Source organism: Marivirga arenosa (genome assembly GCF_030503875.2).
GTDB classification, from domain to species: domain Bacteria; phylum Bacteroidota; class Bacteroidia; order Cytophagales; family Cyclobacteriaceae; genus Marivirga; species Marivirga arenosa.
Window position 1 is genome coordinate 2601102 of the sequence record NZ_CP129968.2, and the last position, 57671, is coordinate 2658772.

The following is a 57671-nucleotide window of genomic DNA, read 5'->3' on the forward strand; positions in this document are numbered from 1 at the left end:
GATATAATACCAATCATAGTCATCACAATCACGAAATCAAGCTGGAATATTACTAAGCCTAAGAACACCCCTATGGTACTAAAAATAACAGAACTCATAATAATAAAAGGAGCCGTTAGCTTATTAAACTGAGCCACTATGATTAAGAAAATTAAAAATACGGCTAGTAATAAAGCAATACTTAAGAATTCTAATTCCTCTGCTTGCTCTTGCTGCTCTCCCGTAAACTTGATTTCATACCCAGCTGGCACATCAAAATCTTTCATTGCAGCTTTTAGCTGATTATTAACATTAGTAGCATTATATCCATCCAATATGTTAGAATAAACCGTCACTACCCTATCTAAATCCTTACGATTGATAGACCCATATGTACTAGTGTATTCTACGTCAGCAACTGCACTAATTGGTACTTGGTTGATTCGACCAGAAGATTGATCTCTATAAGTGATCTTCTTGTTGATCATGGCATCCACATCATAACGATATTCATCATCGTATCTTAATTGGATTTCATAATCATCTTCCCCTTCTTTATACTTAGAGATTTCCTTACCAAAAAGGCCGGTTCTGATTTCGTTTGCAATTGTATAAGTACTTAAACCAAATCTTCTAGCACTTTCTCTATCAATATTAACAGTTAATTCAGGTTTACCTGTCTCTAAATCATTCTTTAGATCTTCAATACCTCCAATATTTTGATTATTGATGAATACAGTCAAATCCTCTGTGATTTCAGCTAATTTTGCATAATTCTCTCCTGAAATCTCTATGTTTAGAGGCTTACCTGTAGGCGGACCTGCCTGATCTTTATCAACTGTGATTGAAACTCCTGCATATTTATCAGAAACTGCATCACGTATTTTATTCATTACTTCTGTAGTTGAAACACCATCGCGATATTTAAATTCTACAAAGTTTACCGTAATTCGAGCTTTATTTGGAGTATCCGATTGTCCCATGGCAGTTGGGTCTCCAGGATCACTTGCACCTCTTCCAACATTGGCTACTACTGATTCCACGATGTTAGTATAAGGCTGAATAACCTCTTTAACTTCCTGTTCGATTTTGGTAGAGAATTCGTTAGTATACTCGACATCTGTACCTACAGGAAATTCGATGAATACATTCACATATTTAGGTTCATTTTCTGGAAAAAATAAAATGTTAGGTGTGAAATTCGCTAACAATATAACTGACCCAACTAAAGCCACGATAGTTCCTAATAAGAAATAATAAGGATTTCTTCCTCTTATGGCAAATTTTAATGTTCTTGTGTACAGGAATTCTAAAGCTGGTAGAAAGCCTTTCTGGAATCTTCTTGATAATGGCGTTAAAATGTAAGTATTAATCAAGCCTAAAGCTCCGAACAAAATAGCCAAGTTACCTATAGCGTATACTTTTAGTAGTATAAAAACTGCTCCAATTGCAAATGAAATTAAAGCTATTCTCCAAACTCTTTTGTAATTAAGCTTACCACCGTCATCTATTCTCATGAATGAAGCGATGAAAACAGGGTTAATCACTAGCGCCACGAATAAAGATGAACCTAAAGTGATAATTAAGGTAATTGGTAAGTATTTCATAAATTCACCAATGATTCCTGGCCAGAATGCCAAAGGTAAGAAAGCAGCTAAAGTAGTTGCTGTTGAAGATATAATCGGTAAGGCTACTTCTCCAACACCAATTTTGGTGGCTTTGATAGGGTTATAACCTTCCTCCATTAATCGATATACATTTTCAACAACCACAATTCCATTATCCACCAACATTCCCAGAGCCATGATTAGCGAGAATAATACTATCATGTTAATCGTTATCCCCAGCGCACCTAAAATCATAAATGCCATGAACATAGACATCGGAATCGCAATACCTACAAATAGTGCATTCCTTGTCCCTAGGAAGAATAACAATACTATTACTACCAGAATAACACCTGAAATAATATTGTTCTCCAAGCTGCTTACCTGATCCCTAGTTTGCTGAGATTGATCATTTGTAATAGTAACAACTAATTCTTCTGGAAAAATATCCTTCTTAGCTTTTTCAACAACCTCATAGATTTTATCAGTAAGAATAAGCAAGTTTTCACCACTTCTCTTAACAGCATCAACCATCACTACCGCTTCATTATTTAATCTTGCGTAGCTTTGTTTTTCCTTATAATCAAATTCAATCTCAGCTATATCTTTTAGATAAACTATATTAGCATTTTCATTTTTAATAATAAGGTTTTCAAGCTGTTGAGGATTTTTATATTCTCCTGAAATTGCAACCGTTCTTCTGACTTTTCCAGTTTTAATATTACCACCAGACATGGTCATATTCTCAGCTTGAATAGCATTTTCAATGTCAGCAAAACTAATTTTTCTGGCCTCCATGGCTAATGGGTCCACTAAAATTCTTACTTCTTTTTCATCCACACCCCTAATTTCAGCCTTCGACATTTCAGGGAATTTCTCCATCTCCTCTTCCAAATATTCAGCATAAGAATTAAGAGTTTCTAAGCTGTAATTTCCGGAAAGGTTAATATTCATGATAGGAAACTCCGATACATTCAATTCGAATACATTGGGATCATCCATTAAATCCGATGGAAGTTCTGACTTCGCTTGATCAACGGCATCTTTTACCTCTTGTAGTGCATCCTCTACATTAGTTTCAGTTGTAAACTCGACAATTATAGTAGAGTAATCCTGAACTGAAGTCGATTTAATATTATCAACCGAAGATATTGTATTAATCTCTTTCTCTAATGGTCTTGTAATCAGCTTTTCCATATCAGCTGGTGAGTTACCAGGATGTGGTGTCCCTACATATATGGTAGGCTGTGATATTTCCGGGAAGTTTTCTTTAGGTAAATTTATATAAGAGAATATTCCTAAAGCTACTATCAGAAATGCAAGTACATAAACTGTTGTTCGGTTATTTACAGACAGAGTGGTTAAACCAAACTCCTTTTCTACTTTCTTTTTATCTTTATCGCTCATAAATATATCTTTTCGAGTGATTTAATTATTTAGCTAAACGGACATCAATGCCATTCACTGCTTCCCTATATCCGTCTGTAATAACTACATCACCTTCATTAATACCTTTTAAAATTTCAGTATTTCCGTTATAAGTTTTACCTCTTTCAATTCTTACCTTCTTTGCTTTTTTGTGATTATCTTTTGATTCAATGATGAATACAAAATCTCCGATATTATCTTGCTGAACTACATCTGATGGTACCACAATAGCACTTTCATTTTCATAATCCACCAAAGTAAGTCTAGCAAATTGATTAGGTTTTAATCTATCTATGAATTCATTTACTTTCACTTCTAATTGGAAAGTTCTGTTTGCTGGATTTATCACATAGCTAACTGAGCTGACTACTGTTGAAAATGATTTTTTAATAGAAGGCAAGTAAACTTCTACTGAGTCCCCTTTATCGAAATCATTGATATATTCTTCTGAAACTGCAGCTTTTAAATACATTTCCTCTTGGCTTACCATACTTATAATCGGAAGTCCTGGCTGCACTAATTCACCAATATTGATATTTACATCATTTATTCTACCGTTAAATGGAGCTCTTACATAAGCCATATCCAATTGAGATTGAGCAGTTGCTAGCTGTCTCTCAAGCGTTTCTTTTCTATTTCTAGCTTCCAGATATTGAACTTCTGTACCAATTTCTTGCTCCCATAAATTCTTTTGCTTGTTGAAAATAGTTTTGGCTAAATCTAAAGCTGTTTTCAACTCTTGAATTCTATTTAAGGTAGTAGATGCATCTATTTTAACTAACAACTGATTACGTTTCACCATATCGCCAGGAGTAACATTAATTTGCTCTACACTTCCCATAGTTTCTGCAGCCAAAGTGATGTTTTTTCTTGATGCTACCTCTCCTTGAACTTGAATTTTATGTCTGAAGTCTGATTTATTGATCGCTTCAGCATTTACTAAAACGGATTGGTCTTTTGCTTTAGAGAATTCAGGATCAAGTTCTCTGATCTGTTCTTTCAACTCAGCAGCTTCAATGGTTTTTGATTGAATATCTTTCTCTATTCTTTCAAGCTTTGCTTTTAGTTTATCGGTATCGGTTGTTTTACCACAAGATCCAAGCAAAGCGGCAATGGCTAATATTAAAATTGAATTTCTCATTTTTATAGTTCTTCTCATTTTATTCTAATCAATACAATATCCCTAAAGATTTTTCTAATTCTATTTTTGCAATAATGGCATCATATAAAGAGCCGTAATAATTGGTTTCTGCTTCTTTTTTTGAAGTTTCAGCATCTAACAATTCTCTACTACTTGCCATGCCGTTATTATATTTCGTTTCAACTTGTTCATAAACAGAAGCCGCTAGTTCCATATTTTGCTTCTGAACGTCTAAGCTTTCTTTTGCTGATTTTAAATCGTTTTGGGCTCTAGTAATTTCCATGTCGATTGAGCTTTTCAATTGTTCTTTTTGAATTTCTAATTGCTCAATTTGAATTCTATTTTTTTGCATTTTACTGGATCTATAGAGTCCTCTAAATAAATCCCACTGCAAACTTACTCCTACAGCTCCAAAACTTAACCAGTTGTTGCTGAAGTCAAATAAATCTTCGGAACTATTGACACCAGAGTTCCAACCATAATTGAAATTGGCATACAGTTTAGGAAGGTGAGTTGCTTTATTATTTTTTAAATCAAGTGAAGCTAAGTTTTGATTCGTTTGAATAATTGAAAATTCTGTTCTTTCTCTATAATCAAACTCTTCCGTTTTAGCTAAATACTCTTCAGCTTCAAGCGTTAAATCTTCGATTTTTCCAGATAAGCTCAGGTCAGTGTTTAATGGCATGCCCATTTGAAACTTTAACATATCCATTGATAACTTATAACTTCTTTGAGCTTTAGTATTTTCAGTTTGTAAATTGTTATAGTTAACACTAATTCTGTCAACGTCTATTTTCTCAACAAATCCATTTTCATACAAAGCTTTAGTTTCTTCCAACACCCTTTCTAATTGGCTTTGATTTGCATCCAACAACTGTAATCTTTCTTCTGTAATTAAGGCTAAGTAATATGCTTTAGTGATAGCCTCTACTGTTTCAATTTCAGATTGATTAGATTCTTTTTGCCTTAATTCTCTAAGTGTTTTAGCAGCTTGTAAGCCTACAAAATAGGAACCATCGAATAATAATTGGTTTACAGAAAGAGCTGCATTGCCATCATATTCAGGACTAAACTGAACAGGAGTAAAACCTTCTGAAGTTGGGTCTCCAGTTATGAAGGAAGTGGGCAAGAATGCTTTTCTTATTTCATAATTATAATTTGCTGATGTGCTAAAACTGACTTGGGGCAAGCCCATTGACCTAGTCTCTCCTACTTGCGTTTCAGCAATAGCCTCTTCCATTCTGGTAGTTTTTAAATTACGATTATTTTCCAAAGCGTAATTCACACACTCCTCTAAACTCATCGATTGCTGAGTGTTATTCTCCTGGCCCATTAAACCAACTGGAAGTAAAATGGCCATCAAACCTAAAATACTAATTTTTCTAAGCTTCATGCTCTTCATTTAAATATTGATTATATTTCTCTTTTCCTTTTATTGTTAAAATTCCATGGATAAAATGATCAAACAGCTGCTCATGAACCTTTTTGAAATCAAATCGATCCCTTGGATAAATATCATTATCAAAAGCCATTTGAACTTGTTCAATTCTTTGAATTACTAAAATTTCAGTATCCAATTCTTTTCTGAAATAACCCGCATTTATCCCATCATCTAAAATTTGCTGTAAGCTTTCTTTCATGAAAGTATTTTTAAACTCTAAAAAGCGCTTATAGGCTTTTGGAAAGTATCTTTGCAAATCATAAAACACTGTGGGATTGATTGCTTCAACTTGCATTTGCATATGCTTTGAAATTCTATAAATAGTCTCTATTGGATCTTTACTATTATTTAAAACCTCTTCAATTTCTATTCTATGCTCTGAAAAGTGCTTATGAACCGATTTAAAAACAATACTATTTTTATCATTGAAGAATTGATAGATAGTTTTCTTACTCACACCAACTTTTTTAGCTATATCATCCATAGTTATAGATTTTAAGCCAAACTGCATGAACAAGTTTTTTGCCCCCTCTAATATGTTTTTCTCTGTACTCAAATTATTATCTTGCGGTTGAAAACTATGGAAACCCTAATTAGTTTTAAAGTTTCCTGGGTTTCCAACGGGCAAAGGTAGCTTTTGTTTGCATAATTTTATAAATATTGAAAATTATTTTTTAAACTATGATAATCAACGAGTTAGCTTAATTTTGATTAAATTCAGAATATGTTTTTTAATTTGGCTAACTCTCAGTTATTTTGATCATAATTTCAACTAAATGAACAAAAACCATATAATATTTGGTGGAAATATTTTACACTACTCCATTCAAGGAACTGGAAAAATTCCCCTGTTAGCCTTTCATGGCTTTGGTCAGTCCAAAGAAGTCTACGAAGCTTATTGGAAACTTCACGGAAACCAATACACAGTATTTTCCTTTGATATTTTCTATCATGGAAACAGCATATGGAAGGACAGAAATAAAGCACTTGAAAAGGAAGACTGGGAACACATTTTAAAGATATTTCTAGAAAAACATGAAATACAGGATTTTGCATTAGCAGGATATAGCATGGGTGGCAAATTTGCTTTAGCAAGTCTTGAACTATTTCCTAGAAGAGTAAAAGAGCTATTTCTGATAGCGCCTGATGGAATTAAAACTCAATTTTGGTACAGTTTGGCTACTTATCCTAATTCCTTTAGAAGATTCTTCAGAGCAATGATAGTAAAGCCAAAATACTTCTATGATGTGTTGAAATTCACTAAAAAAATGGGCTTGGTTGACAAAAGCATATTAAAATTTGCAAACAGTCAAATGAATACTCGTGAGAAAAGAAGAAGAGTATATCTGACGTGGGTAGTATTCAGACATTTAAAATTTGATTTAAAATTAATAGCACATCTCATCAACACAAATAATATTAAATTACTGATGTTTACAGGGAAGTATGACAAAATAATAACTGCTAAAAACATGATGGATTTACTGCAGTATGTAAAAGAATATGAACATTTCATATTAGAAGCAGGTCATAATACCCTTATCAAGGATTCAGCAGAACATTTAGCATCAAATCAATAAGTCATAATTCCGGTAACTTATTTAAATAATCATTATCCTAAATATTGGATAATTTCTAACTTTGCCACTTTAAAATTTCCATCTTCATAAAATTAATTATGCTAAGCTTTTTTCAAGGTAAAAACCACCTCATTTACGCATTAGGTCATCAAGAATTCTTCACTGAAACTGAAATTGAAAAACTCCTTTGGTTATTAGATGCAGAAAAAATTATTTCTGCTTCCGAATTAGACGATGTTTATGTTGGTCCAAGAAAGGAAATGGTAAGCCCATGGAGTACTAATGCTGTTGAAATTACTCAAACCATGGGGATTAAAGGCATTTTCCGAATGGAAGTTTTTGAACCTATAAGTGAGCTTAATGAAAAAATTGACCCCATGCTTCAAGCAAAATATAAGGGCTTAAATGAAGATATTTTTACAATTCACAAGCAACCAGACCCTATTGATTATATAGAAGATATTGCTGCATACAATGAGAAAGAAGGTTTAGCATTAAGTGAAGAGGAAATTAAATACTTAGAGAAGGTTAGTAAAGACCTTGGTCGAAAATTAACTGACAGTGAAGTATTTGGGTTTTCACAGGTGAATTCAGAGCACTGTAGACATAAAATATTCAATGGAACTTTTGTGATTGATGGAAAAGAAATGCCATCTACTCTATTTCAATTGATTAAAAGAACCTCTAAAGAAAATCCTAATAGAATTGTTTCCGCCTATAAAGATAATGTAGCCTATATAGAAGGGCCAGAAGTAGAACAATTTGCGACATCAAATCCTGAGAAAGCTGATTATTTCAAAAAGAAAAAATTTAACTCAGTTATTTCATTAAAAGCTGAAACGCACAACTTCCCTACTACAGTGGAGCCGTTTTATGGTGCTGCAACAGGTTCGGGTGGTGAAATTAGAGATAGAATGGCTGGCGGAAAAGCAGGGATACCATTAGCTGGTACAGCTGTTTACATGACTTCTTATTCTCGCTTGAAAAATAACAGGCCATGGGAAAATCAAATGGAAGAAAGACCATGGTTATACCAAAGTCCAGTTGATATTTTAATAAAAGCATCAAATGGAGCTTCAGATTTTGGAAATAAATTTGGACAACCACTCATCTCAGGATCGGTTTTAACATTTGAACATGAGCATGCAGGTAAAAAGTATGGTTATGATAAAGTTATTATGCAAGCGGGTGGTATTGGTTATGGTGTAAAAGAGCAAAGCAAAAAAGACACTCCTAAAAAAGGTGATAAGATTGTAGTGATGGGTGGCGATAATTACCGTATCGGAATGGGCGGAAGTGCAGTCTCTTCTGTTGATACTGGTTCATTTGACAACCAAATAGAGCTGAATGCAGTACAGCGTGCCAATCCTGAAATGCAAAAAAGAGTAGCTAATGCTATTCGAGCTATGGCTGAATCTTCAGAAAATCCTATCATTTCAATACATGACCATGGGGCTGGTGGGCATTTAAATTGTTTATCCGAATTAGTAGAAGAAACAGGTGGTGAAATCGATCTTAAAAAACTTCCAGTTGGTGACAGCACCTTATCCGCTAAAGAATTAATTGGAAATGAGTCTCAAGAGAGAATGGGACTTGTTATCAAAGAAGAGGATATCGCTAAATTACAGAAAGTATCTGAGCGTGAAAGAGCTCCTTTTTATATAGTAGGAGAAATTACTGGCGATCATCACTTTAGTTTTGTAGATAAAGAAACTGGTAAAAACCCTGTAGATTGGCCATTAGCCTCTATGTTTGGCAGTGCTCCTAAAACAGTTTTAGCGGATGAAAAACATCAAACTCATTTCACTTCTCTTCAGTATGATTCAAAAGATATTGAGAGGTACATTAAGGAGGTACTAAAATTAGAATCCGTTGCTTGTAAAGATTGGTTAACGAACAAAGTAGATAGATGTGTAACCGGTAAAGTAGCCAAGCAACAAACAACGGGACCTATCCAATTACCACTTAATAATGTGGCTGTTATGGCTTTAGATTATAATGGTAAAAAGGGAATTGCTACCTCTATTGGACATGCGCCTGTAAGTGCATTAATTGATCCAAAAGCAGGTTCTGAATTAGCAATCGCTGAGTCCTTAACGAATATCATCTTTGCCCCTATTCAGGATGGCTTAAAAGGAATTTCGCTAAGTGCAAACTGGATGTGGCCTGCAAAAAATGAAGGTGAAAATGCACGACTGTACGAAGCAGTTGAAGCTATTAGCGATTTTGCTATTCAATTAGGCATCAATATCCCTACAGGAAAGGATTCATTATCAATGGTGCAAAAATATCCTTCTGGAGAAAAAGTATATGCACCAGGAACTGTAATTATATCTGCAGCAGGAGAAGTTTCTGACATTCGTAAAACAGTTGAAACAGCCTTAGTACCTGATGAAGATACTTATCTTGCTTACATCAATATGGGTAAAGGCGATTTCGAAATTGGTGGGTCAGCTTTTTCTCAAACTAGAACTTCATTAGGCGAAAAAACAGTAAATATTAAGTCTGTTGATCACTTTAAAAATGCCTTTGAAAAAGTTCAAGAATTAATTCTTGATGATAAGGTATTGGCTGGTCATGACGTTGGATCTGGAGGATTAATCACTTCCTTATTAGAAACATTATTTCCTCATAATAATCTTGGCGCTTCAATAAATTTAAAAGACTTTTCAGAAAAAGACATTACAAAAATACTCTTCAGTGAACAAGCAGGTGTCATTTTACAATTAAAAGATGTTAACCTTATTGAAGAACTTAAATCTGCTGGAATTGATATTGTAAATTTAGGAAGTGTTAACAATTCCGGTAAACTTAAAATAACACATGATTCAGGTGAACTGAATTTAGGTGTTTATGATCTTAGAGATGAATGGTATGAAACTTCTTTCCTATTAGAAGAAAAACAAACTCCAAAGTATTTAGCAAAAGCTAGATTTGATAATTATAAAAACCAGGCTTTAAAATTCGAATTCCCACCACATTTTAAAGGCACTTTTGAATCTTTAGGACTAGATCCTAACAGAAAGTCAGAAAGTGGAATTAAAGCAGCAATCATCCGAGAAAAAGGTGTGAATAGTGAGCGTGAAATGGCTTACATGATGTATATGGCTGGTTTTGATGTGAAAGACATTCATATGACTGATCTTATGAGTGGAGAAGAAGATCTTTCAGATGTTAACTTCATAGTGTTCACTGGTGGCTTCTCCAATTCAGATGTTTTAGGTTCAGCCAAGGGATGGGCTGGCGCTTTTAAATACAATGAAAATGCTCAGAAGGCCCTTAAAAACTTCTATGAAAGAGAGGATACCTTAAGCATGGGAGTATGCAACGGTTGTCAACTTATGGTGGCATTAGATTTGATTTACCCTGAGCATGAGCAAAAAATTAAAATGGGGCATAACGACTCTCATAAATTTGAATGCGGATTTGTTAATGTAGATGTTCCAGAAAATAATTCTGTAATGCTGAAAAGCCTTGAAAATAGCAAATTAGGTATCTGGATAGCGCATGGTGAAGGAAAGTTTGAAATGCCGTTGGAAGAAAAGGAATACAATATTGCTGCAAAATATAGCTATAAGCAATATCCAGCTAATCCAAACGGATCAGACTATAATACTGCAGCAATCTGTTCTAAAGATGGAAGACATTTGGCTATTATGCCTCATCTGGAGAGAAGTATCTTCCCTTGGAACTGGGCTAATTATCCAAATGAAAGGAAAGCTGACGAAATCTCTCCTTGGGTAGAAGCTTTGGTAAATGCAAGAAAATGGGTTGAAAAAGTGTCGCGATAACGATATATTTCAAAATCTTATGGAAATTAAAAACAGAAAAGGAATATTATTGTTAAATTGATATTATGAAAAAAATCTATTTACCTCTACTATTTTTATTCTTGTTTATCAATGGGTGTTTTGTATCAAAAGAATACCCTGTTGAGTATGATTATAATTTTCTGGGAGATTTTGATGACTATAAATCATTTGATTTTTTCATATCAGAGACCTACATGCCAGATGCTCCAAAAAAACTAGTTAAATCAACTATTAAAAGCCATTTGGAGCTGTTAGGGTATAAATATGATCCTGAAAATCCAAGCTTTTATGTAACTTACTTTTATATCGATGATCCACTTAAATATAAAGGGTATGAACAACCCCAAATGGAAAGTTTTGTCAAGTATAGAAGCGATAGTCAGAAAGAAAGAGAAAAGTATATGAAAAAAAAGTTGGACATTGACGAGGGTACTTTGGTGATTAATTTCACAGAAACAGAGAACTATTCAATGATATGGCAGGGATATACAACTGACTTATACTCAGAGAATATATTTGATGATCCACGTAAGATTAGAGTAGCTGTATTGAGTATATTGAATAATTATTCATATGTTCCACAACGAAAAAATAATTAATTTTTTTCACCTCTTTATTTGCAAATAAAAAATCCATTTTTACCTTTGTACTCCCTTTGCAAGAGGGATAAAAAATTGCCCGATGGTGTAACTGGCAACACGTTTGGTTTTGGTCCAAAAGAGTCTAGGTTCGAGCCCTAGTCGGGCAACAAAATCCCGTCCATAACTGATTAGGACGGGATATTTTATTTTAAGCGCAAAAAATAAAAAGATGTCCTCTGTAAAACTTTTCTCCGGTTCAGCCACAAAATACTTATCCGAAAGAATAGCAGCTAGCTATGGAAAACCTTTAGGAGATGTTGAACTTCAAAAATTTAGTGATGGTGAACTTTCACCTTATTTCACTGAGTCGATCAGAGGCCACCATGTATTTCTAATTCAATCTACCTTCCCTCCTGCTGACAACATCATGGAATTACTGTTAATGATTGATGCAGCAAAAAGAGCAAGTGCTTACAAAGTGAATTTAGTTGTTCCATATTTTGGCTATGCTCGTCAAGATAGAAAAGACAAGCCAAGAGTGGCAATTGGAGCAAAAATGCTAGCTAACATTTTTGAGGCAGCAGGTGCTGATAGAATTTTAACTTGCGATTTACATGCTGGACAAATACAGGGGTTCTTTAACATACCTGTAGATCACATGGATGCTTCAGCTATATTTGTTCCTTATCTTCAAGAAAGTATTACACCTGATACTATTTTCGCTTCACCAGATGTTGGAGGATCAGCAAGAGCTAGAAGATATGCTAAGCATTTCCAACTTGACATGGTAATATGTGATAAGCAAAGAAAGAAAGCTAATGAGGTTCATGCTATGCAGGTTATTGGAGATGTTCAGGACAAAGACGTTATCATTTTTGATGATTTAGTAGATACTGCAGGAACTTTATGCAAAGCTGCAGATATGTTAAAAGATAAAGGAGCTAAATCAGTAAGAGCAATCATTACTCATCCTGTTTTATCTGGTAATGCATATGAAAATATTGCTAATTCAACTTTAGATGAATTAATAACTACCGACACACTTCCTTTAAAACAGAAGTCAGATAAGATTAAAGTACTTTCGGTGGCGGATATGTTTGCTAAAGCAATAAGAAAAATTCACGATAATGAATCTATAAGTTCATTATTCATTTAATACGTAAATATTCACTTTTAACAAATAATAATTATGAAAACTGTTGAGATTATAGGGTATAAAAGAGCAAATCTTGGCAAAAAAGAGGCGAAAAAATTAAGAGCAGAAGCTATGGTTCCTGCCGTATTATACGGTGGTGACGAGCAGATTCACTTTTATGCGCCAATGATTCTTTTTCGCCCATTAGTATTCACTGCTGAAGCACATTTCGTTAACTTAAACATAGAAGGCGAAGAGTACCAAGCAATTTTACAAGATGTTACTTTCCACCCAGTAAGTGAAATCATCATGCATGCTGATTTCTTACAATTACATAAAGGAAAGACTATCAAAATGAATATCCCTGTTCACTTAGAAGGTACTGCACCTGGTGTGACTAAAGGGGGTACTTTAATTCACAAAAGAAGAAATCTTTTAGTAAAAGCTTTACCGAAAGATATGCCTGAGCACATCAACTTAGATATTAGCGCATTAGATTTCGGTAAATCAATCAAGGTTGAATCCGTATCTGTTGAGAATTGTGAAATCTTAGATACACCGCAAGCATCTATCGCAGTAGTTGAAATTCCAAGAGCACTTAGAGGTAAAGCTACAGAAGATGCAGAAGGAGAAGAGGAAGAAGGAGAAGAAGCAGCAGCAGAAGGATCAGAAAATTAATTCATTCGAATTATCAAAATATTTAAATCCTGTTCATTTTTATGGACAGGATTTTTTGTTTTAATATAACAGCTTATCCTCTCCTATTTTGATAACTTTGTGTAATACATTTCATCAATTCCAAAACGTTTAAACTTTGGATAATAAAGAAGTAAGAATAAATAAATTTTTAAGTGAAGCTGGCTTTTGTTCAAGAAGAGAAGCTGATAAACTTCTTGAAGAGGGTGTGATTACCATAAATGGTAAACAGCCTGAAATGGGAACTAAAGTAAAACCTACTGATGAGGTGAGGGTAAAAGGCGAACTTATAAAAAATTCAAATAATAATTTAGTTTATTTAGCCTTTAATAAACCAAGAGGTATAGTATGTACTACGGATACCAGACGAGAAAAAGATAATATCATTGACTTTATCAATTATCCAGAACGCATATTTCCAATTGGCAGACTAGATAAATACAGTGAGGGTTTGATATTATTAACCAATGATGGGGATATCGTAAATAAGATTCTACGAGCTAGAAACAATCATGAAAAGGAATATATTGTTAGGCTTAACAAACCAATTAAAGGCAATTTTATTAAAGAAATGGGAAGCGGAGTTCCGATTTTGGGTACGATTACAAAGGAATGTTATATTGAACAATTAGGAACTCATAGTTTCAAAATTATACTTACTCAAGGCTTAAATCGACAGATTAGAAGAATGTGTGAACACTTTGGATATAAAGTTGCAAGTTTGAAAAGGGTGAGAATAATGAATGTTAAATTAGATTTACCAATAGGAAAATGGAGACATTTAACCACTGATGAACTAAAAAACATTAATGAATTGGTGAAAACTTCACACAAAACTTTTGATAGCAATTCAAAAGGCTAGAACATAAATAATTAATAGAATATAAGATATACCAGTATGAAATACCTAATTATTGGTTTAGGAAATATAGGAGCAGAATATGAGTTAACTCGCCATAATATTGGCTTTTTAACTCTAGATAGATTAGCAGATAAACATGACGCTAAATTTGAGACACTCAAATTGGCTATGAAATCTGAAATAAAATATAAAGGCAGACAAATCCATCTCATTAAGCCAACTACCTATATGAATTTATCAGGTAAAGCGGTTAATTACTGGATGCAAGAATTAAAAATCCCTAAGGAAAATATTTTGGTAATCACTGATGACATTGCCTTGCCATTTGGAAAACTAAGACTAAGAGCTAAAGGATCTTCAGCTGGGCATAATGGATTAAAAAATATTGAGCAGTTAACAGGTGGTCAAAATTATGCGCGACTAAAATTCGGGGTGGGTGATAACTTTCACAAAGGACAACAAGTTGACTACGTATTGAGTCCTTTTACTCAGCAGGAATTTGATGAACTACCATTTATAATGGATAAAGCTTGTGATATGGTTTATGGTTTTTCCACTATAGGTATCAACAGGACCATGAGTGAATATAACGATTAAACTATATTCTTTATTCAAAATAAAAAAGGCTGTTTCAATTGATTTAAAACAGCCTTATACATTTAATTCTATTCTTACAATTATTCAGCAGAACTCGCTTGAGCTTCTGGTAATAGAATTGCTTCTACAAATTGATCTTCATTCAAATACTCATTAGCAGCCTTTTTAAGATCTTCAGCACTTAAACTATTGATCTTATCTTCAGATACTATAAAGTTATTCAAATCATCACCATAGTAGTAGAAATCAAATAATCGATTTAACCAATAATCATTCTTCTTTAGGTTCTCTTTTAATCCTTTTAATTGAGCCTCTTTTACTTTGGCTAAATCTTCCTCTTCTACCCCATTTTCTTTAATATCTTTCAATATTTCATGGGTAGTACTTACCAAGTCATCAACATTTTCAGGTCCACAAGGGAATGCTATTCTAAATGAATAACGATTTTCTGGAAGCCTTTGCATATTGGCTGAGGCTCCTACTCCATATACACCACTCTTCTCTTCTCTTAATATATCAATCAATTCATTTGTAACTAACTCACCTAATGAATTTAAATAATATGCCTGCTGCTTATTATATTCGGTTTCACCATGATAGTAAATAGTAGCAAAACTTTTTTGATCTGTACCTTTTACGATCTCCTCTTTAACAATACCTTTTGGAGGTCTTATTCCTAAATCAACCCAATCATCTTTTCTTTCTAAAGTTGGTAAACTTCCTAAATAGGTTTCTAATAAAGGCGTGATTTTATCAACTTCAAAATTACCTACCACTACAAAAGTAAAATCACTGGCATCTGCAAAACGCTCTTTGTAAATTTCAAATGCTCTTTTAAAATCAATTTTAGCTAAATCTTCAGCAGTAGGAAAACCACCACCTCTTGGATCATCCTGTGCAAGTATCTTACTTACTTTATCGCTATAATAAAATTGAGGGTTAGACATTAAATTGCCCAATAACATTTTATTTTTACTCACATAAGAGCCAAAAGCTTCTTCATCCAAACGAGGAGCTGTGAAGTATAAATGTGTTAGTTGGAACATTTCATTTAAATCCTTTGGACTAGCCTCAGCTCTAATCCCTTCTGATAATGAAGAGATGTAAGGACTTACTCTTACTGTTTTTCCAGAAAGCATTTTCTGAATATCAGTTTTGGTAAAATCAGCTACGCCAGCTTCAGAAATCAAAGAAGAAGCATTTGAAGCAGAGTAGTAATCTTCCATATCATACTGACTATGACCACCAAAACTATAGGCTCTCATTTTAACCTCATCATTTTTAAAATCAGTTGGTTTTAATACCACTTTAACACCATTGCTCAATTGTAATTCAGTTACTCCAATTTCATCAAATGTTTTAGTGCTTTCTACCTTTCCTGCTTTAGGCTTAGCAGTCATAAAGCTTTCTGATACTTCAGAATCTTGGTAAGCTTCAATATCAGAATTTTCAACTTCACTTAGGATTTTTAATACATCTTCTTCACTCGGCATTTCAACGCCTTCTTTTTCTGCACCAGTTAATACTACAACAAGATTATCATCTGTTACCCACTCGTCAGCTAACTTATTTAATTCCTCTAAACTTACTGTATTAATTAATTTCTGATAGAAGTCGTATTCATATTCTGCTCCTGGAATAGGAGTATTATTTAAGAAATGTTGAATATAAGTACTAGCAAATCTACTAGATTCTGTTTTATCAATTTCGGCTACTTTTTTCTCAGCTCTGTTTAAAAATGTCTTTTTAAAACGCTCTAATTCAGATGCTGTAAAACCGTGTTCCTTAATTCTTTTGTTTTCTTCAGCAAGCACCTTAATACCTCTCTCAAAACCACCTTCACCTACTATAGCAAAAGATGAATACGCATTCTTATTTCTTACCATTCCAGAATAATTAGTATTTGCAAAAAGGAAAGGAGGATTTGAAGATTGCCTTAACTCATCAAGTCTTTGACCTAACATTCCATTGTAAAGGTCATAAACTAATTCTCTTCTTAAATCTAATAAAGATTTTGTCTCTTCTTTATCGTGCTTATAATATAATTGAATTTGGTTAAAATTCGCTTCTTTATCTGTAACTATGCTCACATAGGTGTCTTCATGAGACGGAACATCATATAACTTTTTCTCTTTAGGCTTTTTAGGATTTTTTAAATCGCTGAATCTGGCTTTAATTTCTTGTTCCATTTCAGCAGGATCAATATCCCCTACTGCTATCACTGCCATTAAGTTTGGTCTGTACCATTCTTCATAAAAAGATCTTAAAGTCTCATATTTAAAATTCTCTAAGATTTCCTTTTTACCAATTGGTAATCTTTCAGCATATCGAGAATCTTTGAATAAGATCGGAAAATATTCATCACGCATTCTTTGGCTTGCACCTTGTCCTAATCTCCATTCTTCAAGAACAACACCTCTTTCTTTGTCTATTTCTTCTTCAGTAAATAATAAACCACCCGCCCAATCTGCGAGTACAGTCAAGCCTTTATCCAATACTTCAGGATCATCTGTTGGAATTGGAAGAATGTAAACGGTTTCATCAAAACTGGTATATGCATTTAAGTCAGCACCAAATTTAACCCCGGCTGATTGTAGATAATCTACTAACTCATTCTTTTTAAAGTTTTCTGTACCATTAAAAGCCATGTGCTCTGTAAAATGGGCCAAACCTAGTTGTTTGTCATTTTCCTGCATTGAACCTGCATTAATTACAAGTCTAAACTCTACTTTATCTTCAGGCTTGCTATTTTGACGAATATAATAAGTCAGGCCATTTTCTAACTGACCTATTTTCACCTTGGAATCTAAGGGAATGTCTTGGCTAAGGGCTTCCTTCGCATTTTGAGCAAAAGATGCACTATAAATAAACATAGATAGCAATACAATTGCTATAGTCTTTAATTTGAGCATAATATTAAGTTTAAATAGTTTATAGGTTCCAAATTATTACAATTTCTTAAACTGACCAACTACTAGGTTAGTTATTTTATTGTGTGGGAACAATGAATAATTTAAAGCGTTCTTAATATATGATTATAAATTTTAGAAATGTTGCTTCAGAAAAAGTACAAGATTGTTTCAAAAGTGCACTTTCAGCTTATCACGAATTGCATGATTATTCTATTACACTAAATCAGAAAAGAATTAAAAGTTCAACCATGCAGGCCCAGCCTGTAATTAATCTGAAAAACATCTTAACTGGTATAAAAAAGTATCAGATTAAATTGGCAGTATTTGTAAGTAGCAGTTCAGAACTTAAAGTCCGGGACATACCAGATAAAGTTTTAGTAGGTTGGTTTGCTCATGAACTAGGACATATTAAAGATTATATTTCGTATTCAAACATAGGAATGATAAATTATGGACTTAAATATATAGTATCAGATTCATTCAAAATGAAAACTGAACATGAGGCTGATTATAATGCCATTAAAAAAGGATTTAAAAGTGAAATTTTAGCGACTAAAGAATGGGTTTTAAATCATGACTTAGTGGGTCAGGATTATAAAGATAAGCTTAATAAATACTACCTCTCTAGAGAAGAAGTAGAATTATGTAATTTAAATGACTTACCATTCAAACCCATAGTAGAATAAAAAAGCCCTCAGTAGAGGGCTTTTTAAAATTATTAAATTAATCTTTGTAATATGTGCTCGGCCACACATCATTTGATCCATTAATATCTGGCGTAATTTTATTTGGATCAATTTCAATTTTTTCTACTTCTTTACCAGTACTTAAAAGATGATTCCATGAATCTCCTCTTTGCCAAATTTCAACCGGTAGTTCCACCATTTCATCAGTTCTATCAGCATAGGTCACTTTTATTTTAACTGGCATAGGAACCTCTCCTTTATTTGACAACACTAATAGATAGCTACCCTGATACGGATAAACACCATCTAAAGCAATATCTATATTACCATTTCCATAGAACCATGTTCTCCAGAACCATGAAAGGCTTTCGCCTGCCACATTTTCTATTGTATTAAAGAAGTCACCTGGCGTTGGATGCTTGTATGCCCATCTTTCGATGTAAGCTTTAAATGCATTATCGAATCTCTCATGACCTAAAATATATTCTCTAAGCATTAATAACCCCATTGCAGGTTTCATATAAGCTACCATTCCCAAATTTCTAGTATTTGCTACATCTGGGTAAGTAGCAATCTTTTCTCTGGTTTCGCTAGTAAGCCAGCTTACGTAAGCACGAGTTTCATCTAAATCATCGGCAAATTCACCATCATTAAATTCCTCAGAAGAATAAAAATTAATGAATGTATTAAAGCCTTCATCCATCCAGGCATAAAGTCTTTCGTTACTTCCTACAATCATTGGAAACCAGTTATGACCAAATTCGTGATCGGTCACTCCCCATAATGATTTATTTTTCGATTGATACCCACAGAAGTTTAATCCTGGATATTCCATTCCTCCTATATCCGCAGCAACATTAACTGCATTTGGATATGGGTATTCATACCACATATTTGAATAATGCTCTATAGAAGCTTTTGAATATTCTGTAGATCTACCATATCCGTCTTCACCATCACTTTCTTTAGGATAGGCTGATTGTGCCATAGCCTTCTTTCCACTTGGTAGATCAATTTTAGCAGCATCCCAAATGAATGCAGGAGATGAACCCCATGCTACATCACGAGCATTTTCGATTTTGAATTTCCAAGTTAAGTTTCCTGACTGTTTTGGTCTTGTTTTAGAAGGATCTCCAACTTCATCAGGCGTAATGATGTAAACTCTTTCATCACTTTTCGAAGCCTTATCCATTCTACTTTGCTGCTCAGATGTCAGTACATCTCCGGGATTCAATAACTCACCAGAACCAACTACTATATGATTGTAAGGTACAGTGACATTATACTCAAAGTCACCATATTCTAAATAAAACTCACCAGCACTTAAATATGGTTCAATATTCCAACCTCTGATATCATCAAAAACCACCATTCTAGGATACCATTGAGCCATGGCAAATATAGTTCCATCATCCACTTTTAATTGACCCATTCTATCCATTCCCTTTACTGGAATTTGATATTTGAAATTCATGCTGATTGTAGCAGTACCACCATTAGCTTCAATTGGTTCATTGAAGAAAACCTGCATTCTGGTATCATTTATAATATGTTTTGAAGATGGAGTTCCTCTCCTACCGCTTACAGCTTTCACATTGGAAATATCATAACCGCCATCCATGTCTCCAGTATATCTGTTGCCTTGAATTGGAGTAGTTAATGTACCTCTAGAAGTTTCTGTAAAACGATTCTGTTCTAAATGAAGCCATACAAACTCTAAATCTTCAGGACTATTGTTAGTATAGTCAATAGTGATTTTACCAGAGATCATCTCATTCTCTTCATCTAAGGTTACATCAATTTTATAATCTGCACTATTTTGCCAGTAATTATGTCCAGGTTTTCCAGAAGCAGATCTAAATTCATTCCCTTCTCTATCCCCAAAGAATTTAAATAATTCTTGGTTTGTTTCTTGTGCTTCTTGCGCATACAAAACTGTTGATATGGCAAAAAACAATAAAACCGAAATTTTAATTATTTTCATAAATCTTGTTTAGAGTTTTGATTTTAAAGAACACGAAATTAATAATATTTTATTGTGATGCCAGAATTGAATAATAATTACAACCTACATTTTCAAGAATAATTATGATGAAACTATTAACATCTTTTATGATTGCTGGTTATGGGTAATAAGTAGTTTTTATATCTTTGCCACAGCTAAAAAATTAATCGAAAATATTATGGAAAACATAGCAGTAATTGGATCAGGAACAATGGGAAATGGTATTGCCCATGTTTTCGCTCAAAATGGATTTAAAGTTTCACTAATCGATATAAGCGAATCAGCTTTAGAAAAAGGACTTGCTACTATCGGTAAAAACCTTGATAGACAAGTGAAAAAGGAAATCATTGATGAGGCTAAAAAAGCTGAAACCTTAAATAACATCACAACTTTCACTTCAGTAGCAGAGGGGGCTAAAGGTGTTGAATTAGTAGTTGAGGCAGCAACAGAAAATACTGATCTTAAACTAAAAATATTTAAAGAATTAGATGAGGTTTGCGATGACAAAACCATATTAGCCTCAAACACTAGTTCTATTTCCATTACCAAAATAGCATCCGTTACTAAAAGACCAGAAAAAGTAATAGGTATGCATTTTATGAATCCTGTTCCCGTAATGAAATTAGTTGAAATCATTAGAGGATATTCAACTTCTGATGAAGTGACTAATCAGATTATGGAAATGTCTAAGAAATTAGGCAAAATTCCTGAAGAGGTAAATGATTACCCTGGTTTCATTGCCAATAGAATTCTTATGCCTATGATTAATGAGGCAATCTTCAGCTTATTTGAAGGGGTTGCAGGAGTAAAAGAAATTGATTCTGTTATGAAATTAGGAATGGCTCATCCTATGGGACCATTACAACTAGCTGATTTCATTGGTTTAGATGTATGCTTAAGCATATTAAATGTATTACATGATGGCTTAGGCGATCCTAAATACAGACCATGCCCATTGTTAATCAATATGGTTCAGGCTGGAAAATTAGGAGCAAAATCTGGCGAAGGTTTTTATAACTATAGCCATGGCACCAAAGATTTAGTAGTTGCTGATACCTTTAAAAAATAATGGAAGGATTTAATCCTGAGATTTTAAAAGATTTAGTGAGAGTTAAAATGCCCTTTGGAAAATATAAGGGCATTTTACTTTGTAACTTACCTGTCTCCTATCTTGAATGGTTTAAAAGAAAAGACGGATTCCCATCTGGTAAGTTAGGTATGCAGATGGAAACACTTTGGGTAATAAAAACCAATGGATTAGAGGATCTACTCAAACCTCTAAAATAAAATTAAGCATCTTCTATACTTTTTTATTGATTAATGAATTCAACAAAAGGAGTTCTGGATAATAGTTTATAATCTTTATCTAATAAAGTAACTACATCAAGATTGTAATTGGAGATTGATTGAATAGTTTCATTTTCCTTGATTGCATAAACGCCTATGGAGACATTTTGATCGTGCAGGAGATTCTTTACCATTATTTGATCTCCCTTTCCTATAACTATTGCTTTAACAGACTCCATTTCACTTACTTTGTCGTTGAACTCAATAATTTTAGTTATACACACAGTGCAATCATAGGATAAATAGAGTATTGCAAGATTTTTAGACAAATATGTAAATTCTGAAACATTTGATCCTTTGATATATTGTAGCTTTTCAAAATCTAAATTTATAGTTTCCCGTTTTTTATCTTTAAAAGTACATCCTGCAAAAAGGACAATACAGAAAACAAATAAAATATTAGTTCTCATTAATGGCATATTTTAAAATTTGAGGATTTTCAGTTGAGATATTGATACCGTATAAGAATTTTCCACTAGCATCAATTGTAATTGCATATAATTTCTCATCTAAGACGTATTTTCCTAATAAGTTCCCTTCATAATCAAATTTTAAGATCTCGTTGGACACAAAAGAATTCCTTTCCCCATATTTATTGTTAATATTCCTTACATAGAAAACTGAATCTTGTAATGACGGTGAATCGTATCCCAATGGACACCCCCTACACGGAACTCCAATATTTGTACCTGTAACATTATAAGGGAATGGGATCTCCGTTTCTTTAGATGTAATATTTATAGGCGGAGTTTCAAGATTTTTCAGATCATAGATTTGAATCAAATCCACTTTTGAATAAGCAACTATCAATTTCTCATTAGTGATACTATATTTCATTTGAGCCAAAAACAATACCCCTTTTACCGCACCATTTATAAATGCTTCAGAGAGATTATGTTCTTTATCAATTGTGGGTGGATACTGGCCGAAAGTCCTTAGTGAATCCAAATCTTGATTATGAATCAAAAAACGCTTCTTGGGGAATGGTCGAATTATACTTACAAAAGTGGAATCACTTAACAAGGTAAATGAGACTAAATTAAGGGGATAGTCTTCATCATAAATTTGCATTTTGAATCCCTCTGACTTTAAATTACTTATATCTCCATTTAACAATTGATCGAATTTCAATTTACCTACTTGCTTTCCCGTCTTATCATGCAAAAAAATATGACCAGCATCCGATATTTCAATAGTAGCAATGGAAATTAATTCTTCAGGTCCATCACCACTTTTTATATAGCGACCAATTAGCTCTCCACTTTTTAGATTAAGTACCGATAGCAAACCATTGTACTCTTTAATATCAGAAATCAACATTAGAGAATCCTTTATAACTAAATCATAGGGATAATTAAAGGTCATATTAGGGAAAACATTAACCCCTTTAATTAAGCGTTCTTCTAATTGATAGTCATTTATATATTTTATCTTTCCTTGCATAGCACTAGAAGACATTTCTTCCTTCCTAGTACATGCTGAAATCACCAAAAATGCAAATAAGAAAACTATTATATTCTTCATAAAAGTAAAAAGAACCATAATTCATTCATTATGATTCTTCTCTTTTTAGGTTAGCGAAAGACTATGTTAATTTCAAGGATTGACATTTGGGCCACCGTTTTCGTATCCAAGTAATACGACATGTTCAAATGCAGTTTTAGAAAAAACGCACTCATAACCCCACCCACAAGACAGTCTTTCATTTAATGGATCAGCATTTACCTCTTTGGAACTTAAAGTAGCAATCGTAATTAATACTGCTCCTACAACTGTACTTAACATTAAAGCTTTGATTTTTCTTTTCATCTTATTTGTTGTTTTGATTGAGCAACTAATGTATTAATATATTTTTAATCACACAAACTTTAATATTTCTTTTTCAATTATTCTGCTAAATTGTTCAGAAGAAAAAAACTGTCCATAATTACAACTAACCAAGGACTTATCTTAATATTTATTTTTTTTTAAATATATAGCTGGAATAATCAATAGCATTAAAGTAGGGTTAATAATTAAGCGGTGTAGAAAGCTAATGATCATATGGTCGAGATCCGTGTAGAAGCGTAAAAGAAAATATGGAATTAGTAAAAAGAAAAAGCCAAACCCTTCTACCAGTAGTCCGAATTTCACATATTTCCTTTCATAAAACAAAGCATAAATTATTAGCAGGACTAAATTATCATTTATCAAAAACCGAAGACTTCGATTGAAAATAAACTCATTTTGATGTGATAATGAAAAACCAAAAAATGAACTATAATTGAATCGCTGACCAAGAAAGACTATACCTAAGAATATTACGCTTATGATAATTAGCGTAATTCTAAGACTACTATTAGGTTCTAAAATTCCTTTATTTATCATTTATTTTCAAAATCCATAATGCCCACATTCCAAAAACTGCTATATAGATAAATGCAGTAAATAAGTATTTATGACTAAAGTATAAAAATTCAGGCATTGAAATGGTGACATGAAACAACAGAAGAATTCGAAGCAGATTAAAAAGATGAATTACTATAATTCCAGTCGGAATAAACCATAGCATTTTCTTGCCAATAGTACCAAAAGCAATCAGAAAGGATAAAAATATTATCATTACATTTAGCCCATTACAGCCTTCATATACTGACAAAATAGGGTTTTCACCTTGGTAAATAAAAATACTTTTTAAATCTTCCGTTGGCCCTGTACTAATTTGATCTTCATATAAATCAATAATCCATGCGGTCTGTTCTGTCACTATTTTGGTAACTACATCGGCATCTCCTTTTGAAGCATCCAAATAAAATCCGTAGGCAATATTAAGGATAATGTAAAGCCCAATGAATTTGGCTAAAAATAGTATGGATGGTTTAAAATCTTGATATAAACTCACTTTCTAATAGTTTTTGCTGGTACTCCCACAGCTTTCTCATTGGCTGCTAAATCATTTATTAGTACTGCCCCTGATCCTAGCACACTATTTTCTTTCATACGAACTCCGTTCAAAATATTTGCACCGCTTCCTACAAAAACACCTTTCTCCAATTCAACATTACCTGCCAAATTTACTCCTGGCATAATTGAACAAAAATCATTTAAAATGCAATCATGACCAATTGTAGCATTCAAATTAATTACTGTAAAATTACCAATTGAAATGTTAGTAGTTAAATTCGCTCCAGCGCATACAATACTCCCTTTTCCTACTTCAATGATGTCATTAAAAATAGCATAGGGTGAAATCAAACGAGCATAATCTACTTTTGGGTTGGTAATTTTATTTACTATTTCTTTTCTCACCAAACCGTTCCCCACTGCAACTGCTATTGAAATAGGTTTATTCCAATTATTAAGATCCTCTATATTGCCCAAATATGACTGCCCTAATTCAGCAGATTTATCTTCATCATCGAAATAACCTAAAAAATGAAGGGGATGTCCCTTTTTGATTAACTGTTGAATGATCAGATTAACTTCTCTTCCGAAACCTCCTGCTCCAAATATTGCAATTTCTGTCATCTTAATTTTGCTTTATTATTTTGCCAGGATTACCTACCACTACTGAATGATCCGGAACATCTTCTACTATTACTGCACCTGCGCCAATTGTACACCACTTCCCTATTTTCACTAAGGGAATAACAGTTGCTCCTGCTCCAATTAGAGTCCCTTCACCTACATGAACACCCCCACATAAACTTGAATTAGGTGCGATATGAGCATAATCATCCACGATACAGTCATGATCTACACTAGCCGAAGTATTGATGATGACATGTTTTCCTATTTTGGTATCTGCATTAATAACAGTACCTGCCATAACCACTGTACCTTTCTCAATTTTAACATTAGATCCCAGTATAGAAGTTTTATTTATTGCAGTTCCAAAAGGAGCCTCTTTCAATTGCTGCACGACCTTCTTCCGAGTACTATTTTTACCGATTGATACTAGGCACTCTTCAGTTGATTTTTTGTAATCCTTTGTTTTACCAATTACTGGGATTCCCCATAATTCCTTTTTTGATTCATCTTCATCATAAAAGCCATTCACTTTTATACCTTGAGACGATAGATTGTCAACAATTACTTTAGCATGTCCACTTGCTCCAAATAATAACATACTCTTGATTCGAGATTTTAATTGATAATTGTAAAACTAAATAATAATCCTGAAAGGATTACAAATGACCCGTTAATACTCCCTCTTTCACCAATTCAGAAACTATCAGTTCAGTCATATCACTTTTAAAACGAAACTCATCCCGAATATCCATTACATAGGCTTTAACCCTCATTTTATAATAAGAATTCGTATTATTTATCTCATTAAAGAATAATATTGTTATGGGTTTATCTAGATAAATATACTTTGACACAGTAGATGCTTGCGTAGCTATTTCTCTCGTTCTAATTGTATCAATAGTAAGAGGCAAATAAATCTCCGCAACTACCTGACAATTAGCTTCTCCTGAATTAGCATTTGATAATGAACTGTTCATCATCACCGCATTTGGAACAGAAACCAATGAATCATCAGGCGTAACTATACGTGTTGATCTTAGTCCTATTTCTACAACTTCTCCATAAAACTTATCAATTTCAATTTTATCGCCTGATACAAAAGGTCTGTCTAACAGAATAACAATACCCGCAAAAATATTCTTTAGAATATCTTGTGATGCAAAACCTACTGCCACACCAATGGAAGCTGAAAATGCCAACATAGTGGCCATTGAGGGTTTGAATATTACAACTATAATTAAGGTAACTACTAATATCCATCCTAAAATCTTAACAATTGGGATAAGGCCTTTAAAGGTGATTCTATATTTCGTACTGCGTTCTGCTAAAGCATTTAAAACAAAAGTTATGGCTCTTATAATTAGAAAACCTACCAATAGAAAAATTATAGAATAGAAGATATTATCCCCAGAAAAAAACTTCGATATATCCTCTATTTTATTGTCTTCTTTCTTTGGCTCAGTAGCATTTGCTGTCTGGACAAAAACTGTATCAGTTTCTGATTTTGACTCTGAAACTTCCGAATTGGCTGACTGATCTGCTGAATCCCTTCTTATGGAGTCCTTGACCACATCAACAATAGAATCAATTGTTATTAAGCTACTATCTATTTTAGAAGGCTCTAGAGGTTCCTGTGCGTAACTCTCAAAAGATACGGCTAAGACTAATAAAACCGATAATAAACTATTTATAACAACATTTCTCATAGTAAATTTCTAGACTTTAATAGTTGAACCGTATTTCTGTAAATAATTGGATTAACAAAGAATTGGCCTTCTTTCTCTTGTAAAACGCCATCTTCTAAAAGCTCTATTAATAGAAATTTAGTTTTAGTGATATCATATGAAAGCACTTTTGCTAACTGCCCCTGAAATAAGCCATCATGCATGATTAAGGCCTGTAATACAAAAACTCTATCCATCTTTATTGAGGATAAGAAGCTGAAGTCAGGCTTTTTGAAATTTTTAATTATAATGTTTTGATCATCTACTTTTTTGGTAGATAACAACCAAAACATCAAGGCCATACTAATATTGCTTTTCGCGAAGTTATTAAGGTCTTTAAAGAACCTTTCCTTTAAATGATCTTGCTTCTCCTTTTCATCAAGTTTATTATATTTTTTGTCATTTATATCTTTTTCAGATTTTTCAAATTGAATTTTAAAACCACTTATTCTATTCCTTTTGATAATTAATTTACTGATTTCATCATCACTTAATGGTTCTAGCGGAATATGATAACTAAAGAAAGCACTCATTTTTAAAGACTTCTCTAAATAATTAAATGTATAAATAGAAATGGAACCGATCCAGAATACATTCTTTTGTGTAGCGGTCATAATATCTATAAAATCAATAAGTGACTTCTGTCCGTGCATTTCTCTAAGAAAAAGCTTTTGAAGGTTCTCAATGATTATGATTCTCTTTTTACCTGTATTCAAAAACTCAATTATTGACTCTTTATCCGTTAAATTTTCCTCTAATTTTTCAGATAATATTTTAAAAAGTGTTTGGGGTTCCGGATCATTGATTTTCAATTCAATCCGTAGAGGAATAATATTGAACTTGATGTTTTTAACTGAATAATTAATTAAAGAAGTCATACCACTCCACTTCTCAGCAGTCAGTAAAACAGCTGCAAACTTTCCTTCTTGCCAGGCAGCATAGGCGGTTGAGATTCTTTTAATTTCTTTTTCTCTACCTTCAAATAAAACCATATCAGTTAAGGGTTCTATTGCGTAAAGTTTCCTGTAAATGAGGGGTAATCCGTTGATTATCTGATTTGATTCATTTAAGAAATCTGACACTGCTCTATTCGGCTCATTTACGATGGTAGCTGATAAAAAGCGTTTAGATAATTCTGTTTTAAGCTCTAAAGCCTTATCGTAGTATTTAAGAAAAAATGATTTTGCTATTGAAAAGTAATTCTTAATGTAATCGAATACTTTCTGAGTTAAAGCTTCAGATTTGTGCAAAGCTTTTGCCTTACTAATCCGAATTCTTAAAGCCGAAACTTTATCATTTTGCTTAAGTTTTTGTAATTCTTCTATTAACTCATCACTCATTTCTCTGAGCTGTTCTCCAGATTTCTCAACTATCTCATTAATCTGGCTTTCTACTTCATTTGTAGTATTTTCAGCTCTTTCAAATCCATCTACTATGATACTTTTTGCTTGCTGTTCATCTTCATCTTGGTCCAGTGAATTTGATGCTGCACTTAATACATAGTCCACTATCTCATCAATATCTCCCACCTTAATCAAGAGTTCATCCATTACCCTGAACACCTCACTTTTCAACTCTTCAAGCTTCGCATTTAAATCTGGAATTAGTTCAAAGGACAATAACTCATAATTTGAAATAGTGGAAAGCTCATTATCTTCCAATGGAACGTCAAATTGATTTGATTTCGTTACTACATAAGCGGTTGCTAACTTTTCAACTCTCTCACTCACCATATGCTCAAGTCTATCCATCTGATTCAAAATAGAATTCTTAGATAAGTTTTCTTGCATATTTTGAATCAAACCTTTCCCTAGCTTCTTATTAGTAATATACTTTACCTGAGTAATCTTTTTTGTAATTCCCTCAAGCCCCATTACTTCCTGATCAAACATAGCTTGTGCCTCGGCCAAATAGGATTTTATATCATTTAAAAAATGATCATAAATTTTCGCCTTCCAAGATTGAATATTCTCATCAAGATCATGAATATTATTAGCGATATAAGCTTGTAAGGCAGATAGTTCTAATACCGATCTCCAATCTTCAAATAGAGCATGGATTGTATTCTGCCAATTATGATGATGCTTTGAATAATGCTTTTTTAATTGACGGTAATCTCTTTCCAGCCTCCTTTCAGAGATCAGTTTTTTGTTATATTCTATTGTGCCGATTAATTCAAACTCTTTTTCATATTGCTCACAATTCTTTAGGTAGGCATCGTTTATCTTAAGCTTAATTGACTTTTTAAAATCTTCATTGAAATAACTAGTTGGATCATTATCGATTTGATCTGGATTTGATTCAAATGATTTTACCTCTAAAAGTGCATCCGAAAATTCCTTTAGAATATCCTGATTAACTTCATCTAAAGTGGAATACATTTTATTGAAAAACCATCTTTCAAATAATGCTTGAGTTTTAACTTCATGCTTCCAGTAATGCAGCTTTTTCTTTTCCTTCCTAAAAAGATTAGCAATATGAAATGGAATTTTTGAAAACTTAAAAGCAAAGATTTTATAAGGCTTAAGTAATTTGAGTCTAAAAGCATCTTCCTTTAAAATTTTAAAGCGAGCTTCCCTTTGTTCAATATTGACTTTCTCAGGTATAGAAGAAAGATAATTATGAAACTCAGTGGATAGTGTCTGATGGACGTTAATCTCATCTTCTGCCTCTAAGTTAGGCTTAACATTGTAGGTGTTTTTAATAAACTCAAAAACAGATTGCTTATAATCATCTTCAATTTTAGCATCACTAATTTTTGAATCGGAAGGTTTTTGCTCCTTTATGAATTCAAAATGCTTAAGAATAAATTCCTGCTTTTGTTGAATGCGCTTCTGGAAATATTCTTGTAAAAAAGCATGCCATTGCTGGGCAATCTGTTCTTGGTTCTCTTCCATAAATTACTTTTGAAGGAATTACAAATTTGATACTTTTTAGGGAATAAAAAAGTCTGCCCAAGGTAATTTAAAAAGCAATAAAATTCTGTAAATAGTGGGTTTAAATAAAATATTCCAAATAAGATCAACATAAAACTTATCACTCTCAATGAATATGCGTACCTTTGCGGCTTGATTGACAAAATGATATGATTAATACCAGTAATTTAACTTTACAATTCGGGAAAAGAGTTTTATTTGATGAAGTAAACATCAAATTTACTCAAGGTAATTGCTATGGCGTAATTGGCGCTAATGGAGCAGGAAAATCTACTTTTCTTAAAATTCTTTCTGGAGAGGTAAACCCTACTAAAGGTTCCGTTAGCCTTGATTCAGGAAAAAGAATGGCCGTTTTAAAGCAGAACCATAATGAGTTCAACGAACATTCTGTATTAAATACAGTAATGATGGGGCATGATAAGCTTTGGAACAATATTAAGGCCAAGGAAGAGCTGTACAGTAAGCCTGATTTTTCAGAAGAAGATGGTATTAAAGTATCTGAATTAGAAGAAGAATTCGCTGAAATGGATGGCTGGAATGCTGAATCAGATGCAGCTGCCTTATTAAGTGGATTAGGAATAGAAGAAGAGCATCACTATAAGTTATTGAAAGACATTAGTGGTAACTATAAAGTACGTGTTTTATTAGCTCAAGCTTTATTCGGTAATCCTGATGTATTGATTCTCGATGAGCCTACCAACGATTTGGATATTTATACTATCGCTTGGTTAGAGGATTTCCTTTTAGAATTTAAAAATACAGTAATCGTAGTATCTCACGATAGACACTTTTTAGATACTGTATGTACTCACATAGTGGATATTGATTTTAGTCAAATCAATATGTTCTCTGGTAACTATTCTTTCTGGTATGAATCAAGTCAATTAGCGCTACAGCAAAAATCATCTGCAAATAAAAAAGCAGAGGAAAAGAAGAAAGAGTTACAAGAATTCATCGCTCGCTTTAGTGCAAATGCTTCTAAATCTAAGCAAGCCACCAGTAGAAGAAAGTTATTAGATAAGATTAATGTAGAAGACATTAAGCCATCTACCAGAAGATATCCTGCTATTATTTTTAATCAAAACAGAGAAGCCGGGGATCAGATTTTACAAATTGAAAAGTTGAATAAATCTGTTGAAGATAAGGTACTCATAAAAGATTTGGATCTATTCGTCAATAAAGGAGATAAAATATCTGTATTGAGTAAGGATAGTTTGGCTACCACTGCCCTATTTGAGATACTGAATGGCAATATGGAAGCAGATTCAGGAAGCTTTAAATTTGGGCAAACTATTACAACTTCTTATTTACCAAACCATAATGATGAGTTTTTCCAGAGTGATGAGAACTTAATCGACTGGTTAAGAAATTATTCTGAAGAAAAGGATGAAGTGTATATCCGTGGATTCTTAGGTAAAATGTTATTTACAGGTGAGGAAACTTTCAAATCAGTGAATGTTTTATCTGGAGGAGAAAAAGTGAGATGTATGGTTTCTAAAATGATGTTAACAGGTGGTAACCTATTAATGTTGGATGAACCTACCAATCACCTTGATTTGGAATCTATTCAGGCATTTAATAATGGATTGAAAGACTTCCCTGGTACAGTGATCTTTACTTCTCATGACCATGAATTCACCAACACTGTAGCAAATAGAATTTTAGAAATTACTCCTAATGGAAATATTGATAGCTTAAAAACCTATGATCAATATATGGATGATGATAGAATTCAAGCACAGAGAGAAGAGCTTTATGGTAAGGTAACTGCCTAGTTCAATTGAAACTTATGAGTCATTTTTCAGTTTAAGTACAAACAATGAAAAAGATTTTCAATATTTTAAAAGGCTTACTAGCGATAGTGGCCTTTTTCATTTTAGGCTATTATATGGTAAAATACTTTGTTCCCTCCGTAGGTAAGGCTCCTGAGAAAAGCGAGATGCAAAAATCTCCTTACTATAATAAAGGTAAGTTCGTAAATGTAATCCCGACTAAGAGTGCTGAATTCACACAGGTACCTAGGATTATCAGAAACTACTTTAAAAGAAATGTAGAAACTCAACCTAGCCCAGATTACATTTTCAAAGAAACCCACAAAAATGAGAATGATAGTATCTTACAAGTAAACTGGTTAGGTCATGCAGCCATTCTACTGCATAAAAATGGAAAATATGTATTGCTAGACCCAATGCTCGGAAATAGAGCTTCACCTTTTAGTTTCATGGGGCCTGAACGTTTTAGCGCTCCTCCTATTTCGGCTCAAGATTTACCAGAATTGGATGCTGTAGTTTTCTCACATGATCATTATGATCATTTAGACTATGAAACCATAAAAAAAATAGCGGATAAAACGAAGCTGTTTTATGTCCCAACCGGTGTTAGGGCCACTTTAGAATATTGGGGAGTTAAATCAGAAAAGATCAAAGAATTTAGTTGGTGGGATACTAATAGTGAAAATGGAATTAGTATTACAGCCACTCCTGCACGTCATTTTAGTGGTCGTTTATTTAGCCAAAATAATACTTTTTGGGCTACATGGGTGATTGATATTGATGGTGATAAAATCTACTTTGGGGGAGATACGGGGATATTTAAAGGCTTTGGCGAGATTGATAAGAAATTAGGTCCGTTTAAGCTAGCGCTATTACCGATTGGCGCTTATAATGAAGCCTGGCATGATATCCATATGGATGCCGGTGAAGCGGTGGAAGCCTTTAAGCAAATGCGTGCTGATTATATGTTTCCTATCCATTGGGGCACATTTGATTTAGCCTTACATAGCTGGTATGAACCTATTCACGAGTTGGAAGAAATGGCTCAGAAGAATGACATTCCCTTGATTTCAAAACCGCAGGGTAAATGGTTTCAGCTTTCAGAAGAAAGTGAAATCGGATGGTGGAAGAAATACTCTAAGGAGATATCAGAATAAATATTTTCCTTACAATTTTGAATTGAAATGTCTGAGAGTCCTTTAGAAATTCTTTATCAAGATGAGCACCTAGTAGCCATTAATAAACCTCATGGGTTATTAGTACATCGATCAAAAATTGCAGCTGAGGAAAATGTGTTTGCATTACAATTGCTTAGAGATCAAATTGGACAAAGAGTATATCCTGTTCACAGATTAGATAGAAAAACATCTGGCGTTTTGTTGTTTGCTCTTAATGAAGAGACTAATTCTAAAATGAAATTAATCTTCAGAGAACAGCAGATACAGAAAACATATTTAGCTATAGTGAGAGGATATACAGAATCGAATGGCACCATTGATTACCCTCTAAGAAAGGAAAATGGGCAATTACAGGAGGCGATATCTCATTACAAAACCTTGATGCATACTGAAATACCGCTTGCATTTGGAAAATTTAACACCTCCCGCTATTCATTAGTAGAAGTGAAACCAGAAACAGGTAGAATGCACCAAATCAGAAAGCATTTAGCACATATTAACCACCCAATCATAGCAGATAGACCACATGGCTGCAATAAGCAGAATAAACTTTTTAAAGAAAAGTGGGGTATGGATAGTATGCTACTTCATGCAAAAGAATTACATTTTACCCACCCTCACTCTCATAAAGATGTATCAATTACAGCTAAAATTTCATCTGAATTTGAAAGAACATTAGGCTTTCTTAAATTCGAAAGTAAGTTTGTAATTTACCCAAACATTTAAATTCTACAACGTATTAATAATAATGAGTAAGAAGAATAAAAAAAATAGAGAAGGTATTGTTTATTCCACTTCTGATGATTTTGAGTATCAGTATGAAGATCAAGAAGAACAAGAAACCCTTCCTCCTGCTCAACAAAATTTAAAGGTGCAGCTGGATAAGAAAGCCAGAGCCGGAAAGAAAGTCAGCTTAGTAAGTGGATTTATTGGAACTGAAGATGACTTAAAAGATTTAGGCAAGAAGTTAAAATCTAAATGTGGGGTTGGCGGAAGTACAAAAGATGGTGAAATATTAATTCAAGGAGATTTTAGAGATAAAATCATTGAAGTATTACAAAAAGATGGCTACAAAGCTAAAAAAGTGGGCGCTTAGGTATTTTAGATACTATAAAGATAAATTTATCTTTAAATTAAAGCGTTATACCATCGCCATTTTGACCTCTGATAAATCTGATTTCTCCATAGCATTTAGCTACGCATTTGGGACACTTATCGCATTATTACCCACTCCAGGTTTTAGTACTGCTATAGGAATTGGTTTTATTGCCATTTTCAAGCAATTAAATAAAATGGCTGTACTCCTTTCCATGTTGGTTTGGAATGGAATTACCATTATTCCCATATATTGGTTAAGCTTCAAATTAGGCAAGTTCATCTCAAATACTCTTCCTGATGTTAGGGTTGAAAATGAGGTACTTCAACAGATTCTATTATACTTTAAACAGTTTGCTTTAGGTAATCTAGCTCTTACTATTCCCATTTCAATAGCGAGTTATTTTATCGCATTAGTGCTGTTGCAAATTGCTCGAAAACTAAGATTAAGAAAGGTAGAAGGTAGGAGAAAAATCACGGCCTAACACAAGTCTTAAGCATGATTTATATCAGCTTTTTGACTAATCTCTATCAATGTATTTTATAAATAAGGAATCTATATTTATATCAAAGATTAAGGCATAGCGAAGCTATTCCTTTAGCATTTAGAACATATAAATTTAGAAGCCATGTTTAAGCATATTTTAATTCCGACTGATTTTTCAGCTTGTAGCTTAAATGCAATAGACTATGCAACAAAATTTGCAAGACAAATAAATCCTAAAGCTGAACTTACTATTCTTAATGCCTATACGGTTCCTTTAGCATATTCAGACTTTAACATAGCTTATGAAATTGGAGATAGCGAAACTGAAATATTGGATTATATCAACTCAGAATTTGATCAGCTAGAAGACAAAATTCCCTATTTAAAAGAGTTTGAATATGAAACTGTAAAAACTGAGAGCTATGTAAAAGATGCTATTGAAGATTATTGTCTCGACAATGAAGTTGATCTGATCATAATGGGTACACAAGGCGCAAGTGGTGTAGATGAAGTAATACTAGGTACTAATGCTCATCGTATTATTAAAGCGGAACTAGGCCCTGTTTTAGTAATACCTGCAGATGCTAAATATGAAGATATTCAAAACATTGCTTTCTCTAATGATTATAAGGGAATTCCTGCTGAATTATTAAATCCTATGAAGGAAATCCGTCAGGCTTTTGGTTCAAAAATTCATTTATTACATATAAGTGATAAACCAATGCTCGATAAAGATAAAGCAGAAGAGGCAAAGAATGTTGAATTACATTTAAGAGAAACTCCCCATCAATATCATTATATAGTAGATAATGATGTTGAATCAGGAATAGATAATTTTGCTAATAATAACAAGATAGATCTTCTGGTAGTAGCGCCAAGAAAGAAAGGATTATTTGAAAGTCTGTTTGGTAAAAGTGAGAGTAAATCACTGATTTTTCATACTAAAATCCCATTACTTGCTCTGTCTACCACAAAGAAAAAGGTTATAGAAGCTCATTGAACATGATAACTTTTTCTTGAAACACCTACTTTTGGAGTTTCTATAACAAAAAAGGCTCATTGAAAAATGAGCCTTTTGCATTTCTTAAATAATATCTACTACAAAAATATATCAGCTAAGCTTATATTAAAGAATTTAGATAATACTGTTGATATAAACATTATAGCCAATACTATTGGACAAAAAACGGTGATGGCAAAGTTTATATATTTTTCAATTATTGATCCTTTATAGCCCTCATATCCACTACTAATTTCTTCACTAAGATTCTCTTTTTTCCAAACGTAAGCAGCAAAAATCACGATTAAACATCCGCCCAATGGTAAGAAAGTATCACTGGCTAAATGACCAATGAAAGTCATGAAATCAGTTGGTTGTTCAGCACCGAAATAGGTGATGAAATTGGTAAAGAATTCAGAATAACCATTGCCCACTAATGAAGGTAAACCAATAATAAATATGATAGCTGCAACAATCCAAACTGCTTTAGTTCTTCTCAAATTCAATTCATCCACAGCATAGGCAACTGGAACTTCAAGAAGGGAAACAGTGGAAGTTAAGGCAGCAAATGATAATAACAAAAAGAAAGCAGAACCTATAATCACTCCAAATACTGGACCTAAACTTTCAAAAGCTCCTGGAAGTACAGCGAATATTAAACCAGCGCCCTGACCAGCACCTTCCATGGTTCCTTCAGTTAGATAAGAAACTAATGGAAACATCATTAAACCTGCAATAAAAGCAATCCCCACATCAGTTAGTGTTATAAATGCTGCAGAGGTTACGATATTATCTTTTTTACCTACATAACTACCATAAGTAATTAAAGCGCCCATCCCTAATGAAAGAGAGAAGAAAGCTTGTCCCATTGCACTACCAATCACCTTAGCAGTAAGTTTTGAGAAATCAGGAACTAAATAGAATGAAAGACCATCAATGGCATGAGGTAAGGTTAATGAATAGATTACTATACCAATGATCATGATGATTAAAGTAGGCATTAATATTTTAGAAGCTTTTTCAATACCTCCTGAAATACCCTTTGAAACAATAAAGGCTGTTGAAATCATAAAAACAACAGCATAGCCACCAACTTTATAAACGTCTTTAGTGTAATCGCCAAACTGATTGCCAATCTCAAAATTTCCAGAAAGCATTTCAATGAAATATCCGAAAGCCCAGCCTGCAACTACATTGTAGAATGAAAGAATTAAAAATCCAGAAAGAATACCTAATTTACCAATGAAGTTCCATTTTTTGTATCCTAATGCGTTAAAAGCACCAACTGGATTCTTGGAAGTCTTCCGACCCATGGCAATCTCAGTAAGCATAACTGGAAAACATAATATGAAACAAAAGACTAAATAAACAAAAACGAAAGCTGCGCCTCCTCCTTCACCTACTTCGAATGGAAATTTCCAAATATTACCTAAACCTACAGCAGAACCCGCTGCTGCTAAAATGAATCCTATTTTACTAGAAAATCCTCCTCTTGATGCCATGTATAAAAAATTTTAGGTCGTAAATATATAGGATTAATCCAATAGCGCAATATGAAATCTATACGGATGTGAAGAAATTATTATGAATGGAAAAATTTAAACTCTAAATCCCGGAATAATCTTCTTTTGCATTAAAAATGCTATACAAAAAGTACTCACAAATGAAAAACTACTGTATAATATAGCCATAGTACTGATTGCAGTATTTTCAACCACTTGATTAGCAATAAACAATGCTAATACACTATTCTGAAGCCCCATTTCAATTGCTATGGTATAATTTGACTTATGGTCCAAGCCCATATATTTTGATATTCTATACCCCATCATCATGGTAATAATGTTAAACAAGAAGAGAGGAACAAATAAATTCAAATGATCTAAATAATTGACTTTCTTATTTCCTTCATCAAGGAAAACAACTGCTGCCAAAGCTATTAATAGAATAATAGGCAAAACATATTTTAAAGGCCTTTTTAATAGATTTGAAAAATCTCTTTTTGAATATTCATTTACAATTACACCCAATATCACGGGTATTATCACAGTAAAAAAAACCTGTGCTGTAGTTTCCCAAAAGCTTAAATCTATATTCTGCTCTTTTGAGAGAAATATAGTAAAACTTAAATACAAAATAGCAGGGATTGTAAAAAGTATAATAAAACTATTGAAAGCAGTCATTGAAATGGAGAGTGCTACCCTTCCTCCAAGAATTTTGGTTACAAGATTTGAAGCAGTTCCTCCAGGACAAGCAGCTAATAGCATTAATCCAACTTTGTAAACTGGAGCTACTGGCCAAAAATATATTAAAACAAAAGCGATGATAGGCATTATAAACATTTGGCTTATCACGCCAGTAACTACAGCCTTTGGTTGTAAAAACACTCTATAGAAATCTTTAAATTTTAGCTCCAATCCTATTCCAAACATAATTATGGCTATGGCGAAAGGCATGATAAAATCTACAAAGGATTGTTGCATGAATTATTTATAGTTACAGTAAAATTAATTCCAAGATAGTGTACGATAAAAACCATTAAGGTTTATGATTAAGTAAACAAAATATTTTATACCTAATTTTCTTATGCATAAGATAATTTTGTATACTTGCATTATGGCAAATCAACAACTCATAAAAGGAAGTTTATCCACTATCATTTTACACTTGCTTAAAACTTCAGGTGAAATGTATGGGTATGAAATCACTCAAAAAGTAAAGCAACTAACGAGTGATGAAATCAAATTAACTGAAGGTGCTCTCTATCCTACTCTCCATAAATTGGAAGCAGAAGGCACTTTAACGACTGAAAGTAGAAAAGTAGACGGACGCGTTCGTAAATATTACAAACTTACCGAAAGCGGAAAAAAAGCAACAGCTGAAAGAATGCAAGAACTGGAAGCTTTTTTGATGAACATGCAGCGTGTAATGGGATTTAATTTAAAATTAAGTTAATGAGAAAACTATCAAGCGAACAAAAGGAATTCTTAGAAGCACATATAGCAAAAAAGCCTATAGAATATATTGAGCTTTACAATGAACTTTATGATCATTATGCTTCAGCTTATGAAAATGGAGAATTGAGTTTAGAAGAAACAACAGAAGATTTAGATAAGCAGTTTCATGATAGAAGAGTAAGATCAATTAATAGTCAAGTACTTAATAAAAGCCAGAAAGCTGCAAATATATTGTACAAAAATGAATTTGGGAAATTTTGGAAGTGGCCACAAGTACTCACAACGGTAAGTTTACTAATTATTATATTCCTATTTGAGGATACTTTCCCCATGAAATTTATCCTTTGGGGTTTTATGATACCAAGCCTCTTATTTTTAGTAGGTTTAATGTTTTATCCCATTTTTATCAGAAAAACTAATAAGAATAAAGCGAAAAATTTCAAATCATCTTTTTATAAAAGCTTTATAACTTTCGTTAATCTACCGATATCATTGTTTAACCTAAGTTTAGCTATCCCTATTCTATTTTTAGAGCCTTATCAAGACAGATTAATTTTTTATGAAAAGTACCCGATAATTCCATTTACATTATTGACAGTTTTCCTCATAACAATTTTCATTGGTCTTAAAGTAATGAGAACCAAAATTAAAGTTCAATACATATGAAATTATCACCCGAAGAAATTAATCAAATTAAAGCATGGATATCAAAAAGAGGCTTTACCCATACCGATGTTCAATTTGAAATCATTGACCATGTTGCTTCTGCTATTGAAGACTTGAGAGAAGAAAAGCCTGAATTGGATTTGGAATCAGCCTATAACAAAGTAAGATCCAAATTCGGACCAATGGGATTCTTATCGATTGAAGAATCCATCCAAAAAAGATATCAGAAGGAACTAAATCATGCATATTTAAATGCTGCTAAGTCGTTTATCGCTTCTCCTAAAATGATAATTCTCGCCTTGTTTTGGATTGTTTTATTTCAACTTTCAAAAAGCTTCCCTGACTATTTCAAAATGATCTTACAATCAATAGTCATATCTTTAGTAGTGTTCTCTTTTGGCTACAGTTTAATTTTATATCTATCAAAGAGACATATTAGAAAATACCTTTCCTTTAAAATGTCAGTAGGCATTATTGCGCTATCAGCAAGCCTCTTATTTAATATAAGGTTTTTATACCTAGAAATAGTTCATCATAATTTATCTGCTTTTCTAGTTTCATTACTCCCTCTTATTATTTACTCCGTCTACAAGGGTAGTTTAAGAATGATTAATAAAACTGAAGAACTCAATACGATTTATCAGTAATCATATCAGTCAAATATAGCGGTTCATCTAATGAGCTTTGATTAATACTGTTTAATCCCAATAAATTTTTAAATTGCTCTGGAAACTCATATGATTTTATGGAGCATTATGATTTAGTGATAATCGGGGCTGGTCCTTCTGGCTATGCTGCTGCCATGCGAGCAGTGGATTTTAAAAAGAAAACTTTATTAATAGAGAAAAGCACTTTAGGAGGTGCTGGTGTTAAAAATGGAGCCTTATCCTCCAAAACATTATGGGAGCTTTCAAGAGATATGCTAGCGTTCAGAAAAAACTTAGAGCGCTATCATCTAGAGCCACCAAAGGCAGTGTGGCATGAAATACAAACAGAGGTTCGAAAAGCTGTTCATGAAAGAATATCACTTTATCAGTCTCATTTAAACGAACTTGAAGCTAATCCTAAATACTCTAATTACATCCATTATGTGGAAGGAGAAGCCTGCATAGAAAGTGATCATATTGTTTCAATCAGTACCTTAACGGAAGATTTACTAGTAGAAACTGATTATATCATAATTGCTACGGGAAGCAGGCCAAGACATTTACCCAACATCCCTATTGATGAAAAATATATTCTAACCAGTGATGGGATTGAAAACATGGATGATTTCCCAGAAAGTATGGTAATAGTGGGTGCTGGAGTGATAGGATGTGAATATGCTACAATCTTTTCTGGTTTTGGCCAAACTAAAGTATATCTAATTGATAAAGGCGATACAATCCTTCCCTTTGAAGATCCGGATGTAGTAGCTGTTATTGAAAAGAATCTGGAATCTCATGGAGTTCATATTCATAGGAATTCTTCTCTATCGGAAATTGAAACTAAAGATGGTAAAGTCATTTATAAACTTGACTTTGCTGATGGCGAACAAAAAACCTTTACGGTTGACAAGGCTTTGGTTTCAGTGGGAAGAGTGCCTAATTATGAAAATATCTGGAAAGATGCGGTTCCTATAAAGATGGGGAAAAGAGGAGTTGAAGATCATGAAACTCATACTTCTGTGAATAACATCTATGCAGTGGGTGATATTACAGCTGACATTAATTTGGTAAATGTTGGGGAACTAGAAGGTCGATATGCGGTTGAGAAAATATTTGGCGAACCAAAGAAGAAACTGGTTTATGAAAATATCAGCACCATTATGTTCTTAAATCCTGAAGTAGCGGGAGTTGGATACAATGAAAAATCTGCTCAGGAAAAAGGATTAAATTATAGAGTGGTTACCACTGATTATTCAACTATTGCGAGAGCTACAGCTAAGCGTAATACACAAGGATTTATCAAATTACTGGTGACAGATGATGATGAGATGAAAATATTGGGAATGCGGGTTGTGGGTGAACAAGCATCTGCAGCCATCCAAGCCGTTGCCTTACTTATCAGCATGAACAAAGGCATTGAAGAATTAGCTGAATGTGTACATCCCCATCCTTCCATTACTGAAGGGATACAGGAAAGTGTAAGAGCACTTTTAGGCAAGTCCATCTTAAAATCGGGCTTACTGAAAGGAAAAGTAAGTTGTTATTGCTACGATTGCCAAAAAATGGAGAAAGTAAGCATGTATTAATCAATCATCCCTTTCCTTAATCTAGTTTATGAATTAGTAGATCAGGGGGTGGATTAAAAACAGTATTCTAACAAAAAGAATGGATCAGAGTTTAGACTAAAAAAATTTACACCCATGAAAAATTATATACTAGTACTTTTTACTCTTTTGTCATTCGGCTTAAAAGCTCAGGATGTAATCAAAACAAATAAAGGCGAAATTAAAATTCATCCTATAGTACACGGTACTTTAGCTTTGGAATATAATGGCATGACCCTTTATGTCGATCCTTATGGAGGTGCAGAAGGTTTCTCTGGATTAAATGATGCTGATTTAATACTAATAACCGATATCCATGGTGATCATTTAAATCCTAATACCTTAAAAGCACTAAATACTTCAAATTCTCATTTCATTGTTCCTCAGGCGGTGGCCGATCAAATGGAGGCAATTGATAATAAATCAATTGAGATTTTAGATAATGGAAAAGCTACTCAATTTAAGGATATTAACATAAAAGCAATTCCTATGTATAATCTTCCTGAATCTGAAGATTCAAGACATACTAAAGGAAGAGGAAATGGTTACATTCTTAGTATCGCAAATAAGACTATATATATTTCAGGTGACACAGAAGATATAGTAGAAATGCGTTCGCTTAAGAAGATTGATGTGGCATTCGTTTGCATGAATTTACCTTATACAATGGATGTTGAATCCGCAGCAGATGCAGTAAGTGAATTCAAACCAGCTGTTGTTTATCCTTATCATTACAGAGGCCAAGGAGGCTTATCCGATGTAGAAAAATTTAAATCCATTGTGAATAATAACACCAAGAAAGTCGAAGTAAGACTTAGAAATTGGTATCCTTCAAATTAAGAAGTTGAATTCAAAATAATTTTTAATAAATTGAGGGTTCTGAAGAGACCCTCAGTTTATGTTTTCAAGATTTTTATTACTTCTTTTCTATACATTTTTGTTGCCTTTAGCAGCAATAAGCCAAACAGATAGTCTTAAGAATTTATTAAAGCAGGATATACCTGACAATACCCGTATTCACGTATATGATGAATTATTGTATAGCCTGAGTACTTCTGAACCTTCTCAAGCGATTTATTACGGAAATAAAGGGCTTGAACTAGCCAGAAAAAATAATGACAAAATATCCGAAATTTCATTATTAAATAATTTAGGTATCTCCTATTATGGTTTAGGTGATTATGAAAAAACACTCGATTATTTTCTGCAAGTCTTAGATATTGAAAAAGATTTGGACAATCCTACTTCCTTATCGAGAGCCATGAATAATGTAGGGATTATTTTTGATGAAATTGGGAGGCTTGACAAATCCACTGAGTATTACGAAAAATCATTAGAAATTAAACGTGAATTAAAGGACACTGCAGGTATTTCCAATACTATGAGTAATCTCGGTTTGCTATATCTAAAACGGAAAATTCCTGAAAAAGCGATAGATTATTTCAGACAGTGCTATAATATAGATAAAAGGCAAAATAATACAGTTGGGATATACAATTCCCTTCATAATATAGGGATTTACCATAAAGATTTTGGTAATGATGATTCAGCCGTTTACTATCTAGAAAAAGCATTGCTAGCAGTACCTACTGGGGAGCAGAATTATGACAAAGTATATATTATAAAAAGTTTGGCTGAAAGCTATCTAAATATAGATGATTTAAAAAATTCAGAGCGCTACTTTAAAATAGCCATAGAAGCCGCCAAATCAATACAGGCACTTGAGGTATTAAAACAAGCTTATAAAGGATTATCAAATATTTATGAGCAAAAAAATGAATTTGAAAAGTCATTAAAGGCCTACAAAAATTTCAAACTATTAAATGACTCTATCTTTAACCAAGATTTCAACAATAAGGTATCCCAATTAGAAAGCAACTTTGAAATTCAATCAAAAGAAAAAGAAATTCAACTTCTAACGAACGAGGCGGAAATAACTAATCTTCAGTTGACAAGAAGAGAGAACAGTAATTATTTCTTAGCTGCTTTAGGAATACTTTTGTCTGTTTTGGCTTTTATAAGTTTCAATCGGTATCAGATTAAAAATAAAGCGCATAAGCAGTTAGAGATAAAAAATGATGAAATCAATCAGCAAAGGTCAGAAATAAAGGAAAATAGAGATGAAATAGCAGCGCAAAGAGACAGCATACTCGAACAAAAACAAGCTCTGGAAGAAGTGAATGCTGAGACTTTAAAAAGTATCTGGTATGCGCAACACATTCAAAAGGCAATTCTTCCTGACATCAATAAAATACGATCTGTTTTTCACGAGTTTTTCATGCTTTATCTACCCAAGTCAATCGTAAGTGGTGACTTCTATTGGTTTACAGAAAGAAATAATAAAATCTACTTTGCGTTGGCGGATTGTACAGGTCATGGAATTCCAGGAGCCTTTATGACGGTTATGGCTAATGATTTATTAACTAGCATTGTAAACCAGCAAGGGGTCGAAGATTGCGCTGAAATACTATATAAATTAGACCAGACTGTTTTGAACAGCTTACAATATAAAGAAAACTCCTCCAATGACGGTTTAGACATTGCCCTTTTATGTTTTGACTTAAAGAATAGAAACTTGAGTTTTTCTGGGGCTAGTATGGATCTCTTAATCTATCAAGATAAAGGTTGGCATACTTTCAAAGGAGAAAGATTTTCAATTGGAGGTTTAAAAGAACCTAATCAAAAACAAGCTGTCAGTTTAAACATTGATTTAAAGGAAGATACTCATATCTATATTTATACCGATGGATTTGTAGATCAATTTGGTGGAGAGTTTGATAAAAAATTCATGCGGATGAGATTGAGGTCTTTATTGGATGAGATTAAATTACTTTCATTTGAAAAACAAAAAGAAAAGTTAGAGCACGCAATATTAGAATGGAAAGGCAATTCAGAACAGACCGATGATATCAGTATTACTGGTATTAGAATATAAAAAAAGCCCATCTAATTAGAGATGAGCTTAAAATGTTAGTAAGGATTATTGGTTAATTAACTAAACTTCCCTTTTAAAGCAGCTAATTTAGCTTGAAGATCACCGTCAGCCGATTGCTCTTCATTCTTGCGTTTAAATTTACCCTTAGGCTTTTCATCTGCTTGTTTCTTAAAAGGGTCTTTTTTCATAGATAATGAAATCCTTTTTCGACTTGCATCTACTTCTAAAACAGTAACTTCTACCTTCTGAGCTACATTCACGATCTCAGCTGGATTGCTCACAAATTTATCAGCCAAATGACTTACATGAACTAATCCATCTTGGTGAACTCCTACATCCACAAAAGCACCGAAATTGGTAATATTAGTAACGATTCCTGGAAGCTTCATCCCCACTTGTAAATCACTCATCTCATTTACACCCTCTGTAAAAGAGAAGGCTTCAAATTGCTCTCTAGGGTCACGACCCGGCTTTGCCAACTCTTGCATGATATCCTGTAAGGTTGGCAAACCAACTGATTCCGTAACATATTGCTTCATGTCTAACTTCTCACGCAATTCATTACTGCTCATTAGGTCTGTTATAGATGCATGCACATCCTTAGCCATTTTATTTACTAAATCATAGCGCTCTGGGTGAACCGCGCTACTATCTAAAGGATTTTCAGCATTGCTGATGCGTAAGAAACCAGCCGCTTGCTCAAAAGCTTTATCTCCTAAACGAGGCACCTTTTTCAAATCCTCTTTGCTTTTGAAAGCACCATTTTCATTTCTGTACTTTACAATGTTTTCAGCGATTGATGGCCCTAAACCTGACACATAAGTCAATAATTGCTTACTAGCCGTATTTAATTCCACTCCCACATTATTCACACAGCTCACTACTGTATCATCAAGGCCTGCTTTTAATAAATTTTGATCCACATCATGCTGGTACTGACCTACTCCTATTGATTTCGCATCAATCTTCACTAATTCAGCAAGCGGATCCATTAATCTTCTACCTATAGACACAGCTCCTCTTACTGTAAGATCATACTCTTTAAACTCTTCTCTAGCTACTTCAGATGCAGAATAAACAGAAGCACCACTTTCATTCACCATCACAACCGTTACTGAACTTGGTAAGCCAATCGAATTGACAAACTTCTCTGTTTCTCTTCCAGCAGTACCATTTCCGATAGCAATGGCTTCAATATTATATTTGTCTACTAACTGTAGTATTAAGGCAGCAGCTTTTGCAGTTTGTCTTTGCGGTTCATGAGGGAAAATAGCCTCATTGAATAATAATTGACCCTGACGATCAAGGCAAACTAATTTACATCCAGTTCTGAAACCAGGATCGACCGCCATCACATTTTTCTGCCCCATAGGAGCAGCTAAAAGCAACTGTCTAAGATTGTCTGAAAATACTTTTATCGCCTCTTCATCTGCTTTCTTTTTAGTATAGATTCGAATTTCAGTTTCCATACTTGGCTTTAGTAATCGCTTATAAGCATCTGCAATAGCCATTCTCACCTGCTCTCCAGCCTCATTATCCGCTTTCACGAAATGCTTTTCCATAATGAATAAAGCATCTGCTTCTTCAGGACTAATATCCAGCATCAGAATCATTTCTTTCTCTCCTCTCCTCATGGCCAGTACTCTATGAGATGGCGCAGTTTTCACATTCTCTTCCCACTCGAAATAATCTTTATATTTCTGGCCTTCGGTTTCCTTACCACTTAGCACCTTAGAACGGAACATTCCTTTTTCAAGGAATAACTCACGAATATCTTCACGTAATTCGGCATTTTCATTTGCCCATTCTGCAATGATATCTCTTGCTCCATGCAAAGCTGCCTCAGCGTTTTCAACCTCTTTTTCCTCATCTATAAATTTTGCGGCTTCTCCTTCCACATCAATATTTCCCTGCTCGAAAATTAACTTCGCTAAAGGCTCAAGCCCTTTCTCTCTTGCAATAGTGGCTTTAGTTCTTCTCTTAGGCTTATAAGGAAGGTAAATATCTTCCAGCTTAGCCATTGTTTCAGCGGCATTAATTTCCTTCTCTAATTCAGGTGTTAATTTCTCTTGTTCCTTAATGGATTTCAAGATAGCTTCTCTTCGCTTATCTAAATCACGTAATTGTTGTACTCTATCACGCACATCGGCAACAGCCACCTCATCTAAACTACCCGTTGCTTCTTTACGATAACGAGAAATGAAAGGAACCGTAGCCCCTCCATCTAATAATTCAACTACCGCTTTAACTTGCTGCGGACGAACATTTAATTCTCCCGCTATTTTAATGATATGATCCATATTTTTATTTTAAGACACTAGAAGCTAGATACTAGATTCTAGACTTTATATTAATTAATAGATTATAAATATTAGAAGTATATTCTAGACTTTTAATTATAATTTTATTTGCAGTATAAAGTCTGACCCTTGGTACTGACTTTATCACCTTATTTTCTTAAATTTTTTTTCTTGTATCTAGACTATAGAATCTAGATTCTTCTTTAAAATCCTAAGACTTTCCTAACTCTAGCTAATGTTTTATCTGCAATTTCAGCTGCTTTGGCTTCTCCTTTTTCAAGCTTTTTGTGCAGCTCATCAAGGTTATCCATATAGTGGTTATAAAGCTCTCTTTCTTTTGAATATTTCTCTACGATCAACTCATATAAGGCTTGCTTGGCATGTCCATAACCATAATTTCCACCTTCATAATTTTGACGCATTTCTGCAGTTTGATCGTCTGAAGCTAATAACTTATAGATATTAAAAACATTGCAGGTATCCGGATTTTTAGGTTCCTCCATTGGCGTAGAGTCTGTAACAATCTTCATTACATTCTTTCTAAGCTTCTTATCAGTCTGGAAAATATCAATTGTATTTCCGTAGGATTTACTCATTTTTTGTCCATCCGTTCCTGGAATGGTCATGATATGCTCATCGATTCTAGCCTCTGGCAATACAAATACGTCTCCATATCGGTGATTAAATCCACTGGCAATATCACGCGTCATTTCAAGATGCTGCTTTTGGTCCTTCCCTACCGGAACTATATCCGCATCATATAAAATGATATCGCATGCCATTAAAACCGGATAGGTGAATAGCCCTGCGTTTACATCCGACAAACGATCGGATTTATCTTTGAAAGAATGGGCATTAGCCAACATTGGAAAAGGTGTATAACAGCTCATATACCAATTGAGCTCCGTTACCTGCGGTACCATCGACTGTCTGTAAAATAGATTTTTGTCCGTATCAAAGCCAAAAGCTAACCAAGCAGCCGCAACTGCATTAACATTTTCCTTTCTTACCTCCGCATCTTTAATTGTGGTTAAAGAGTGAAGGTCCGCTATGAAAAAGAAACTTTCGTTTTTTGGATCTTGTGATAATTTTATGGCAGGAATGATTGCACCTAATAAATTACCCAAATGTGGTTTTCCTGAACTCTGAATACCGGTTAATATTCTTGACATTTTATTTATTTTTCTTTCTAATTATTTTATCTAAACTGAAATCGCCCCCACCATTTAAAGCCGTTACTGCAAATATTGAAGCATACATTAAACCTAATTCTTGCTTGGCAAAGGGATCACCACCATGAACGATTAAAGCGGCCACTAACATGGTGAATAAAACAGGTACACTTGCCAAACGAGTATAAAGCCCCAAAGCTACTAATATTGCACATACAAATTCAGCAAAAACCGTAGCAATTAAGCTAACTTCTTCTCCTAAGCCAATAGGATCAGCAAAGCTAAAATCACCATTTAATAACTTCATGAATTTAGGATAACCGTGGGTCAGCATCATCAATCCTCCTGCTAACCTTAAAATTAATAGACTTATGTTTTTGAAAGGCATTTTAAATAACTTATTAAATTTAAAATTTAATTTTTCTCACTTCATATGAAATCCATAAAAAATGATTCCTCAAATGAAGAAAGAATTGTATATCTTGGCTTAACCAAAAAACGAATTTATGAAGAATATCCATTTGTTTAAAAGTACCCTTGCGATAGTTTTTCTATTTTTTATCCACATTGCGGTCTTCGCACAAAATAATAAAGGTAAAATCACATTCGTAGATGAAGCCCACGATTTTGGTACTATTGAAGAAGCGAGTGGAATGGCTAAATACACCTTTAAATTTGTAAATTCTAGTCCGGATTCTATACGACTTACTTCCGTTAGAGCCTCTTGCGGATGTACCACCCCTTATTGGGAAAAGGATGTTTTGATGCCAGGCGATAGCGGTAAGATTGAAGTTGCCTACAATCCCTTAAACAGACCCGGTAAATTTAATAAAACGGTAACCATTAGAACTACAGGTCAACCTTCTACCAAGATTTTAAGAATATCAGGATATGTAAAGCCTAAGCCAAAGAGCATAGAAGATGAATATGCAACTGAAATAGGTGGGATTCGAATGAGAAGTAAATTTATCAATTTTGGTAATATCACCACTGAAAAGCCTATTACTAAAAAGATAGAACTTTATAACCAATCTGAAGACACCATCAACATCTTAGATCGCTTTGTGTCGGCTGACTTTATATCGGTAAGCAAAACTCCTGTTATGATTCCACCGAAGGAAGCCAAGGAAATTGAGGTGACTTATATGCCTAAGATGAGAAATGAATTGGGTTTTGTAAATGATCCGTTAACCATTTTTACTGATGAACTGGAAAATAGCAATAAAGCCCTTAATGTGGTGGCTACGATTAATGAATACTTTCCTCCTATGACTGAGGAACAACTGTCGCAAGCCCCGCATATTGAATTTGAAACCATGGAATATGATTTCGGACATATTGATGAAGGGGATCAAATGACGCATGTATTTCAATTTACCAATACCGGCAAAGACTCTTTAAATATTCGAAAAACCAAAACGACCTGTGGTTGTACCATATCAGAATTGAGCAAAATGGATTATGCAGCAGGAGAGTTAGGCGAGATAAAAGTATTATTCAATTCTACAGGCAGAAGAGGAACCCAAATCAAAAGGATTACACTATTTACCAACGATCCTACTGCTCCCACTCAGGATTTGATCATTAAAGCCTACGTGCGCGACAAATAATTTCATCACTTCAATATAAAATGCATCACTTTATTGCTAAAAGTAAAGCTGATGCATACCTATTTATAGGTATTTTTAGTTTTTATTTCACTCTTCCTTTTGAATTCATACCATTTCTTTCAAAATTACAATTGTAATTAATCAGCAACCAAAACCTTTATACCCACTCGAAGACATCCTGTTTGAGAGTAAATTAACATTCAATAAAGATTTCCGGGAGTTGATTAAATAATTAAATGCATTGTTGTTATTCATAAATAAATAGAGAACATCAGAAATGCTGATAGTCAAATATGATATACCAATATAACCAACCAAAATATGAGAAATAAAATACAAACATTAGCATTACTGATTTTGATCAGTACAACAGCCTTTTCACAAGAAACTCAAACTAGTCCAACATTAAATTTCACAGGTTCAAGTCCTTCTCTATCTAAGGGGACTATTAACACAGAGGTATTAACTGCTATAATTCAGAAAAAACAAGAAGAAATAAAACAAAGAGTATTTAAAAACACAATTATTAGTCAATTTAATAATTCGGAAAACAATTATAAAAAACGATTAAATAATTTTGCGACTTATAATTACTTGTATAGTCTTATGGATATTCTGACAAGTGGAAAAAACAAAAAAGTGATGACCAAATCTGCAATCGAAAAATCTGCAGAATTTGGTTTTATTTTCGGATTAGCAATTTATACAAATCCTGATATAGTTAAAGGAGCTAAAATAACCTCTTTTGACACTAATAAAAAAGGAATACCAAATTACAACAGGTATGAAATAGATGAAGCAAGTGTTCATAAGTTCAATGTCATAATTGATATGGTTTATAGCATTATTATAGAACCGCAAAATGAAACGATAATTCAAGAGCTTTTTAAATTTGACGACTCGATATCAGATTTAAATTTCCGTATTTGGAATGAGAAAGATAATACTTTCGAAAAAGAAAAACGATATGCACAAGATAGTGACCCTAACAATCAAATATATTCTATTCAACAATTAGAAAATTTAAAATTGACGACTGAAAATAAAATCAAAAATTTATTTGAAAATTTGAATAGCTTGAATCTACTTAAAAATGAAATTCAGTCAATTAATAAAGGAGAATTAAAAGCAAAAATTTTAAATAAGTACCCAAGTATTGGAGAAGCCGAATCAAAGAACATTTCAGATGATTTCAAGAACAAAATTGAATCTTTATTGAAAAGTCTAGATGAATTAACTGCATCTGAAATCACAATGAAAATAAATGAATTACAAGACAAATTTGATTTTTTACTTAATGATAATCAGAAATTATTAATAACAAAATTAACCTCTTTCATTGATTTTAACTATGATGAATATAGGCAGATATATAATTTCTTCAGTGGATTACATAAAGTTAACTTCAAAGATTTTTCATTAACTCAAAAGCAATATAATGCTTTAAAATTTATACTAATCAAATTTATCAACGTAGCCAAAAACCATTATCCAAATGATGTCATTTCAACCATGTTAGAGCTTTTATTAGAAAACACTATAGTAGAATATAATGAATATGGAAATCTTGTAAATAACGATTCCAATTCTGAAAGTATTGGATATTTATATGTAGATATAGAATCTTTAATATATACATTAGACCAGAATTTCTCATCAGAAACAAAAAGAGGAATAACTAAATATATTACGCCTTTTTTCAGTATTGGTACTAATTATGCTTCATTTAACGAATCAAATTCATTAATCTCTAATAATGATGGAACTCAATCATCTTTGAGTAACTTATATTTTGCAAGTGAAAAATTAGGTTTAAAATGGAAAGTTTGGAATTGGAAATATACTCACGCATTTAAAGCTGGTGAAAGTTTTAATTATTATGGAAGAACAACTCATTGGTTTAGACCACAAGAAGAGCCCTTGATAAGTGATTTTCACTTTGTCGCCTATGGTTCTGGACTATTATACAACCTTGTTGACCTTAAATCAGAAAATAATTTTAATTATGCTGTTGTTGGAGCTGGTATAGGAATAACTTTTTTTAATGGGTTATGTGTAAATGTGAGTATAGCAAGTCCAATCATTGATAAAAAGATAGATAATGATTTTATTAATTTCGGGTTCGATATTCCGATAATTGAATACATTTCAGCTTTAACTAATAAAAAATAACGGTATACAAAATCTAAGCTCTAATGTTGCGCTAAAGGCGCGAATCATTAGAGCTTTTCTGTTGAGCTCAACATGCAAACCTTCAGATTTTTTCTTTAGGGATTGAATATTTTTAGGGTATTTTTTTACCCATTTTTGTTTCATTCCCTGTTACCACCATTTATAACATAGTGGTAATAAATATTAAATACATCCAAAATCTTTAAGAAGCTGTAAGACTTTTCAAAATGACTCAGCCGATCTCCTCATTCATTTGCACTCCTCCTAAGTCATTTTCATGATTTAATTCACACTCAAAGCCCTCAACACATGGAAAGACCCAAGCGGATGCTTGAACTATTTCTTACCTTACCATTGTAATATTAATCCTCCATAATCTCCTTTACTCTCCCTACCTCTCCAGTCTCCAGTCGGACTTTAATCCCATGAGGATGAAAGGAGGATTTAGTTAGTATTTTCTCCACGAAGCCATCTGTTAGATCACCGGTACGCTGATCTTCTTTCATCACTATGGCTACCTCCGCTCCTATTTGAATATCTTTTCTATTTCTACCGTCTGGCATGATTTCTTAATTTTGAAATGAATTGCAATTTAAGGCAAAATAATAGCATAACCGTATTTTATAATATAACATAGCTAACTCCCCCACTTCCGAAGAATTCGGAAAAGCGGGCGGGACGAAAGTTTAGCGGGCCAGCGCTGGAATAGCGGGTGGCAGCATTAAACTTTCTTGTATTTTTGTTTCTTTTTGTACAAGCAAAAAGAAAGGAAAGAGAATATAAAATGCTCTTTTTCCTGACAGTAAAGTGCGATTCACTATAAGTAAAGAAATCCTACGCAAGAGATTCCTGATCAAGTCAGGAATGACGCTTTGAATAAACGTTTTCTGTAAAAAAAAACACACTTTAAGATTAAGGTAGATTGCTTCACTGCGTTCGCAATGAAGCTCTGAATAAGCGTTGTCTATCAAGATACAATTCCTTGCTAACTCCCCCACTTCCGCCTTAGCGGAAAAGCGGGCGGGACGAAAGTTTAGCGGGCCAGCGCTGGAATAGCGGGTGGCAGCTTTAAACTTTCTTGTATTTTTGTTTCTTTTTGTACAAGCAAAAAGAAAAGAAAGAGTATTATAAATTCTCTTTTTCCTGACAGTAAAGTACGATTCATTTTAAGTATAGAAATCCTACTCAAAAGATTCCTGATCAAGTCAGGAATGACGATCTGAATAAACGTTTTACGTAAAAAAACACACTTTAAGATTAAGGTAGATTGCTTCACTTCATTCGCAATGACGCTTTGAGTTATCAGTTTCAAAAAAGAAATATCCTAGCTAGCTCCCCCACTTCCGCCTTAGCGGAAAAGCGGGCGGGACGAAAGTTTAGCGGGCCAGCGCTGGAATAGCGGGTGGTAGCTTTAAACTTTCTTGTATTTTTGTTTCTTTTTGTACAAGCAAAAAGAAAGGAATGAACATTTTATATTCTCCTTTTCCTGACAGTAAAGTGCGATACAATATAAGTATAGAAATCCTACTCAAAAGATTCCTGATCAAGTCAGGAATGACGTTCTGAATAAACATTCTCTATTATGACACAATTCCTTGCTAACTCCCACAACTCCAAAGCATTCGGAAAAGCGGGCGGGACGAAATTTTAGCGGGCCAAAGCTGGAATGGCGGGTGGCAGCTTTAAACTTTCTTGTATTTTTGTTTCTTTTTGTACAAGCAAAAAGAAAAGAAAGAGCATTTTATATTCTCTTTATCCTGACAGTAAAGTACGATTCACCTTAAGTATAGCAAGCGCAACAAAGAGATTCCTGATCAAGTCAGGAATGACGCTCTGAAAAAGCGTTGTCTACCAAGATACAATTCCTTGCTAACTCCCCCACTTCCGCCTTAGCGGAAAAGCGGGCGGGACGAAAGTTTAGCGGGCCAGCGCTGGAATGGCGGGTGGCAGCTTTAAACTTTCTTGTATTTTTGTTTCTTTTTGTACAAGCAAAAAGAAAATCAGCAACTATTCCCTAATTTTAAACCAATACCTAAAAGCAAAACACTATGGACTATCAATATTTCAAAGTAGAGATTAAAAATAAAGTAGCTACAGTAACCTTTAACCGAGCAGAAAAATCAAATGCTCTGCATATGCCGGCCTGGACAGAAATGAAGGAGATATTCAACAGCCTATCCGAACAGTCAGAAGTTCGGGCCATAGTATTAGCAGGAGAAGGCAAAAACTTTTGCGCAGGTATCGATTTAGAACTCTTGATGTCGGTAGGTGAATATCAGAAAATAGAATGTGCAGGAAGAAGAAGCGAAGCCATCAGAAGCTTAGTGTTGAGCTTGCAAGAAGCGGTAAATGCCATAGAAAAATGTAAGAAACCCGTGCTGGCAGCCGTACATGGCGGTTGCATAGGCGGAGGCGTGGATATTGTAGCCGCTTGTGACATACGCTATTGCACGGAGAATGCCTATTTCACCATTAAAGAAATTGATCTAGGCATGGTAGCAGATTTAGGTACCTTACAGCGATTACCCAAATTAATATCACCGGGAATGGTATCCGAAATGGCCTATACAGGACGAAAAGTGCAAGGCAAAGAAGCCAAAGAAATTGGTTTAGTGAATCAAACCTATTTCTCAAAAGATGAACTTTTAGAAAGCGTGACTAAACTAGCTCGCACCATTGCTTCCAAATCACCCTTATCGATTAGAGGTACCAAAGAAGTATTGAAATACAGCCGGGATCATTCAGTAGAGGATTCACTAAATTATATGGCTACTTGGAATGCTGCTATGCTCCTATCCGATGATTTAAGTGAAGCTTTTAAAGCCAGCATGGAAAAACGATCGCCTGACTTTAAGGATTAAAAACACATTTGCGTATTACGCAGTAATTAAATTTTTATTTTTTCGATGAATAGTACAATATCGATGCTGAATTTTAGAACGGTTCTTCTATATTTACAACTCTTCAACAACCAGAACCTTTATACCCATCCATTTCATAAAGCTTTCTGGGTGTTGGAATAAGGAACAATTAAATATATTTTTTACTTATGGAAACTAAATACCTCTTAAAAGATGAGCAAATTATAACTCAATCTGATCAAAAGATCATTACCCTAACAAATCAACGAATTAGATATGCCGCAAAAGCTTTAGGTAAGGCTCACATAGTTAGTATGATGCTAAATAAGATTAGTTCTATTGAATTAAAATATAAGAACAATCTTTTATTACTCTTACTTGCCATTATTGGTGCTTTAGTTTTGGTTTATGGCTATTCTATGGATGATACTGATCTTTTAGTAGCGGGTCTTATTGGAATGACAATATGCGTTTATATCTATATCAAAAATAGAAAATATGTAATCTCCATTGCTTCAGAAAGTGGGAAAGAAATTCTATTTCATACAAAAGGAATGAAACATGAAGATATTTTGAAATTTATTAATCAAACGGAAGAAGCAATTCAAAACTTAGATAGATAAGTTTTAAAGAATTTCAATCAAAAACTAAAACCTGAGAAGCCCTTATAGATTGAAGGTTTTCAATGGCTGATATAATAATATAAAGGATTGGAAGGAAGTTAACTTTTCCTCCTTTTATCTTTCTTAGTTCCAAAACCTCATAAATGAATATAGAAATAACAATAAACAATAATAAAATTTATCTAGAGTATACACCAGAAAATGGTACCGAATGGATAAATGAATTATTTGAAAAAGGTGAGGATTTTAGAGCAAAAGGTACTTTTCGATTAACTGAAGATGATTTAGTAAAAGATTCTAATTTAATACCGGGTACTTCCTTATCTCTTTCATTTGGTCATTCAATGACGTTTGAAATTGGGCGTTTATCTGACGATTATTATAGAATTTACAATACCATACTTGAGACGAAAAATGATGTCTTATTTCACAAATCTTGTACAATTAGTAATAAGTATTTTATTGTCAATAGTAACATATCAATACTCTTTAAGTTCGAGAAACTTGCTGACCAACAAATTATTATTGGAGGAGACAAGGAAAGTGCTATTCCAGAACAAGTTTTTAAAGATATTATTAATTCTTTCCCTTCTAGAACTGAACTAAAACATTATGTTAATTCTAGAATTACCAATGTTTTATCACAGTATTTAGATAATGTTAATGACTCAGGAAAGGCATTTGAAAAGTACATTGAGAATCGTAATAGGATAGGAAATATAAGGTCGTTTCCATCATTGAACGAATATGAATATGAGAAGTATCAATTTATATTGAAAACTCTTAAAGAGATGCTTGACAATAGTGACATTTATAGTGAAAGTGATTGGCAAAATCAAATTCTAGATATTATTCTCATCTTATTTCCTAAATACATTCTATGTTTTTCAGAGGTTCATATAAAAGATTACTATTCTAAACCTGATAAATCAACAAATAGAAAAATAGATTTAATGTTAATCGATGCAAATGGAAATATTGATGTCATAGAAATAAAGAAGCCTTTTGAAAACTGCATAGTGACAAAAAAGACATATCGGGATAATTATACTCCTATGAAAGAACTGTCAGGAACAATTATGCAATTAGAAAAATATATATTTCATCTTAATAAATGGGGAATTAATGGTGAAAAAACACTTACCAAAAAATATAAAAATGAATTGCCTCAAGATTTTAATTTAAAAATAACTAATCCGAAAGGGTTAATTATTATAGGTAGAGATGATAACCTTAGTACAGATCAGTTATTTGATTTAGAAATTATAAAAAGAAAATATGCAAATGTGGTAGAGGTAATTACCTATGATGATTTAATTAAAAGACTGGAAAATACATTAGATAAATTCAAATAAGTGCTTCGAACCCGAAAAGTAAACATTTTAAACTCATTAAATATGCCACTAACTATCACAACATTGACTCTCCTTAATGAATACATCAACGGAGTAATGCATCGTGCAGATGACCACGGGCACAACGTAAATGAAATAGTATTAACACTTGCAGGTGCAGTAATTTGGCGCGCAACGCAAGATATTGAAGTAAGAACTTATAAGGAAGAAACTGCAAATATTTTATGGTTAACTGTGGATGGGCATAGATATGCGTTAGCGTACAACCATAATACAGGAAATATTGAGATTCGTGATAGAAACCAAAACGGGACTGTTTTGGCAACTTTTAATAATTCATCAAGTGCTGATGATGTGAAATCTATTTTTGGAGGACTGTAAATTTAGAGATTAGGTTATAACTTTCTGTAAGAATCAATTAATATTATTTGAAGAGAATGATTTTGTACACAACTTAGACTATTTTTCTGTAATATTTTAAGCATACTTGTTACAAATTTTAAGTAGAGGCATGTGGTCAAATTTTTTTAAATTAATTGTCAAATATCGCCCCGTTCCCGCCATGCTCTGCATGGTGGACAATCATTTAAGACAACTTATCCTCTTCCAAAAAGGCAATTTAACCACCCCCCTTTCAATCATCATCACCTATTTTATAACTCTTTTTCATCTCTAAATTCACGCTCAAAACCCTTAACTCTCCTACCCTAAATACGTTAAATTTAATAGGTCTTTAACCCTATTAAAATGGCATTTATAGATTATTATAAAACCCTAGGGCTTAGCAAATCTGCTACCGAAAAGGAGATTAAAGCTGCCTATCGCAAGCTGGCCCGGAAGTACCATCCGGATGTTAATCCTGACAATAAAGAAGCGGAGCAAAAATTCAAAGCCATCAATGAAGCGAATGAAGTATTGAGCGATCCTGAGAAACGTAAAAAGTACGATCAATATGGTGAAAACTGGAAGCATGGTGAGGAATATGAAAAAGCGCGTCAGCAACAAAGGCAACAACAGCAGGCTTATAGTGCAGGTGGCGCATCTGGTTTTAACGAAGGCGATTTCTCTGATTTCTTTGAATCCATGTTTGGCGGTGGGGCTTCATTCAGTCAAGCTGGGCGTTCTGCAAAATTCAAAGGCCAGGATTATCATGCCGAACTCAATCTCAACTTAGCCGATGTTTACAGCACTCAAAAGCAAGTTTTAACGGTTAACGGTCAAAAGATCAGACTCACCATTCCAGCTGGAGTGGAAGACG

50 protein-coding genes and 1 tRNA gene (2 of these 51 cut by a window edge) are annotated in these 57671 nt (G+C 33.5%); 30 read left to right on the forward strand and 21 right to left on the reverse strand.

The window, feature by feature from the left end; genetic code table 11:
- The 4 genes in view from QYS47_RS11285 to QYS47_RS11300 are tightly spaced (at most 25 nt apart) and all read right to left on the reverse strand, a layout consistent with a single transcriptional unit that may run on beyond the window.
- Positions 1–2993, reverse strand: partial view of an efflux RND transporter permease subunit gene (locus QYS47_RS11285; protein ID WP_322346169.1) — the 5' portion only. The gene continues 412 nt to the left of window position 1, outside the view; the window shows 2993 of its 3405 coding nt (coding positions 1–2993); the start codon lies at positions 2991–2993; its stop codon lies off the left edge, out of view.
- 25 nt (positions 2994–3018) lie between these two features.
- Positions 3019–4173 carry an efflux RND transporter periplasmic adaptor subunit gene (locus QYS47_RS11290; RefSeq protein ID WP_322346171.1) on the reverse strand — a complete coding sequence of 385 codons (1155 nt, stop codon included), beginning with the start codon at positions 4171–4173 and terminating at the stop codon, positions 3019–3021.
- Positions 4174–4183: 10 nt separating this feature from the next.
- Positions 4184–5548 carry a TolC family protein gene (locus QYS47_RS11295; RefSeq protein ID WP_322346173.1) on the reverse strand — a complete coding sequence of 455 codons (1365 nt, stop codon included), beginning with the start codon at positions 5546–5548 and terminating at the stop codon, positions 4184–4186.
- Complete coding sequence (locus tag QYS47_RS11300) at positions 5538–6152, reverse strand: TetR/AcrR family transcriptional regulator (RefSeq protein ID WP_308356536.1); 615 nt, start codon at positions 6150–6152, stop codon at positions 5538–5540. The genes QYS47_RS11295 and QYS47_RS11300 overlap by 11 nt, the downstream gene beginning before the upstream one ends.
- Positions 6153–6372: 220 nt before the next feature.
- Between QYS47_RS11300 and QYS47_RS11305 the strand changes: the two genes are divergently transcribed.
- From QYS47_RS11305 to pth, 8 genes are all read left to right on the forward strand, one after another.
- Entirely contained in the window at positions 6373–7176 is an 804-nt protein-coding gene (locus QYS47_RS11305; protein ID WP_322346176.1) for an alpha/beta fold hydrolase, read from the forward strand.
- A 98-nt stretch (positions 7177–7274) separates the two neighbouring features.
- Complete coding sequence (gene purL / locus QYS47_RS11310) at positions 7275–10967, forward strand: phosphoribosylformylglycinamidine synthase (protein WP_322346177.1); 3693 nt, start codon at positions 7275–7277, stop codon at positions 10965–10967.
- A 65-nt stretch (positions 10968–11032) separates the two neighbouring features.
- The gene (locus QYS47_RS11315; RefSeq protein ID WP_322346180.1) at positions 11033–11587 is read left to right on the forward strand and encodes a DUF4136 domain-containing protein; all 555 of its coding nucleotides are present in this window, start codon (positions 11033–11035) and stop codon (positions 11585–11587) included.
- A 76-nt stretch (positions 11588–11663) separates the two neighbouring features.
- Positions 11664–11736 (forward strand) — tRNA-Gln (locus tag QYS47_RS11320).
- A 62-nt stretch (positions 11737–11798) separates the two neighbouring features.
- A complete protein-coding gene (locus QYS47_RS11325) occupies positions 11799–12725 on the forward strand; it encodes a ribose-phosphate pyrophosphokinase (protein WP_308356532.1) in 927 nt (308 codons plus the stop codon).
- A 33-nt stretch (positions 12726–12758) separates the two neighbouring features.
- Positions 12759–13382: a 50S ribosomal protein L25/general stress protein Ctc gene (locus tag QYS47_RS11330; RefSeq protein WP_308356531.1), complete on the forward strand. Its 624-nt coding sequence runs from the start codon at positions 12759–12761 to the stop codon at positions 13380–13382.
- A 136-nt stretch (positions 13383–13518) separates the two neighbouring features.
- Positions 13519–14262: a 23S rRNA pseudouridine(2604) synthase RluF gene (gene rluF, locus QYS47_RS11335; RefSeq protein ID WP_322346184.1), complete on the forward strand. Its 744-nt coding sequence runs from the start codon at positions 13519–13521 to the stop codon at positions 14260–14262.
- Positions 14263–14298: 36 nt separating this feature from the next.
- On the forward strand, positions 14299–14859 hold the full coding sequence (gene pth / locus QYS47_RS11340) for an aminoacyl-tRNA hydrolase (protein ID WP_302124723.1): 561 nt from the start codon (positions 14299–14301) through the stop codon (positions 14857–14859).
- 80 nt (positions 14860–14939) lie between these two features.
- Here pth and QYS47_RS11345 read toward each other — a convergent pair whose 3' ends face one another.
- Positions 14940–17771 carry a M16 family metallopeptidase gene (locus QYS47_RS11345; protein WP_322346187.1) on the reverse strand — a complete coding sequence of 944 codons (2832 nt, stop codon included), beginning with the start codon at positions 17769–17771 and terminating at the stop codon, positions 14940–14942.
- 119 nt (positions 17772–17890) lie between these two features.
- Here QYS47_RS11345 and QYS47_RS11350 point away from each other — a divergent pair, with 119 nt between their 5' ends.
- A complete protein-coding gene (locus QYS47_RS11350) occupies positions 17891–18457 on the forward strand; it encodes a hypothetical protein (RefSeq protein WP_322346190.1) in 567 nt (188 codons plus the stop codon).
- A gap of 37 nt (positions 18458–18494) precedes the next feature.
- On the opposite strand, the gene QYS47_RS11355 is transcribed toward QYS47_RS11350, so the two are convergent.
- On the reverse strand, positions 18495–20441 hold the full coding sequence (locus QYS47_RS11355) for a M1 family metallopeptidase (protein ID WP_322346192.1): 1947 nt from the start codon (positions 20439–20441) through the stop codon (positions 18495–18497).
- Positions 20442–20640: 199 nt separating this feature from the next.
- Here QYS47_RS11355 and QYS47_RS11360 point away from each other — a divergent pair, with 199 nt between their 5' ends.
- Entirely contained in the window at positions 20641–21531 is an 891-nt protein-coding gene (locus QYS47_RS11360) for a 3-hydroxybutyryl-CoA dehydrogenase (RefSeq protein WP_322346193.1), read from the forward strand.
- Positions 21531–21749 (forward strand): DUF3820 family protein, encoded by a 219-nt coding sequence (locus QYS47_RS11365; protein WP_302124715.1) that lies wholly within the window; start codon positions 21531–21533, stop codon positions 21747–21749. Before QYS47_RS11360 ends, QYS47_RS11365 begins: the two co-directional genes overlap by 1 nt.
- A gap of 23 nt (positions 21750–21772) precedes the next feature.
- Here QYS47_RS11365 and QYS47_RS11370 read toward each other — a convergent pair whose 3' ends face one another.
- From QYS47_RS11370 to QYS47_RS11405, 9 genes are all read right to left on the reverse strand, one after another.
- Complete coding sequence (locus tag QYS47_RS11370; protein WP_322346195.1) at positions 21773–22219, reverse strand: hypothetical protein; 447 nt, start codon at positions 22217–22219, stop codon at positions 21773–21775.
- Positions 22209–23333: a BF3164 family lipoprotein gene (locus QYS47_RS11375; RefSeq protein ID WP_322346197.1), complete on the reverse strand. Its 1125-nt coding sequence runs from the start codon at positions 23331–23333 to the stop codon at positions 22209–22211. Before QYS47_RS11375 ends, QYS47_RS11370 begins: the two co-directional genes overlap by 11 nt.
- 72 nt (positions 23334–23405) lie before the next feature.
- Entirely contained in the window at positions 23406–23618 is a 213-nt protein-coding gene (locus tag QYS47_RS11380) for a hypothetical protein (protein WP_302124708.1), read from the reverse strand.
- A gap of 141 nt (positions 23619–23759) precedes the next feature.
- Entirely contained in the window at positions 23760–24176 is a 417-nt protein-coding gene (locus QYS47_RS17540) for an exosortase F system-associated membrane protein (RefSeq protein ID WP_407660332.1), read from the reverse strand.
- Entirely contained in the window at positions 24166–24690 is a 525-nt protein-coding gene (gene xrtF / locus QYS47_RS11385; protein ID WP_322346200.1) for an exosortase family protein XrtF, read from the reverse strand. Before xrtF ends, QYS47_RS17540 begins: the two co-directional genes overlap by 11 nt.
- Positions 24687–25316, reverse strand: a complete 630-nt coding sequence (locus QYS47_RS11390) for a NeuD/PglB/VioB family sugar acetyltransferase (protein WP_322346202.1) — start codon at positions 25314–25316, stop codon at positions 24687–24689. The genes xrtF and QYS47_RS11390 overlap by 4 nt, the downstream gene beginning before the upstream one ends.
- 1 nt (position 25317) lies before the next feature.
- Positions 25318–25917, reverse strand: coding sequence for an acetyltransferase (locus tag QYS47_RS11395; RefSeq protein WP_302124700.1), 600 nt, complete (start codon positions 25915–25917; stop codon positions 25318–25320).
- Positions 25918–25975: 58 nt separating this feature from the next.
- The gene (locus QYS47_RS11400) at positions 25976–27025 is read right to left on the reverse strand and encodes a mechanosensitive ion channel family protein (protein WP_322346205.1); all 1050 of its coding nucleotides are present in this window, start codon (positions 27023–27025) and stop codon (positions 25976–25978) included.
- Entirely contained in the window at positions 27022–29940 is a 2919-nt protein-coding gene (locus QYS47_RS11405) for a hypothetical protein (RefSeq protein ID WP_322346207.1), read from the reverse strand. The genes QYS47_RS11400 and QYS47_RS11405 overlap by 4 nt, the downstream gene beginning before the upstream one ends.
- Positions 29941–30128: 188 nt before the next feature.
- On the opposite strand from QYS47_RS11405, the gene QYS47_RS11410 reads away from it, so the two are divergent.
- The 6 genes from QYS47_RS11410 (at position 30129) to QYS47_RS11435 (ending at position 35511) form a co-directional block, all read left to right on the forward strand.
- The gene (locus tag QYS47_RS11410) at positions 30129–31754 is read left to right on the forward strand and encodes an ABC-F family ATP-binding cassette domain-containing protein (protein ID WP_308356518.1); all 1626 of its coding nucleotides are present in this window, start codon (positions 30129–30131) and stop codon (positions 31752–31754) included.
- Positions 31755–31798: 44 nt separating this feature from the next.
- Positions 31799–32908: an MBL fold metallo-hydrolase gene (locus tag QYS47_RS11415; protein WP_322346211.1), complete on the forward strand. Its 1110-nt coding sequence runs from the start codon at positions 31799–31801 to the stop codon at positions 32906–32908.
- Positions 32909–32935: 27 nt separating this feature from the next.
- Positions 32936–33655, forward strand: a complete 720-nt coding sequence (locus QYS47_RS11420) for a pseudouridine synthase (RefSeq protein ID WP_322346212.1) — start codon at positions 32936–32938, stop codon at positions 33653–33655.
- 22 nt (positions 33656–33677) lie between these two features.
- Positions 33678–34025, forward strand: coding sequence for a translation initiation factor (locus tag QYS47_RS11425; protein ID WP_308356515.1), 348 nt, complete (start codon positions 33678–33680; stop codon positions 34023–34025).
- Positions 33994–34509 carry a DUF2062 domain-containing protein gene (locus QYS47_RS11430; protein ID WP_322346215.1) on the forward strand — a complete coding sequence of 172 codons (516 nt, stop codon included), beginning with the start codon at positions 33994–33996 and terminating at the stop codon, positions 34507–34509. The genes QYS47_RS11425 and QYS47_RS11430 overlap by 32 nt, the downstream gene beginning before the upstream one ends.
- Before the next feature lie 144 nt (positions 34510–34653).
- The gene (locus tag QYS47_RS11435) at positions 34654–35511 is read left to right on the forward strand and encodes a universal stress protein (RefSeq protein WP_308356513.1); all 858 of its coding nucleotides are present in this window, start codon (positions 34654–34656) and stop codon (positions 35509–35511) included.
- A 98-nt stretch (positions 35512–35609) separates the two neighbouring features.
- On the opposite strand, the gene QYS47_RS11440 is transcribed toward QYS47_RS11435, so the two are convergent.
- Positions 35610–37013, reverse strand: coding sequence for a sodium-dependent transporter (locus QYS47_RS11440; protein WP_302124682.1), 1404 nt, complete (start codon positions 37011–37013; stop codon positions 35610–35612).
- Between the two features lie 96 nt (positions 37014–37109).
- Complete coding sequence (locus QYS47_RS11445) at positions 37110–37994, reverse strand: bile acid:sodium symporter family protein (protein WP_322346218.1); 885 nt, start codon at positions 37992–37994, stop codon at positions 37110–37112.
- 133 nt (positions 37995–38127) lie between these two features.
- Here QYS47_RS11445 and QYS47_RS11450 point away from each other — a divergent pair, with 133 nt between their 5' ends.
- The 6 genes from QYS47_RS11450 to QYS47_RS11475 all read left to right on the forward strand — a co-directional run bounded on the left by QYS47_RS11450 (position 38128) and on the right by QYS47_RS11475 (position 44320).
- Entirely contained in the window at positions 38128–38466 is a 339-nt protein-coding gene (locus tag QYS47_RS11450; RefSeq protein ID WP_322346219.1) for a PadR family transcriptional regulator, read from the forward strand.
- Positions 38466–39134, forward strand: coding sequence for a hypothetical protein (locus QYS47_RS11455; RefSeq protein ID WP_322346220.1), 669 nt, complete (start codon positions 38466–38468; stop codon positions 39132–39134). Before QYS47_RS11450 ends, QYS47_RS11455 begins: the two co-directional genes overlap by 1 nt.
- The gene (locus tag QYS47_RS11460; RefSeq protein ID WP_322346221.1) at positions 39131–39781 is read left to right on the forward strand and encodes a hypothetical protein; all 651 of its coding nucleotides are present in this window, start codon (positions 39131–39133) and stop codon (positions 39779–39781) included. Before QYS47_RS11455 ends, QYS47_RS11460 begins: the two co-directional genes overlap by 4 nt.
- 98 nt (positions 39782–39879) lie before the next feature.
- A complete protein-coding gene (locus QYS47_RS11465; RefSeq protein ID WP_322346224.1) occupies positions 39880–41367 on the forward strand; it encodes a dihydrolipoyl dehydrogenase family protein in 1488 nt (495 codons plus the stop codon).
- 114 nt (positions 41368–41481) lie between these two features.
- Positions 41482–42225: an MBL fold metallo-hydrolase gene (locus tag QYS47_RS11470; RefSeq protein ID WP_322346226.1), complete on the forward strand. Its 744-nt coding sequence runs from the start codon at positions 41482–41484 to the stop codon at positions 42223–42225.
- A 58-nt stretch (positions 42226–42283) separates the two neighbouring features.
- Positions 42284–44320 carry a tetratricopeptide repeat protein gene (locus QYS47_RS11475; RefSeq protein WP_322346228.1) on the forward strand — a complete coding sequence of 679 codons (2037 nt, stop codon included), beginning with the start codon at positions 42284–42286 and terminating at the stop codon, positions 44318–44320.
- A gap of 56 nt (positions 44321–44376) precedes the next feature.
- Here QYS47_RS11475 and QYS47_RS11480 read toward each other — a convergent pair whose 3' ends face one another.
- The 3 genes from QYS47_RS11480 to QYS47_RS11490 form a co-directional block, all read right to left on the reverse strand.
- The gene (locus QYS47_RS11480) at positions 44377–46620 is read right to left on the reverse strand and encodes a Tex family protein (RefSeq protein ID WP_322346230.1); all 2244 of its coding nucleotides are present in this window, start codon (positions 46618–46620) and stop codon (positions 44377–44379) included.
- Between the two features lie 203 nt (positions 46621–46823).
- Positions 46824–47792 (reverse strand): tryptophan--tRNA ligase, encoded by a 969-nt coding sequence (trpS, locus tag QYS47_RS11485; protein ID WP_322346232.1) that lies wholly within the window; start codon positions 47790–47792, stop codon positions 46824–46826.
- A gap of 1 nt (position 47793) precedes the next feature.
- The gene (locus QYS47_RS11490) at positions 47794–48180 is read right to left on the reverse strand and encodes a DoxX family protein (RefSeq protein ID WP_308356503.1); all 387 of its coding nucleotides are present in this window, start codon (positions 48178–48180) and stop codon (positions 47794–47796) included.
- A gap of 118 nt (positions 48181–48298) precedes the next feature.
- Here QYS47_RS11490 and QYS47_RS11495 point away from each other — a divergent pair, with 118 nt between their 5' ends.
- Together QYS47_RS11495 and QYS47_RS11500 are read left to right on the forward strand one after the other, a co-directional pair.
- The gene (locus tag QYS47_RS11495) at positions 48299–49402 is read left to right on the forward strand and encodes a DUF1573 domain-containing protein (protein ID WP_322346235.1); all 1104 of its coding nucleotides are present in this window, start codon (positions 48299–48301) and stop codon (positions 49400–49402) included.
- A 321-nt stretch (positions 49403–49723) separates the two neighbouring features.
- Positions 49724–51574 (forward strand): hypothetical protein, encoded by a 1851-nt coding sequence (locus QYS47_RS11500; protein WP_322346237.1) that lies wholly within the window; start codon positions 49724–49726, stop codon positions 51572–51574.
- A 362-nt stretch (positions 51575–51936) separates the two neighbouring features.
- Here the strand turns inward: QYS47_RS11500 and QYS47_RS11505 are convergent, their stop codons facing one another.
- Entirely contained in the window at positions 51937–52137 is a 201-nt protein-coding gene (locus QYS47_RS11505; RefSeq protein WP_322346239.1) for a YwbE family protein, read from the reverse strand.
- Between the two features lie 1485 nt (positions 52138–53622).
- Here QYS47_RS11505 and QYS47_RS11510 point away from each other — a divergent pair.
- The 5 genes from QYS47_RS11510 to QYS47_RS11530 all read left to right on the forward strand — a co-directional run.
- A complete protein-coding gene (locus tag QYS47_RS11510) occupies positions 53623–54435 on the forward strand; it encodes a crotonase/enoyl-CoA hydratase family protein (RefSeq protein ID WP_322346241.1) in 813 nt (270 codons plus the stop codon).
- A gap of 188 nt (positions 54436–54623) precedes the next feature.
- Positions 54624–55058, forward strand: a complete 435-nt coding sequence (locus tag QYS47_RS11515; protein WP_302124643.1) for a hypothetical protein — start codon at positions 54624–54626, stop codon at positions 55056–55058.
- Between the two features lie 143 nt (positions 55059–55201).
- Positions 55202–56413, forward strand: coding sequence for a Shedu immune nuclease family protein (locus tag QYS47_RS11520; RefSeq protein WP_322346244.1), 1212 nt, complete (start codon positions 55202–55204; stop codon positions 56411–56413).
- A 42-nt stretch (positions 56414–56455) separates the two neighbouring features.
- Positions 56456–56794: a hypothetical protein gene (locus tag QYS47_RS11525; protein ID WP_322346246.1), complete on the forward strand. Its 339-nt coding sequence runs from the start codon at positions 56456–56458 to the stop codon at positions 56792–56794.
- A gap of 366 nt (positions 56795–57160) precedes the next feature.
- Positions 57161–57671 carry the 5' portion of a J domain-containing protein gene (locus QYS47_RS11530; protein WP_322346249.1) on the forward strand. 386 nt of this gene lie beyond the right edge of the window, so only the first 511 of its 897 coding nucleotides appear in the window; its start codon is at positions 57161–57163; its stop codon lies beyond the right edge, outside the window.

Coding starts and splice junctions, on each gene's coding strand:
- QYS47_RS11290 (WP_322346171.1), bottom strand. CDS start 4,173: ATGAGAAGAACTATAAAAATGAGAAATTCAATTTTAATATTAGCCATT.
- QYS47_RS11295 (WP_322346173.1), bottom strand. CDS start 5,548: ATGAAGCTTAGAAAAATTAGTATTTTAGGTTTGATGGCCATTTTACTT.
- QYS47_RS11305 (WP_322346176.1), top strand. CDS start 6,373: ATGAACAAAAACCATATAATATTTGGTGGAAATATTTTACACTACTCC.
- purL (WP_322346177.1), top strand. CDS start 7,275: ATGCTAAGCTTTTTTCAAGGTAAAAACCACCTCATTTACGCATTAGGT.
- QYS47_RS11315 (WP_322346180.1), top strand. CDS start 11,033: ATGAAAAAAATCTATTTACCTCTACTATTTTTATTCTTGTTTATCAAT.
- QYS47_RS11325 (WP_308356532.1), top strand. CDS start 11,799: ATGTCCTCTGTAAAACTTTTCTCCGGTTCAGCCACAAAATACTTATCC.
- QYS47_RS11330 (WP_308356531.1), top strand. CDS start 12,759: ATGAAAACTGTTGAGATTATAGGGTATAAAAGAGCAAATCTTGGCAAA.
- pth (WP_302124723.1), top strand. CDS start 14,299: ATGAAATACCTAATTATTGGTTTAGGAAATATAGGAGCAGAATATGAG.
- QYS47_RS11345 (WP_322346187.1), bottom strand. CDS start 17,771: ATGCTCAAATTAAAGACTATAGCAATTGTATTGCTATCTATGTTTATT.
- QYS47_RS11350 (WP_322346190.1), top strand. CDS start 17,891: ATGATTATAAATTTTAGAAATGTTGCTTCAGAAAAAGTACAAGATTGT.
- QYS47_RS11355 (WP_322346192.1), bottom strand. CDS start 20,441: ATGAAAATAATTAAAATTTCGGTTTTATTGTTTTTTGCCATATCAACA.
- QYS47_RS11360 (WP_322346193.1), top strand. CDS start 20,641: ATGGAAAACATAGCAGTAATTGGATCAGGAACAATGGGAAATGGTATT.
- QYS47_RS11365 (WP_302124715.1), top strand. CDS start 21,531: ATGGAAGGATTTAATCCTGAGATTTTAAAAGATTTAGTGAGAGTTAAA.
- QYS47_RS11370 (WP_322346195.1), bottom strand. CDS start 22,219: ATGAGAACTAATATTTTATTTGTTTTCTGTATTGTCCTTTTTGCAGGA.
- QYS47_RS11375 (WP_322346197.1), bottom strand. CDS start 23,333: ATGAAGAATATAATAGTTTTCTTATTTGCATTTTTGGTGATTTCAGCA.
- QYS47_RS11380 (WP_302124708.1), bottom strand. CDS start 23,618: ATGAAAAGAAAAATCAAAGCTTTAATGTTAAGTACAGTTGTAGGAGCA.
- QYS47_RS17540 (WP_407660332.1), bottom strand. CDS start 24,176: ATGATAAATAAAGGAATTTTAGAACCTAATAGTAGTCTTAGAATTACG.
- QYS47_RS11390 (WP_322346202.1), bottom strand. CDS start 25,316: ATGACAGAAATTGCAATATTTGGAGCAGGAGGTTTCGGAAGAGAAGTT.
- QYS47_RS11395 (WP_302124700.1), bottom strand. CDS start 25,917: ATGTTATTATTTGGAGCAAGTGGACATGCTAAAGTAATTGTTGACAAT.
- QYS47_RS11400 (WP_322346205.1), bottom strand. CDS start 27,025: ATGAGAAATGTTGTTATAAATAGTTTATTATCGGTTTTATTAGTCTTA.
- QYS47_RS11405 (WP_322346207.1), bottom strand. CDS start 29,940: ATGGAAGAGAACCAAGAACAGATTGCCCAGCAATGGCATGCTTTTTTA.
- QYS47_RS11410 (WP_308356518.1), top strand. CDS start 30,129: ATGATTAATACCAGTAATTTAACTTTACAATTCGGGAAAAGAGTTTTA.
- QYS47_RS11415 (WP_322346211.1), top strand. CDS start 31,799: ATGAAAAAGATTTTCAATATTTTAAAAGGCTTACTAGCGATAGTGGCC.
- QYS47_RS11420 (WP_322346212.1), top strand. CDS start 32,936: ATGTCTGAGAGTCCTTTAGAAATTCTTTATCAAGATGAGCACCTAGTA.
- QYS47_RS11425 (WP_308356515.1), top strand. CDS start 33,678: ATGAGTAAGAAGAATAAAAAAAATAGAGAAGGTATTGTTTATTCCACT.
- QYS47_RS11430 (WP_322346215.1), top strand. CDS start 33,994: ATGGCTACAAAGCTAAAAAAGTGGGCGCTTAGGTATTTTAGATACTAT.
- QYS47_RS11435 (WP_308356513.1), top strand. CDS start 34,654: ATGTTTAAGCATATTTTAATTCCGACTGATTTTTCAGCTTGTAGCTTA.
- QYS47_RS11440 (WP_302124682.1), bottom strand. CDS start 37,013: ATGGCATCAAGAGGAGGATTTTCTAGTAAAATAGGATTCATTTTAGCA.
- QYS47_RS11445 (WP_322346218.1), bottom strand. CDS start 37,994: ATGCAACAATCCTTTGTAGATTTTATCATGCCTTTCGCCATAGCCATA.
- QYS47_RS11450 (WP_322346219.1), top strand. CDS start 38,128: ATGGCAAATCAACAACTCATAAAAGGAAGTTTATCCACTATCATTTTA.
- QYS47_RS11455 (WP_322346220.1), top strand. CDS start 38,466: ATGAGAAAACTATCAAGCGAACAAAAGGAATTCTTAGAAGCACATATA.
- QYS47_RS11460 (WP_322346221.1), top strand. CDS start 39,131: ATGAAATTATCACCCGAAGAAATTAATCAAATTAAAGCATGGATATCA.
- QYS47_RS11465 (WP_322346224.1), top strand. CDS start 39,880: ATGGAGCATTATGATTTAGTGATAATCGGGGCTGGTCCTTCTGGCTAT.
- QYS47_RS11470 (WP_322346226.1), top strand. CDS start 41,482: ATGAAAAATTATATACTAGTACTTTTTACTCTTTTGTCATTCGGCTTA.
- QYS47_RS11475 (WP_322346228.1), top strand. CDS start 42,284: ATGTTTTCAAGATTTTTATTACTTCTTTTCTATACATTTTTGTTGCCT.
- QYS47_RS11480 (WP_322346230.1), bottom strand. CDS start 46,620: ATGGATCATATCATTAAAATAGCGGGAGAATTAAATGTTCGTCCGCAG.
- trpS (WP_322346232.1), bottom strand. CDS start 47,792: ATGTCAAGAATATTAACCGGTATTCAGAGTTCAGGAAAACCACATTTG.
- QYS47_RS11490 (WP_308356503.1), bottom strand. CDS start 48,180: ATGCCTTTCAAAAACATAAGTCTATTAATTTTAAGGTTAGCAGGAGGA.
- QYS47_RS11495 (WP_322346235.1), top strand. CDS start 48,299: ATGAAGAATATCCATTTGTTTAAAAGTACCCTTGCGATAGTTTTTCTA.
- QYS47_RS11500 (WP_322346237.1), top strand. CDS start 49,724: ATGAGAAATAAAATACAAACATTAGCATTACTGATTTTGATCAGTACA.
- QYS47_RS11505 (WP_322346239.1), bottom strand. CDS start 52,137: ATGCCAGACGGTAGAAATAGAAAAGATATTCAAATAGGAGCGGAGGTA.
- QYS47_RS11510 (WP_322346241.1), top strand. CDS start 53,623: ATGGACTATCAATATTTCAAAGTAGAGATTAAAAATAAAGTAGCTACA.
- QYS47_RS11515 (WP_302124643.1), top strand. CDS start 54,624: ATGGAAACTAAATACCTCTTAAAAGATGAGCAAATTATAACTCAATCT.
- QYS47_RS11520 (WP_322346244.1), top strand. CDS start 55,202: ATGAATATAGAAATAACAATAAACAATAATAAAATTTATCTAGAGTAT.
- QYS47_RS11525 (WP_322346246.1), top strand. CDS start 56,456: ATGCCACTAACTATCACAACATTGACTCTCCTTAATGAATACATCAAC.